We start from the raw sequence: 57,671 nt of genomic DNA on the forward strand, positions 1-57,671 counted from the left end.
TAGCGACACCAATCTCGACAAGGACGGCGACGGCTTGACCAACCTGCAGGAATTCAACCGCAAGACCTACGCGGATGACACTGACTCGGATAACGACCAGTTGTCTGATTCGGCCGAGATTGGAACCCATAATACGGATCCTCTCGCAAGCGATTCAGATAACGACGGCATGCCCGACGGCTGGGAAGTGGCCAATAGCTTAAATCCGCGCAGCGCCGCTGACCGGGACATAGATAGCGATGGCGATACCGTACCTAACTACTTTGAATATGCCCAGGAGACTAATCCGAATAACGCCTTGTCACTGCCAGCCTTCTTCAGCCCCGGCCAGTTTTCGTTTGAAGACAGCCAACTGCCCAGCGGTTGGAGCCTATCTAATGAAACAACAGATGTGAGTATCAGCCTAGGGGTTGCCAGCCATGGCACTAAGGCCCTGCAAGCGCGCAATTTTGCCAATATCCAGTTCACTGGCTTTTTTGCCGCCAGCGACCTGTCGCTCGACATCAGATACGGCTGTAGCGGCAGCACCGGGGTTGAGGTTTACATCGACGGCTCTCTGCAAGCCCGGGTGCAGTCTACCGGTGAGTGGTCAACACTGAAGACCCTGATACCACTGGGACAACACACGGTCTCTATCCGTACCAATAGCTACAACTGCTCCGTGTATCTGGACAATGTTGTGATAGCGGCCGCCAAAACCAACGCAGAGATGGGTGTACAGTTTGCCAGCACCAGTAACAACAATATCCAGTTCTACGATATCAAGGGCACACTGAAGCGCGAGTTATTGGCGCGCCTGCCGGACACCAATAGCAGCCTGCGGGGCATTGCAACCATCGGTAACGACTATCTGGTCGTTGCCTTTGGCAGCAACCCAACACATTTAGGGCTGCTCAATCTGGCCACCTTTGATTGGCGTTATGTTGACGGGCTGGAGGCATTCAATAGCATTTACTCCTACGGTAATTACGCGCTGGCCGCCACCGGATCGGTCGTCTACCTGGCCTCTGTGGATCCATTTAACCCCATCAATAAGATTGCCAGAGTGGACCTGTTGACCGGCGCAGTGGATTATTTCGGCGCCCACACGTATAACTCAATCGCCCTCGACAGCCAGGGATTTATTTACGCCCATGCGAATTACACCGGCGTAGTTTACAAATATGATCCAGTCACGCTGGCATTGGTAAGTGAAATCTATGTTGCCAGAGCCAACCAAATCATGATTGATCAGCTCGACCGCTTGGTGGTGTTCGCAGACAACAATGAGATCCTTCGCTATAACGCACAACGCTTGGTTGAGGCGCGTCTCGAATTACCCGCGACTATCTACTCGATGAGCACCAACAGCCGCGGTGATTTGTTCCTCAACACCCAAAACAACACGCTGTTGCATTACAGCCCGGATTGGCAGCGGGTGAAAAGTCTCGCGATTACCGCGAACTACATGGCCGGCTTCCCACAAGCGGATAGCGATAGCGACCAGATTCCCGATTGGTGGGAACAGGCCTATGGCCTTGCGGCTAACAACGCAAGCGATGCCAGCAGCGATACTGATAGCGATGGGCTGACAGCACTGGAAGAATTCAATGCCGATACCAACCCTGCCAACCCCGATACTGACGGCGACCTGCTCAACGATGGTGACGAAGTGGAGGACTATGCCACCGATCCCAATAAACAGGACAGCGATGGCGACGGACTAAGCGATGCCGAAGAACTACTCGATCACCAGAGCAACCCGCTCAAAGCAGACAGCGATGACGACCTGATCAATGACTATCTGGAGATAGTCCAGTACCACACCGACCCCATGGACGCCAACAGCAAACCTGCAGCATTAAGTAATTTTGTTGAATCCTTTGAGTCAGGAAGTAGTGGCTGGATACAGCCAACCGGCGGAGCCGATGCGGGTTGGTCAGTCGTCAGCAGCGCGGCATCCCTAGGGAGCAAAAGTTTACGCGCGGGCGCGATCGGCGAGAACCAAACTGCCGAAGTGGAGTGGACTGCCGTTTACACTGCATCAACACTGAGTTTCGATGCGCGAGTGTCAGCAGAATATTGTTGCGATTATCTGCTCGTGTATCTGGACGATGTAGCAATGCTCGATATACGCACCAATGAAAGCTGGCAAACCCATCAAGTGAACATTCCCGCCGGAGTTCATACACTGCGCTTTGTATACCGCAAAGATGGCAGCGGTATCTCCGGCGAAGACAGCGCCTGGATCGATAATATCCGCGTAGACTAATCACGCACCGCGCGACCCATGTTTCCGATCCACTGGGCATCCCTAACAAGGGTTTTTATAAAAGATAAATAGTTTATTTTTTTTGAAAAATAAAAAACCGATCCCACAAGGATCGGTTTTTTTGTTTTAGAGGTAGGAATAATAAAGCAGTGATAAATCAAACATAAAAATAGGTTGCGTTTGTAAATAATACATCGCCGTATTGTTGTGATCACCCAAGATCAGGCACAGCCGCAGGTGCTTCGCGAAGCAGGTTTTTTTTACCGCAGTCGCTTGTTATACATTTTTTTGGAATTACTTAATATAGGGTTTGGCGAAAGTAAATGCATGTTCAGTTGGTCCGTGTTCCTCAAGATGGAGCAGTCTTGCCTCACCCTCTCTAACAGTAGGTATATGCCCAACAGGAACATGCCAAAGAACTTGATGAGGTGTATTCATTTTATGAAACCATTCATTCTTGCCACGAATTAATTCTACATGAACAGACTTATAAACGTAATTTCTTAAAGCCTCAATATTCTCCCAAACGCTCATATTCAATATAAGACTTGGGTCATCAAATATTTTAAATGACGTAGCGTCACCTTCTTCAGTTTGTAACCGCCAGACAAACCCAAGCGAATCATCTGCTAACGCATTAATTTCATTCAAACGATCAACGAATCCCTTCATAACAATAGAGGTAAGTTCATCTTTAGCTTTTGCAATATTGAGCTGAGCTAAGTGAAAATGAGACATAATTAGATTTTCCCTAAATTGATATTAAATGCTGCGGAAAGATTTGTATAACGTTAAGATTTGCGGCGCAGGTATTGATTTTTTAACACAGTCGCTTGTTAGACTTTGGATGCCTCAAATATTCTTAATACTTCTTCAGAGTACTCACTCAAACCTTTTTCAAACCCCTTCATTAACTTATATGCTACTTCAGGATCAATGTCCTTTACTGATATTATAGGCATTTTCAAAGAAGTCAGCCCTGCACCATGTTGTATATCAAAAGATTTTGCATCAGCATGCCCTATCATCGTATCTCTCGCAGCCAACAATGTATCTTTCAATTTTATAAACTCAGCTCTATCTGCTTCATTTGAAAATGAAGTTTTAACAATTTCATTAAAATGAGTATTAACAAATTCTTTTGTGTTTTTAGATGCTATGCCATTGTGGCCATAACCTATATTCAACATTTGACAAAAAAATACCGACATTAACATCATGCAATAGTCTTTAATCAAATAGCACTCAACAAGGGTAGGGAAATTGCTATGATAAAGCTCTTCATATTCAAGCATGTGGGAGGCATGAAGCATTCCTGCTACATAATTCGATTTTCCTTTTCTAAACTCTTCGAAAGTTGGTTGGCCTTCACGAAGAGGGGTTTCATAGGATTGTGTTTTAACAGATCTATTAATTTTACACGCTAGTTTCAATAACGAGCAGCACTCATTTGTAGCCGAGCGCCACAATAAAAAACGACCTCGTTTCTCCACATCACTACTATCCATGAACACTTTCCTATTACAGCCTAACGTTGAGCGCAGGGGCGCGTTGTAAGTGGCGCATGTGCGATAAACTTCGCGCAGCGGTTCGCTAAATGCGCGACTTACAATGCGTCCAGCAAACGAAGTTTGCGATCCTGGCGCGACTTGTTGTGAATTTATAGTTGCCACACTATTTCATTTCGTAGTTTTTCAACAACTTCTACCTTAGGGCCTGCTACAGCGGCGTAGACAAAGGTGCTTTCACCTACAGATGTGCATTTAATCACAGCCCGATTATTACTATAGTTTCCGTATACATAGCTGCCATTTTTTACTATTTGATTAAAACCAAGAGATTCAAGTATTTCTGTACCTTTTTGCGCGCATACTTCAGTAGAAACTTTAAGAATCTTATGGTCAGACCAGATATGAGGAGTGAACTCCTTCTGAATCGTGCGAACCTCAATCTCTTTCTCTTGATGCGTTTCCTTGGGTGCATTTGAGGCGCAGCCGCCAAGTAAAATTAAAAAAACAACAGCAACTACTTTCACTATTTATTTCTCCCCTCATAACAGTTTATTAAATTGCACCGACTATATAACCCGCAGAAGGATATTCCAACTAATTTGGTGTTCCGCCGTATAATTCCCAAAGTAGACGAACCTACTATCGATTTAACTCATTACAAATCAACAACTTAATCATCACTCCAAATTAATTAAGGAGTTATACAGCACAGGCAACCTCAATTAATTGCATATTCAAATTCGGGTAGATACACTGAACAATTACTGGTTATCCAAACAGGTGCAATTATGGAAGATGTGCGCATTCCTTTACCCCCTTCACCTACTAAATTCTTAGACCAATTCCGTGTCTTTATTCGTACGGATGGAAAAAGTTACTCAACAGAAAATATATATGTCTATGGTGATGCCCCATAAGCTATTGGCTCAACTAATGTATGGTGGTGGCCTTCGGGTTTCTGAGGCTTTGCGATTGCGCGTTAAAGATGTTGATTTCGCAATGGGTTAGATTGTTATTCGAGATGGGAAAGGATTTAAAGACAGAACAACGTTACTTCCCAAAAGTATCATTCCTGATTTAAAAAAGCAGATTGGCATGGTTCAAAACCTGCTTGAGTCTGATAAGGCCAGTGGCATTGCGGGCGTATATATGCCTAACATGCTTGAAAAAAAATACCCTTCAGCAGGGCATTCCTTAGGTTGGCAATTTTTATTCCCAAGCAATGAACCAAGCAAAGACCCGCGATCCAACGTAATTCGCAGGCACATATATATCCAACTACAATCCAGTTACATGTAAAGCAAGCAATAAAGAAAGTCCGTATCCATAAACAGGCTAGCTGTCACACGTTTCGCCACTCCTTCGCTACTCGGCTATTACAAGCCAAGTATGATTTAAAGCAAATTCAAACATTGATGGGCCACACTGACATTCGAACCACCGAAATCTATTTGCATGTGCTGGATGATCTCGGGGATCGGGTCAAAGGCCCTCTAGATGCCTAGCACAGAAATCGTGATTGATCGTTGATAATGCCGCTGGTGTAGAGCGGAAAGCTAATGGCATCATGCAATTACTTTTTGCACGCAACACGTTGGTATGCCCATGACGACCCAAGCCTATTTCAAAACCTGCCATCATCCCATCCCCACCCAAACCAATCCGCTCGCGGAAAAAAATACCCGGCGCGCGTTAATGCTCACCGCGGCGATGATGTTGATCGAAATTATCGGCGGTTGGTACTACAACTCCATGGCTTTGCTCGCCGACGGCTGGCATATGAGCTCCCATGTGGTGGCCTTGGGTTTAGCGCTGTTTGCCTATGTGATTGCACGCAAGCTTGCGCAAGATGGCCGCTTTAGTTTTGGAGTGTGGAAAATTGAAGTGCTCGGCGGTTACACCAGTGCGATTTTATTATTGCTGGTGGCAGTGACAATGTTTTATCAATCCGCCGCGCGTTTGATTACACCGGTAGCAATTCATTACAACGAAGCAATCACTTTGGCGATTGTCGGTTTGCTGGTGAATTTAATGTGCGCCTGGTGGCTGAAGGATGGTCATCACCATCATCACGAGCATGATCATCACCATGAAGATGACCATGCACATCACCACGAACATTCGCACGCGCATGAAGATTTGAATTTACGCGCGGCGTATATGCATGTGGTGGCCGATGCAGCGACCTCGATGTTGGCGATCATTGCACTGTTCGGCGGAAAATTATTCGGCGCTGACTGGCTTGATCCGGTAATGGGCATTGTCGGTGGTGTTTTAGTGGCGGTGTGGGCGCTGGGTTTGTTGCGCACTAGTGGCCGCGCGTTGCTGGATGCCGAGATGGATGCCCCGGTGGTTGAAGAGATTCGCGCAGTAATTGCAGCGGGGACGGTGCCTGCCGAAATTCGCGATCTGCATGTATGGCGGGTGGGACGCAATCAATATGCCTGTGTATTGTCGTTAATAACGCAGGCAGATGTTGATGCTGATTTTTTTAAACAACAAGTACAAGTGCACGAAGAGTTGGTTCATATCACTATTGAAATTGCTAAAAATTAAGCTCAATAAATACTCATTTTTTTGATGTGGTGTAACACGCTGAAATAAAATTTGTCGCCAAAATCATCTTGTCTGTTTTGTGATCTGGTCTGTATTAAAAAAAGAACAAGACGTGAATTTTTTTTGTGCTAACATCCCCAAAACCATAAATTACAAAATATCTGTCAGGGGTGTGGGTTGATCCAGGCTGCCATGAATCATTTAGCGACCCAGCTAAATGCCTACCTCAAGCGCACCAATAATCTCACTGAAGATATTGTCGTGGTATCCAGTTTGGTGGAAAGTGATGGCAGTGCTGCACCGCACACCAACAATAAATTAATTTTACTGCTGACCAATATTGAAAAAGATACTGTGCCGCAATCTGGCGCAGCCCGTGCCACCGGATTTGATGGCCGCGCCCTGGTTGGCAGTCGATCTGTGTATTTAAATTTGTATGTGATGCTGGCGGCGAATTTCAGTGGCAGCAACTATGCTGAAGCACTCAAGTTCATTTCCAAAGCCATCGCTTTTTTTCAGATGCAGCCGGTGTTTGATAAACATTCAACACCGGATCTGGACTCCCGCATCGATAAACTCGTATTGGATATCGAGAACCTGAACATTCAGGATTTAAGTAATCTCTGGGGTTTGTTGGGCGGGAAGTACCTTCCCTCCGTGTATTACCGTGTGCGCATGGTAGCCATCAATCCTGATAACGTAGTGGCACAATTGCCCTTGGTTAGCAAACCGCAAGGTGATCTGCGCGGTTAAAGGGAGTCAACATCCATGGCACATTTCAAACCGATATTAACCCTGGCGATTGAACATCTTTTTTTTTCCGATGGCCGCTGCACCAATTTGGTATTTACCACTACGCCAGCTACCCGGCGGGTGTTGCAACAATATCAATTAGCCGTCAAAGCGGAAGATACTGGCATTGCTATTTTTGCCGATCAGGAATGTTCAGTCGCATTCGATAGCGAAGCGTTGCTGCGGTTTGAGGTATTTGCGCAAGACCCCTATTTTAGTTTCTACACGTTGGAAACCCAAAATAAAAAGTTGCCCTTGTATTACAGCAGCAAAAATATTACGGCAGATAACAGCAGTCTTGTGTTACTGGACGAACAACCGGCAGAATCCCACGACGCGCGACTTGTGCGAACAAAACCCGGCGATAGAACGCCGTTACTCAGTGTGGATATAGATTTAAGCGGAGCTGAATTTGCAACCGTGCGCCAAGCTGAAGCAGCTCCCGTCGCGCGCACAATCAAATTCAACACGCGCGATATTTACTGGAAATACTATTTTTTCGGTGAACTTGCGAAATTGGAATTGGACATCCATGATTTAAGCTCGCAAGTGGCAGTGGCTTTTGATCCTAGCGATGAAGTTGTCGCCAAAAATGGCAAGGCGTTTATTTCGCAAATCCCGATTGCAATGAACAGTGCGCCAAAGCAGCGATTTCAGTTAAAAGATAAAAGCAACGCAGGCAAGATCCTGATCAAGCGTTTACCCAACGCAGGAGTTAACTTGATCAGCAAGAGTAGGGATCTCAGGGGGCAGCAAATCCTTGTTGCAGAAATTTATGTAAATCAATAGCACTTAAAGGAACAAATATGGCTGGCGCGTATAAAACTCCCGGCGTCTATATTGTTGAAAAAGACGCTTTTCCCAACTCCGTTGTTGAAGTAGCTACCGCCGTTCCGGCGTTTGTTGGCTACACGGATTTTGCCGATAATAAAGGTAAAAGCCTGCTCAACAAACCCTGGCGGATTTCCTCAATGGCTGAATTTATCAGCTACTTCGGAGGCCCGCCGCCAGCCACCTTTAAAATCGCCCGCAAGGGTAGCGCGGCACCAACACCGGCGGTTTTCGCCGCTGCGCCCGGTGCGTCGGACGATGAAAAGAAAATCGCTACCGAGATCAATAATGCGCGCACAGCCGTTGCGGCTATCGCCGGAGTGGATAAAAATCCCGATCCATTCAGCAGCGCCGATGAAGATTTTTCACTCGGCAAAGACGACAAATTTTTTCTCTCACTCGAAGGTTCCTACTACTTGCTGTACCGCAGCATGATGCTGTTTTTCCAAAACGGCGGTGGTGCCTGCTATGTTGTTTCCGTTGGAAACTACAGCAAAGGTATTGAAGAAGGTGAGCTTTCAGAAGGCATCCAACTGCTGAAGAAAGAGCAAGAGCCAACCATGTTGGTGATTCCTGATGCAGTGTCATTGGCAGCGGCAGATTGTTATAAGTTGCAGCAGACCATGGTGGCGCATTGCGGTTATGAAATGAAAAACCGTTTTGCCATTCTCGATATCTACGGCGGCTTCCAGGATAACCGCGATAACGAGTGTATCGATAATTTCCGCAATAAAATGGCCACCAACTTCCCGGCGTTCAGCGCAGTGTATTACCCTTGGCTGAACAGTTCGATTGTTCCTGTGAGTGAATTGTCATTCCGCAATATCCACGAAGACAGCTTGCCTGACGTAGTGAATTTGCTGACGCAAGAAGTGCGCGAAACTATTGCCTCCTTGAAAAAACAGGAAAGCATTATCGCCGAGATCAAAAAACTTCCCGATACACCCAGCAAAAGCAGTGCAGAAAATAATGAACTGCACAAAACCCTCAGCGCAGTTTGCCCGCTGTACAACAAAATTCTCGCTGGCCTGCAACACAAGTTGAATTTGTTACCACCGAGCGCGGCGATGGCCGGTATCTACACCATGGTGGATAACACTCGCGGTGTGTGGAAAGCGCCAGCGAATGTCAGCTTGAGCGCAGTATCTTCACCCACAGTGAATATCAATCACGAGGAGCAGGAAGACCTCAACGTGAATACCGCGGGTAAATCCGTCAATGCAATCCGCACCTTTATCGGCGAAGGCACTTTGGTGTGGGGCGCGCGCACCCTCGACGGCAACAGCCTCGATTGGCGCTATGTAAACGTACGCCGCACCATGATCATGTTGGAAGAGTCGGTAAAACTGGCAAGCAAGGCTTATGTGTTTGAGCCAAACGTGGCCAATACCTGGGTTACCATCAAAAGCATGATCGGTAACTTCCTCACTGGTGTATGGAAGCGCGGTGGTCTTGCTGGTTCCAGCCCCGAAGATGCTTTCAGTGTGCATGTTGGCTTGGGCGAAACCATGACCGCAGAAGATATTCTCGAAGGTATTTTGCGCGTGACGGTATTGGTTGCCTTGAGCCGTCCAGCAGAATTTATCGAGATTACTTTCCAGCAGCAGATGCAAAAATCCTAAGTACCTGTTGGTCATTTACCAGGTATATAAAAATTAACGCGGGGTTTTTGTCATCAATTTGCTGGGCGATTAAATGCGCATAGCAGATAAGGACTTCGCAAATTTTTCCATCCATAGATAAATTAAGGTAGAGATTACTATGGCAGAAGACGGCTCAACACAATCAGCCAATATTTGGCCACTGCCCAAGTTTCACTTTGAAGTGAAGTGGGATTCGAATGTCATGTCCTTTCAGGAAGTGAGCGGGTTGGATATCCAATCGGAAGAAATTAAATATCGCGCGGGCGACAGCAAACAATTTTCTGTGATCAAAATGCCGGGCATGAAAAAATTCGGCAACGTCACCATGAAAAAAGGCGTGTTTAAAGGTGATAACAAGTTCTGGGATTGGCTCAACCAAATCAAACTGAACACCATCAAACGTGTTCCTGTCACCATCAGCTTGCTGGATGAGAGCAGTGCTCCCACTATGGTGTGGACCCTCACCAATGCTTGGCCAACCAAAATTTCTTCCACCGACTTGAAAGCGGAAGGAAATGAAGTAGCCATCGAAAGTATTGAAATCGTCCACGAAGGCCTGACCATTGCAAACAGCTAATGGTTTAGGCGGGCACTAGTCGATGTCTGCTGCAGCAACTACCTCAGAAGGCGGTTTATACCCGCCTTCTGCGTTTTATTTCAAAGTGGTTTTTGGCTCTGGCAGCGAAGGGGTCGATTCATCATTTCAGGATGTCTCTGGCATTTCGTTTGAAATGTCTACTGAAGAGGTACCTGAAGGCGGCGAAAATCGGTTTGTGCACAAATTGCCCACGGCGATCAAGCAAAGCAATCTGGAATTAAAACGCGGCATAGCACCAGCATCCTCACCGCTGGTGGCTTGGTGCAAAGAAGTGATGGAGGGCGATTTTATCGCCGCCATAGTACCGCGCACCATCAGCGTGTATTTGCTCAATGAAAATGCCGAACCTATTCGCGGATGGACCTTTGCTAATGCGTTTCCTATTAAGTGGGAAGTGGAGGGTTTTAACTCCACCAAAAATGAAGTGGCAATCGAAAAAATTGTGTTCAGTTACACCTATTCCAATCGCGTGATGTAATTTTTATTGGACGACTGACGTAAAAATTTCTTTGCTAAACAATCACTCTGCGATAAACCCATCATGGCTATAGAAATTAAACAACTGTTGATTAAATCCAATGTCGTGGATGATGCGGATGACGAGAGCGCCGAAGAGCGCGACGCTATGAGTGCAAGTATCAAACAGGATGTGATCAATGAATGCCGGCGTTTAGTACTTGAAATGCTCAGCGATAAAGGGTTGCGTTAAATCATGACCATCGCCAACGGCACCAAAATAAAATTAAAAATTTCGCCCTGCGATGTCAACGACGGCATCGCCACCGTCAATGGTGACCCGGCTTTTGAAGCGCTGATCAACCCGGCCGGCTACACCCATAGCTCATCGATTATTTATGCGGAAAATCAGGCGCTCGGGCCAGGTAGCGAAAAAAAATACAGTAAATCCAAGCCGGACAAAATTGAATTCAAAGAATTGGTATTGGATGGCACCGGTGTTGTCGAAGGCACAACAGGCAGCGTGCGCACCCAGATTGCACTCTTGCGCAAAGTAGCCTACGACTACAACGGCTCAGAACATGAACCACCCGTGGTAGAAGTTTCCTGGGGGCCATTACTATTCAAAGCGCGTATGGAAGCCTTGAAAGTCAATTACACGCTGTTCAAACCCAGCGGCGAACCATTGCGCGCAAAAATGGATTTAACATTTACCGCGTACAAAAGCACCGAAGAAGTTTTTCGCGAAGCGAGCCTCGAATCGCCAGACTTAACCCATCTGGTCGAAGTTAAAGCAGGTGATACTTTGCCTATGTTGTGCTACCAAATTTACAAAGACAGCTCTTATTATCTCGCCGTTGCACGACTTAACCAGCTCAATAACTTTCGCCAGCTGCAACCCGGTCAGCTGTTGCGTTTTCCTCCGCTGGTGTAATTCATGGCCGATTCTCCTCTTAAAAGCAGCGATGGTGTAGTCAGCTTTAACGTACTCTGCAGCGGCAACGCCATTGCAACCACTGTTGAAGTTGTATCGATAGAAATTCAACACTGCATCAACCGCATCTCAACCGCCACACTGGTGATCAATGATGGCGATATGCCCAATGCCGATTTTCCGCTGAGTGCCGGAGCCACCTTTAAACCCGGCACGGAAATAAAAATCCAGTTGGGTTATGACCAAACACTGACCGATGTCTTCAGCGGCGTCATTATCAAACACTCGATTAAAATCAATGGCAACAATGCCGCACGTTTGATTATTGAATGCAAAGACAAAGCACTGGCGATGACGGTGGGGCGTAAAAACGCAAACTACATCGACAAAAAAGACAGCGATATTATGTCGCAACTCATTGGCAACTATTCCGGGCTCACCGCCAGTGTCACCGCAACCACCGTGCAACACAAAGAGCTGGTGCAATTTTACTGCAGCGATTGGGACTTTATGCTCGCGCGTGCCGAAGCCAACGGCATGCTGGTAACGCTCGACGCTGGCACCGTTACTGTAAAAGCACCCGAGGTTAGCGGCAGCGCCGTACTTTCACTCACGTATGGCATCGACATCATCGATTTCAGTGCTGACCTGGATGCACGTCATCAATTCCAAACTGTCACCAGCAATGGCTGGGATCTCGCCAATCATGCGCTGCAGCAAGGCACCGCCGCCACTGCCAGTTTAAATACCCAGGGTGATATCGATTCTGCCACACTCGCCAGCGTAATCGGTTTGAGTGATTTCCGTTTGCAAAGCAGCGTCCCGCTCGAATCGGGTTTCCTCACTAATTGGGCTAAAGCGCAACAATTAAAATCCGGCCTCGCACGCATTCGCGGCCATGTCAGTTTTCAAGGCAGTGCGTTAGCCAAACCCGGAACTCTGATTGAACTCGCCGGTGTTGGGACGCGCTTTAATGGCAACATTTTTGTCAGCAGCGTCAATCACTCCGTTGTCGATGGCAACTGGACGACACGGGTAGAATTTGGCATGTCGCCCAACTGGTTTACCGAAACGGCCGACACCATGGCACCTGCAGCCGCAGGTCTGACCCCTGGCATCAGTGGATTGCACATTGGTATCGTAAAAAAACTGGATGCCGATCCAGAAAGTCAGCACCGCGTGCAAGTATCGATTCCGGAAATGAGCGCTACTACGGATGCTTTCTGGGCGCGGCTCGCCAATTTTTACAGCTCCAATAGTTTTGGTGCGTTTTTTATTCCCGAAATTGGCGATGAAGTGGTACTCGGTTTTTTCAGCGACGATCCATCGCATCCGGTCATTTTGGGCAGCCTTTACAGCAGTAAAAATCCTCCGCCCTATACACTCGCGGCAGAAAATAATACCAAGGCCATAGTCACACGCACCAAAATGAAAATGGAATTCGATGAAGAGAAAAAAATCATCACCATCATTACACCGGGTGCCAACAAAATTGTGATCAGCGACGATGGCAAATCAATTTTGTTGCAAGACCAGAACAGCAACAAAGTCACACTCGATTCCGCCGGTATCACACTCGATAGCCCCAAAGATATTACCCTTAAGGCGCAAGGAAAAATTGTGCTGAATGCCACGGGCAATATTGAGGCCACGGCGCAAATGGATATCAAACAAACCGGATTAAATATCACCAGCACCGCCAATATCGGTTTCACCGCAAAAGGCAACGCAACGGCCGAAGTTTCCGCATCGGGTACTACCACCATCAAAGGGGCGATGGTGATGATTAACTAGTTATTTAACAAACCCACACATTAACGACCAAACAGTTTTAGCGATAAAAAGGAAATTAAAAAAATGCCACCTGCAGCACGAATTACCGATATGCACGCCTGCCCTATGTTTACTGGCCCGGTCCCGCATGTAGGTGGGCCGATTAGCGGCCCCTGTGTTCCCACTGTGTTGATTGGAAAATTACCTGCGGCAGTAGTCGGGGACATGTGCGTCTGTGTCGGCCCGCCCGATTCCATCGTCAAGGGTTCGGCCACGGTAATGATCGGCGGCAAACCGGCCGCACGCATGGGAGACACCACTGCGCACGGTGGCAATATCGTGCTGGGATTACCCACCGTCATGATTGGTGGATAACGAAAACCATGAGCAATAAATCGTTTCTTGGCACTGGCTGGAGTTTTCCACCGCAGTTCACTAGTAAGGGGTTGGTGACAGTCGCAGCGGAACAAGACATTCACGAAAGCCTGCTGATTTTGTTATCGACTACACCCGGCGAGCGTGTCATGCAACCGCTCTACGGCTGCGGTTTGAAAGCCCATGTGTTTGACACACTCAACGAAAGCAGTTTTGCTGTTATGCGCGATACGGTTGAAAAAGCGATTTTATTTTTTGAGCCACGCGTTATCGTCGAGCGTATTGACGTGCGCGATGATGACTACCGCGAGGGCAAGGTACAAATCCATGTGTATTACCGGGTCCGTGCGACAAATAACCGCTACAACCTGGTATATCCCTTTTATTTTAATGAAGGCAGTAATCTTGCAGGCTAAGTGTTTTATTTATTCATGCATATCTGCACACCGGCAGGTAGCGCCATGAGCCAGACGCAGGCCACGCCCGGCCTTGTCTCGCAATTGCATGTGCGCGATGGCATGAGCCAGCAGCGCCGCGCTTTGCCGGCGCTGGAAAAAAATTATTTCAATGTCGATGAAATGTCATTCGAGCAACTGCTCACCCAAATGCAGGACTATGCGCGCTTGGTGCAACTACCCGGCGTGGAATTTTTACCCGGCGATATAGAGCAACTATTGTTTGCACGCGACGAAATTGTAGTGATGGCACAAATACTCGCGCTCAATATCGATAGTTTGGAAACCCAATTTAATCTACGTTTGCAACAGGAAATCGACAATGAAGAATGGGCTTTGGGAGAAACCCACAATCCCGCATCAGTAGTTGGGCTAGCACGGCTTTTAGATCGCTGGTTAAATTTATTGAAGCACCCGCAAAGCAGTGCGGGCGAAAGTCTTTATGGATTGATCGAAAGTGTAGTACTGGGTTTAGCCAAAGAACTCTATCGAGTTCATGGGTTTATGCCCGACCGGGTTAAACAAACGCAGCAATTTTCAGAGCAATTTATGACGCTGATTACTGCGGGGGGCCAGCCTGATGAAATTGCTGCACCAATCAAAACTCCGGTTGCACTCAATATCCACTCACTTTATGCATCGCTGCTAAAAGCAGCTGATATGGTGCAAGCCAGCGCCCGGCAATTATTGCCCGATTCCATGCACAGCAAAAATCACGATCCCGCGCTAGCGCTGCGTATTGCGTTTGTCACGCTCTACCAAAAACTACAAACGCGGCTGAATCATTTTACACTGGATTTTATCGATTTTTATTTTACCCAGGTGCTGCAAGCCAAAACACGACCGATCCAACCGGACCATGTTTATCTGGTATTTCAACCGGGCGCCAAAGAGCGGGAAATTCACTTACCCAAGGGCACAGAATTTTTTGCCGGTTTGGATAACAATAGCCGCGATATTGTGTACGCCTCCATTGAAGATGCGATTGTCAACGACGCCCAGGTACAGCAGCTATACAGTTTATTTTTTCCGCGCACCACTTTTAATTTAAAACAAAATCCCAGCCCGCGTACCAGTGTTACACTCGCGGATGGGTGCTGGCTGAATGCCTTGGCGATACAACCCAATGCCGATAAAAAACTGCGCGATAAAATAATTGCCCAACCCTTTTTTGGCGCCGGTCGCCAACGCACTACCAGCGATGGCCGCGCGAGTGACGCGGCCACCAGTGCACGCCTCGGCTTTGCCATCGCCAGCAATGTACTTTTGCTGCGCGAAGGCCAGCGCTATATTTGCGTCGATTTGGCCTTTGAAGAAGTGGCACGTGAGCCCTGGAGCAAGCTACAGAAAATTCTGCGTCACTTACCCAATATCAAAGACAGTATTGCCGATGATAAAGCCAAATTTTTTGCCTATTTCAGCAAATTATTCCAATTATCCTTAACCACCATAGATGGTTGGTTGGACATCAGCGAATACAAACCGGCCTACTGCGACACCGACAACAGCGTCAAATCCAATTGCCTGCGCCTGGGTTTTTATTTACCCGAAGGCTGCCCGGCCATTACTGCTTACAACAGCGCGGTGCATGGCGATTCACTCACCAGCTCGCTACCCGTATTGCGTTTCACACTCAAAGAAAATTATTTGCAGTATCCCTATGACATCCTCCGGCGTTTAGTACTGCGCGAAGTGCGTATCCAGGTAGATGTCAAAGGTTGCCACGATGTGCTGTTGCACAATAACATCGGCCAGTTATCGCCGCTCGCGCCCTTCGCCCCCTTTGGTCCACTTCCTGATATAGGCTCTTATTTTATTGTGGGCCACGAAGAAACGCGCACCAAACAATTGCTCGATCTCGATGTGGATATTGAATGGAACAGTTTACCCACGAGCGCTGGCGGCTTTAACAGCTGGTATCGCGGTTATACCCTGGCAAAAGATAATCAACAATTTGTTGCCAGTGTTAGTGTGCTGGTAGATGGCCGCTGGCAACCCGCAGCAAATGACTCCGGCCGCTACCAACCACTGTTTGATTGCGGATTAAAAAACGGTTCCCCGCAAGTCAGTGCACATAAAAAATTGTCGGCCGCCGCCGCAATTCCTTTTTACAAAGCACAAGACCAACAACAAGCCAAGCGACCATTTAGTTATTCGCCGCTCACGCGCGCTGGATTATTTAAATTCACCTTGCAAGGGCCGCTCGGTGCATTTGGACACCGCGAGTACCCCAATTTACTGGCCGATGTATTGACACACAATGCACGCGTAAAACATCCCCGTTTTGCCAAGCCCATTCCCAATGCACCCTACACCCCGGAGATCAGCTCGCTACGGCTAAATTATTCTGCAGTATCTACACTGACATTGGCCGATACCGGGCGCGATGACGATCCTTTCTACAAAGATCAATTTTTTCACTTGCATCCTTTGGGATGGGAAGCCATATCACCACTGCGCCACCCGCGTTTGTATTTGTTGCCCCAGTATCCCGACAACGGCACGCTCTACCTCGGGGTCGCTGCGAGCGATATCCAACAATTGAGTTTATTTTTTCATTTACAAGATAATTCACTACCGCTCGATGAAGAATTACTTGTACAAGCACAAAGCGAATATAAACAGCGCGCACTCACACCCGCTGCCTTGGTGAGCTGGTCTTACCTGAGTGACAACCAATGGCGCCCGCTGAATCCACGTTACATCCTCGGCGATAGTACCGAAGGTTTTATGACCTCCGGTATTGTCACACTGACGATGCCGGAAAAAATGACGACGGCCAATACGATCATGCCGGGCAATTTGTATTGGTTAAAAATCAGTGCCAACAAAGCCCTCACTCATTTCAGCGATATCTACAGTGTGTATGCGCAAGCGGTGCAAGCCTCCTGGGTTTCCGGCACTCACCCCGCCAGTGAACAACCCATGCAATTACCACCCGATACTATCAAACGCACGCGCCAGACTATTGCGGGAATTACCGGCGTCAGCCAAATTACCCGCTCCTTTGGTGGAGTACCCGCTGAAAATCAAGCGCACTTGCGCACGCGTATCAGTGAACGCTTGCGCCATAAAAATCGGGCGCTAACACCGCTTGATTACGAAATGTTGATCTTGGAAAAATTTCCGCATATTTATAAAGTGAAATGTTTTGCGAACCTGCGCAGTAATCACCACAACCCCATTTGCCCCGGGCATTTGTTGATCATTCCCATTCCCCATCACCCGACCAACAATGCATCGGATTACAAACCCTGTTTTGACGGCCATTTGATGCTGGCCATCAAAGAATTTATTCAGCCACTTACACCTGCACGTGTGCAGGTAGCGGTGGAAAATCCGGTTTATGAAGAAATCCAGGTGCGCTGCGCGGTGCAATTAAAAAAAGGCTTGCACACTGGCCGTCACCATAATTTATTAAATCAGGCGCTGTGTGATTATCTTTCGCCCTGGCAGGCGCAGGGCAATGCTGTGCATTTTGGGTGGAGCATCAGTGAGCAGGAAATAAAATCCTTTATTCATAATCTGGATTACATCGAACACGTTACCGATTTTTCGCTCTTGCGCATTGCGCCGCAGGGCGATGGTTTTTTTATTTTGGACGATACTGCCAGCAGCGACACGCATCACTTGCAAACCCTGCATCCGACTTACGCCTGGAGTACCGCTGTACCGCTACAGCATCATTACATCCAAGCCCTTGACCAACCGCTCCAGATCCGCGCCCAGCGCACCGGTGTGGACGAGCTGGAAGTGGGTAGTACTTTCATTATTCCCGAATAGGCCATGTGATGGAAAAACTAGACAGAAATGCGCTGAAAAATAAATTTAAAAAAGGACGTATGCCCTCGGAGCAGGACTTTTCCAATTTGATCGATTCCATGGTCAATATTCTGGAAGAGGGCTTTGATAAAACCAGCCGCGATGGTTTAAAAATTTCGCAGCTCATGGGTTCCGGTCGCCTGTTGAGTTTCTATAAAAATATTGCTGTGGAAAGTCCGCAGTGGTTTTTGGAATTGAGCACCAGCGAAAACAAATTGCATTTTGGGACACCGCAAAGCCCACGTGTACTTAGCCTTTATAGTCAGGGCAGTGGTAGTGACGGACAAAACAATCTACGAGTTGCAGTGGGCATTAATAAAGAAAATCCACAAACCACACTCGATGTGGAAGGTACCATTGCCTCCAGTGGGCGTATGGGCAAAGTGGGCGATATGGCTGCGCCCGCTGACGGCGAATGGCACGACATCACCAGCGCACTCACCGGCTGTGAAGCTTTTGAAGTTGTCGCTGGGGTAGGTGGGCAAGACGCCGATGGAAAATACGCGCTGGTACATGCAATTGCATTAAATACGTTTAATGGCAAAAGCAGCATCAATACGCAGGACGCACACTTCGGCAACAAATGTAATCGCCTTGAATTGCGTTGGCAGCCAGTACCCGAGCAAGGCCAATTCCATTTCAAATTGCAAATACGTGCGCAGTGCTCCTACGGCAAAAATATTTGGATCAACTATCACATCACCCGTCTGTGGTTTGATCCTCTAATGCTTGAAAGCAGCCGTGCACCGGAATAAGGACAGCTATGATGAACGCATCCAGTGAATTGCATTTTTATCTGACACTCGAGCAGAGCAGCCTGTTGTTAGAAGCGCTAGTGGAGCAGCCATTTAAAAAAGTATTTGACATCATCGGCCAGTTAAATCATCAGGCGCAACAATTCTATCAAACGGGGGCAGTACAACATGCACCAGCACTGTTTGTTATAAGCGCAAGCGATTTCAGTGTCTGTGTGCAAGCATTGGGAGAATTGCCGTACAACCGCGTCTGTACGCTAGTCAATTATTTACACCAGCAATTGCAGGCGCAACACGCGACCGATGCACAACAACATGCCAATTCGTTAGCATCAGGATCGCAGTAATGAGTTCATCCGATGTCATCCAGCGTTTGCAACAGGATGCAGACGGCCTCGACTTCGCCAGCTTGCGCGCCGATGCGATTGCGCGCGCGCAAGAACTCGCCGGCAATATCTGGACGGATTACAACCTGCACGATCCCGGTGTCACCATCCTCGAACAACTGTGTTTTGGATTGACTGAACTCGCCTATCAAACGCGCGTGCCGGTCGCGGATTATCTTGCCAATGAACGCGGCTTGATTGATTTCAATCACTACGCACTTTATAAACCACACGATATTTTTCCCACACGCCCAATTACCGCCGAAGATTATTGTAAACGCCTGCTCGACGACATTCCCGAAATTGACGCACTTCAGGTTGCTACCCTCGCAACAGGAGAGGGTTACCAAGCGTGTTTGTACAACATTTCTATCAAATTGCTGGAACCACTGACTGGCCCTGCTTATAGCGATGAACAAAAGCAGCAAGTTGTACGCCGTGTGCGCAGCGTGTTTGTCAAACATCGCAATCTTGGTGAAGATCTCGCAACTGTCAGTATTGAAGAAAGCAAACCCTGTTTTTTACGCGGAGTGATCGAAACCAACGGCAAACGTAACCAGGCTGATATTTATGCTGATGTTTTTTTTCAGGTTGCACGTAAAATTTCGTCCAACATCCGTATTGAACGCTATGAAACTATGGCGCAACAAATGGATCTGGCTGATATTTTTAGCGGTCCGTTAACACAACACGGCTATATCTATAGCGAACACCTTAACGCCCATAAAAGCACGAAAGCACTGGAAGAATTGACTGGCTTGGTCGCTGCTATTGAGGGCGTTAAAAAAGTATATCGATTGGAATTAGTTGATGAACTAGGCAAACCGCTGGACACCCAGACAATTGATAACCAATCATTTTTTTTAAAATTTCCCGCGGAAGCACAACAGCAAGAATGGCTTAAGATTGATTTCAATCCAGGTAAAACGACAGACCCCGCCGGAGTTGTCAAAACGCGTGGCGACAATATCGAACGGTTAATGGAAGAAACCCGGCGCGCACTACAAAAATTGGAATTTGAATACCGTGCCTTCCGCAACAATAAAACTAACAGCACACATTTTTATCCCTTGCCGCAAGGGCGTACACGCCGGAACTCGGCTTATTATTCTATTCAGCACCATTTCCCCAGTGTCTATGGCATCAATGCAGCTGGTGTGACTAACCATGAAACTGCAGCGCGTAAAAAACAGGCACAACAGCTCAAGGCCTATCTCTATCCTTTTGAACAACTCATGGCCAACATGTTGGCGCATATCCAAAACCTGCAGCATTTATTCAGTTTGGGTGAACGCCCCAACCACAGTTATTTTGCCGAATTTCTGGACAACCAACATATCCCTGACTTTGCCCTGCTCTATCACAACAAACGTATTGGGTTAAACGATATTCAGGATATACAAGCGCGCCACGACCCGGCAACCGACCGCAAAAGCCGTGCGCTGGATACCTTACTCGCGATTTATGGTGAAGAGTTTTCGCAGGAAGCCCTGCTGCATTTTAATTATTATCATGAAGCGCAACCGGACTACTGGGCCATAGATAATAAAATCCGTTACTTGCAACATCTGGTCGAAACCAGTAGCGGGCGTTCAGCCGCATTCGATACCAGTGAAGCGCATTGGCAAGCGAGCAACCTCAGTAGTTTGCATAAAAAAATCAATATTTTATTAGGTATACAACAGCTCGATAGCCTGGTTCCGCTATCACAGTGCTTTAACAACAACCAAATACATCTGGTCGACGACCAATTACTCGATCAGGTGCCAGATCCAACTGAAACAGACGCGTTAGCCCCTAACACTGACGCACAAACAGTACCTGCGCTAAAGGCAAAGCAGCAAGAAAAATTATCGCAGTGGAGTTATACGCCCAATAAAAGTTTGACGCTCTGCCCGGCAATGATTATCGAAGGTACCACTATCGATGCCTATCGGTTGCAGCCGGTGGAATCCGGTGAGGCAGTTGCGGTGTATTTTTATTCGCAGCGGCTCAATCGCCGCCGCGAATTAAAAAAAGCGGATGATCGGGTGCAAGCCATTTCCTATGTGCATAAATTTAAAAAAATTATTACCGATATCAATGCCGGAGCCGAAGGTTTTTATCTTCTGGAGCATATTTTATTGCGCCCACGCGGACAGCAAGTAAACGCCGAAGACAGTGATTTTTTTGATTGTCGGGTGAGCTTTATTTTCCCGAAATGGACCGCGCGTTTTGCCAATCCCGCCTTTCGCCAGTTTGCGGAAAAAACCATTGCCAACCATATGCCGGCCCATTTATTTCCGCAAATTTATTGGTTAGATCTGCCCGCAATGACAGATTTTGATGCCTGCTACCAGCCTTGGCTTGAAAGGCTACAACAATATGAACAACAACAATTGCTACACGAGGACGGCAACACCGAACAACTTGACCGTTACGCACAACAGCTGCGCAAGTGTTTGGCGCAATATAAACCCTCGGCCGCCTACTGGATTTAAACCATGCATCCCGAGCATCGCATCGACGAATTCACTCTCGACCTGTCGTTCACTACGACCAGGCTCGCTCGTCGTGAAAAAGCCGGGTTAGTTAGTTGGATCAGCGAGGAGCTATTGCCCGCACTCGATAGATTATTTTCACAGTATTCGCCTCACACTCAGGTGCTGCGATTTGAAACCCTCGAATTTGATTTGGGCAAGCTGGATGCGCGTCACTACCAACAGCAGATCCGCGAGCAATTGCTGGAACAATTCACGCGTTTGTTAAAAAGCCAGATGCTCGCACTCGACCCTCGCGCGCTCAGCAATCCACCACTGGTGCCATTGATTCCAGATGCGCATGCTGCATTACAGCAATTAATTGCCTATCTCTCCACCGGCAATATCACAGCGCACTATGCATTTAGTCGCACCGGTAATGAAAAAGACAAGGGGCAGTCGCGAGGAAAAATTCACCAGCAATTATTTGAGCAAGTTATTGCCCAACAGGATATAGCCGAATTATTGCGCCAATTTCCTGCACGCGAATTATTGGTAGCGCGCTTGGTAAAACAATTTAGCGCAGCGCAGCGTTTGGTATTATTGCGTCAGCTGGCACCACAACAACTGCTGCAAGTACAAACGCTGTTGGATTTATTGGAATTTATCGGACAGCAGCAAGCATTTTTGCCGATTGTTACCTCACAAGTAAACGAATTTTTAACAAATCATGTTTCGGCAGCTGTTTCAATAACGGCAGCCCAAGTATTTGCATCCAACCCGACAGCATTGCAACAACAACTCTGGCACCAGGTATTACTGCTTGCATTGGAATCTCCTGGTGCCAGTGAAACCGTTTGGTTAACTCGTTTACTGGACAAGCTCGCCACCAGTTTGTCAATTAGTAAGGTGCAACTGGGCGAATTTTTTCTCGCCATCCCGTTGCCGAAAGCCTATGCACATCCTCTTAAACACCTGCAGGCGCGCATCGCTCAGTTAATTCAGTCGGTCAACTCATACAGGGAAACACAGCAGCATGAAACGGGCAATACCGACAAGCTTATCCTCGATACCACGGCTGATGTAAACACTGGAAGGCATTTTAAATATTTACTCGTGCCGCGTAAGCAGCAGCTCTCTGCCCAAACCAACCCGCTAAGGTCATTGATTTTTAGGGGCACCCGCGTTCGCGAGTACGACAATCAGTTTATTTTACAAAGTGTCCCTGGCAACGCCGACGTTAATGCCCAACAAAATTCCATTGCATATCTACCAACTGGAAACTCGCCCGCTGATTTATTACCGGAGAATGTAGTAAATATTCCACGCACATTGTTGCAACAGAAAATTTCACAGGCATTGGTTAGTGCTGATATCCATTTATTAGAAACCATCTGGCCAACGCTGGTTGCACGGGAACCGGCGCTATTGCTCTCCGCGTTGCAACACTATTTGCCCCAAGCTGAAATTCGCCAGCAGTTGATGATGCAACTACCCCTGTCAATGCAGGCCGATATGATTGGATTTTTAGCAACCGACATAAAACCCCTATTTTTGCGCTTACAGCAAATGGCTGACCAGCTGGTTAGCACGCTGAATGTACAGATCGGTAGCGACAATAATTTTGTATCGATTGACCCAGCATTGCCTGATGACGCTGATAAAATCAGCAGTGAATCAGCAGCACATTTACAACGTCGCTTGTGGGAATTAGCGGTGGGCGTGTTATTAAGCCCCTCTCCAGCAACAAGCTCAGCAGTTATTAACGCAAATCCTGAAGTTTTTTTACACCGGCTAATAGAAGACTATGCCCATATAAATTCACTGAATGCTCAATACCTCCAGCAGCTATGGCGTCAGGTAATACAGACAGTGTCTGTTGAACACACCAATACTTCCCAATACACCGTTGCCCAGCGGACGAACGAAACGCGCATCGATAATCAGCAACCTTTTTCCGCTGTTTCGCTAACCAGTTTATCCGCCGAGCCACTACCGGAAAATGCTTTGCCGCGCATCGCATCAGCACACCCGGATTTACATAATGTTAGCGACCATCAATTATTTGATCTCTGCCTGCGTTTAAAAAGCGGAGCAGTTTCCTGGCCGCAAATTTCATTTGACGTTGCATTGTTACAGCGCATGATCGATAGCTACATTCGCGTGGGGCATAGCGCCACCGCCGAAAACAGCCGGGATTTTATTGCTGCTATCGATCATCAAGCTGCAGCAACTCATGCACCGGTGGACTTTTACCGCGCCGTGCTGCAGGCATTGATCGCTGATAAATTGGTGGACCTTGAAGCAATTGCCAGCGCGATAGCAAAATCATCACCGCCAATCGACGCTATCAGCAGAAGTGAAATTAATCCCCCTCAAACACCAACGGCCAATACAATAATAGCAGCAGAGGTTGTTCGCGCTGATAGCGATGATGCACAGACGCAGTTTACTGATAAGCAATTTTACGCAACGGAAGCTGCGGGGACCGACGTCAAATTGAGCGTCAGCGATGTTGTTGAAGAGAAAGCGGTATTAACAATAGATACTGCCGTTACAAATAACACTTACTCTTTGCCACTAGAAATAAAGGAACATGTACCGACCAATATCACTGCAATTAACGAGTCGCTGGAAACAAATAAACAACCACATAAACAGCTGCAACAATCGCCTGATTCTGAATTGTTTGTTAACGCTGCATATACCAATGCACAATACAGTTCTCTTGCTTTAACTGCATCCACGGATACCGGCGCTGCAACCACTGATCAGACAATAACAATTAACCCACTGGCTACCACGGCTGTAGGGCACATCAATCAAAATCAGAATAATGATGGCAATAAAGATTTGCAAAATGTTCAAGCCCAGATGAATACAGATAGGACAACGCAGTTATCAAGCATGGAGAGCGCTCTACTCAAAACCCAATACGTGCAAATTCAACCGTCGACACTACAAACTCATTTGCAATCCCTTTTGGCCACCGCACAACCATTTCTACACTTACAACAACTGCACTTAAGTAAAGATCAATGGCAGGAAGTTTGTAGTGAATTAATTGTGCACCAAGCCATTATGGATAATGACGCTGCGGTTGATTTACTGCAGTCAATTAAAACCTTTGCGCAGCAGGCACTAAATACTGCAGGTTATTATCGCAAAGTTGTGCACGCGCTATTGCAGCAGCAATCGCTTGATCTTGAATTATTTGCCAGGGCCCAAAGTGACAATGTACAACACAGTTCTCTTGTTTTAACTGCATCAACTGGCCTAAGTCAGGCAATCACAGACGCTCAAACAGCAGCAAAACCGGTAACCTCAACAGCTAACGGGTACGCCAGCCAAAATGCAGATATTGCTAGCGACAAAGATCTAGCAGCAAACCAATCACTAATCGATACTGAAAAAACACCGGTGTTATCAGACAACGACGATAATGCTCAACTCGAAACACAACACACACAAGCTCTGCCGTCGAGCATACAAACTTCCGTGCAAACCCTTTTGGCGGCTGCACAACCGCTTGAACACTTGCAACAACTGCACTTGAATAACGATCACTGGCAAGAAATGTGTAACGACTTAATTTCTCGTCAAGCTATTATTGGCAAAGACGCTGCTGCTGATTTATTACAGTCAATCAAAACCTTTGCACAGCAAGCACTAGATTCCGCTAACTATTATCGCAAAGTCGTAAACGCCTTGTTACAGAAGCAACCTATTGATCTTGAATTTTTTGCTACATTCTCTGGTGATAATGCACAAGCGCATGTTGACGCTTTAACAAACTCCGCAACGATGGCAGCTGACCGTCAAACAACTCACAACCAAACAATTAATTTGCATAACAGGACGACCAATCATCTGGCTGCTGATCCTGATATAGATTCCCGGGACAATAGGGATGGACCATCTACAATCCGGCCGCCAGAAATTTCACCAATAACTAATACACAGATTCCGCAATTAACAGGGGGCGATGATTCCTTGCGCAAACCCGTTATATCCCTTGCCCAATTATTGAGCGTAGAAGCCACATTCACGCGCGAACAACTACTCGTCTTACAGCAACATATTAATTTTTTACTTCAGCACGCAACTACAAATGTTGTTAGTGAATGGCTGGAATTATTGGGTGAGATAAAACATCACTCACGATTAATCCGCGCAGTGCCAGCGCATTTATTGCATCAAATTGTCATGCGCTTGCAACCCAAGAGTTATCCACCTTTGGATGCATTGGTAAAAGTGGTAAATGAGGCAATTGCACTGATAGCGGTTGATACCACTAGCCTTTCTCTTAAACAGGCCAAATGGGAATTTATTTTCCGCACTCTGTTTGTTTTACGCCCCTCGACATTGGATAAAAAACAAATTACTGACTCTCTGTGTCAGATTTTTGCAACAGCTGTTGGTATCGACGATGTGCAACGCCTGCTCAATCTGGCTGAGCGGCGCGCGGCACTGTTAACGCCACCGGCACGGCAACAACCAGCAATACGATTGCAAGATCTGCAGGTCGCGCAAAAAACGACAGAAAATACTTACCCTTGGGAAGCTGGGATTCCCGTCAACAACGCAGGCCAGGTATTGGCGGCTGCATTTATGCCACGGCTGTTTGCCATGCTGGAATTAACGCAGGAAGGAAAATTTGTGCACCCAGGAGCAGCAGACCGTGCTGCGCACTTGGTGCAATTTATGGTGAGCGGTGAAACACATACGCCGGAATACGAACTGACCTTAAATAAAATTTTGTGTGGTATCAGTACCAGCTTGCCAATCAGTGAAGGTATCCAGCTCAGCGAGCACGAAAAAAATATCATCGAGCAAATGCTCACCAGTATGATCCAACATTGGAAAGTGTTGGGTTCAACATCGATTGCCGGTTTACGCGAAACTTTTTTCCAGCGTCAGGGCTGGCTATTACTGGAAGAAGATTGTTGGCGCTTGAAAGTGCAGGAGCGCACCTTTGATATGTTGCTCGACCGTTTACCCTGGAGCATTTCGCTGATCAAACACAGCTGGATGGATAAACCTTTGCGAGTGTCCTGGCGCGATCAATCTTGAACAAAATGTTAATCCAATTTACATGAGCAGACCAAACACCATGACCATTAGCCAAGCCAATGCCATCACACTCGAACAGGAACTTGCCTGGTTTGATGCTGTGTTGAATTTGCGCTTTACCCATTATTTTGGTACGCCAGAGACGCAACACGCAACCGCAGATGTACGCAGCCTCGCACCACCGGATTTGTCCAATGACCCATCACCTTACGCGCAGATTGTGCGGGACTATGCGATGGGCTTTGATGAGCGCTTGGTGTTTTTATTGTGTTTGATTCCCCATCTGCGCCCACAAGCGCTGGATATTTTTTTCACCCAGAGCCAAATCACTGGTCGTACCTATACAGAATTTGGCGGTTGGCGCGGTAAAGCTCACAGCGGTTTTTTGCCCACCGCGGAGACGGCTGTCTTTATTCTGGCCGGGCAGGAATTACAACGCCGTTTTGCCACTTTGCAATTATTTGATGACCAACATTATTTTCTTAAACAGCGGCTAATCAAACTGGAACATCAAGCCAGTGGTGAACCTTTTTTAAATGCCACGATTTCGGTCACCGCCGAATTTTTGCATCGCTGCACACATGGACAAGTGCACAAACCCGATTACAGCATTGAATTTCCAGCAAAATTGATTGCCAGCAAACTCACCTGGGATGACTTGGTGCTGGGGCGCGATGTAATGGATGAAATAGAGCATTTGCATACCTGGTTGCGCCACAGCAAATCGCTGGTAAAACACTGGCGATTGGAAAAATCGATTAAAGCGGGTTATCGCAGTTTGTTTTTCGGGCCACCCGGCACGGGTAAAACACTTACCGCCACACTGCTAGGTGCGAGCGTGGGCGTGGATGTCTACCGCATCGATTTATCCATGGTGGTGTCAAAATACATCGGAGAAACAGAAAAAAATCTCGCCGGTGTATTTGATCAAGCCGAAAATAAAAACTGGATTTTATTTTTTGATGAAGCCGATGCACTGTTTGGTAAGCGCACACAAACTAGCAGCTCCAATGATCGTCATGCTAACCAGGAAATTTCCTATCTGTTACAGCGGGTGGAAGATTTCCCCGGTGTGGTAATTCTTGCCAGTAACATCAAAGCCAATATCGATGAGGCCTTTGCACGTCGCTTTCAATCGATTATTTATTTTCCACTGCCCGATGAAAGTGAGCGTTTGCGGCTGTGGAAAAACCTATTACCGAATAACGAACTGCTGGCGCAGGATGTGGATTTACCTTTTCTCGCCGATAAATACGAACTCTCGGGCGGTTCACTTACCAACGTTGTGCGCTACGCGGCTATCCGCGCCACACGCATGAACCGCAACCGGCTTGAACAAGCCGATCTGTTGCAAGGCATCAATAAAGAACTTCTCAAGGAGGGGCGTACGCTCTAACTGCCATGACCAGTGCTTTTTATATCAAATGGCCGCTCTTGCTGCTCGGGTTGATATTCCCGCTTGCATTAGCTGCGCAAACATTGCCCGAGGGTGCAACACAAAATAAAGATAAATGCCTCGGTTATGAGCTGGAATATAAACGCTATCCCAAACCGGTGATTGCACAGGTACAAGCAGATATGTATCAGCTGTATCATCAGGAGAGTGATTGGCAAACCGATGCCAGCCGCAAAGGAAAACCGCTTAACGATGGCATACTCGGCCCAATTACCTGGTCGTGGATGCAGCGCTTTTGTAAAAACTTTGCATTGGATAGCACCCATGATGTCGTCGCAACCTTACCGCTGCGCGCGCGCGCAATTGCAACATTTTCTTTACAGCACCGCGACGATGTGACAACCCTAATCAGCATCCCTTTTGCACAATGGGCAGTTTCGCATATCACCGCGTGTGAATTGGATACCCAACAAACACTTGCGCAGGGAAGCGATAGCGATTTGCAAAAACTCGTGCGCTGCTACCTGCAACCCGAGCCTCAAGCTGCAGCTGAACCAGAACCACTGACAGTTATTGATCCCTATCAACTTTATGTATTGCGCGCCGATGATTTTGAAGCTATGGCGGGCGCAGTTGCAAAAGTGTCCGCCGCCGATATGGCGATAACGGCCATCGCGGGAAAATCATTTCCCGATAAATTATCGGCCATTGCAGAAATCAATGCACAACTTGGCAAATTATCTCCCGATGAAAGCAAAAACATTAGCGCTAAACTCAGCACTCACATTCTTGCGCACAAAGAATATGTAATCACCGATAAAGTACTCAATAATTTAAGTCAGCAGGGCATTAGTGATGCGCTGTTTGAAAACCTGACAACACTGCGCGATAAAACATTTACCGATCAGAAAGAATTCAGCAAGGCCATCACCGCAGCGATAAAAACAGCAGCATCTGCCGTTGCTTCTATAGCGGCAACATCAAGTGAGGTATCCACGAGTTCCTCCCCTGCGGCAGACGCAGCACCAACACCTAATGTCGATAAGCTGTTATTGCAAATCCAGTTGGCGAGCGAACAAGAGTTTTACCGCTTGGATGAAGCCGCTGCACAGGCACTGCTCAGCACCAGAAAACCCGTAGCGGCTGCGGTAATCAAGTTATTGGAAACACTTAAGGATATTGAATACCCCAGTGCCGAATTATTGGATCTTGCGATCAAAAATAAAATTCTCAAAGCCGCGGGCATTTGTAAGCTCGATAAATCCAATACACTTGATACCCAATTGGGTAATCTGGAACCATCTGAAACGGCGGCGCTTTTTAATGACATAAATCAGCATATCGCCAGCGAAGCATCGGACACTATCAAATATTGTAACGAAGACCACATTCATAAATTGGGGAATTATTACCGCAGTCAACTGCAGCCCGTAGTCGCACCGCTCTACAGCGAACCCATGCCCCCCTATACCAGCAAACCCCTGTTGTGGAACGGTGGAGGCAAAGACTGTGGTTGTGTACGCAAAGAATTACAAACCACTGCTTATGGCATTTATCCTTACTGGAAGACCGGTGCTGCTACACAAGCATTTGATTTCAGTACATTCAATCGCGTTGCCTATTTTGGCTTGAGTGCGGGCGATAACGGCAAGCTGATACAAATCAATAGCCGTCCTGGCAGTAAAACCTTGCTCGATGATAATAGCGATCAGGCCAAGGCATTTATGCGCGAGGCGAGGCGCTATGGCAGTAAAGTGGATTGGATAATTGAAAAAGAATTTTCGTCTGCACCTGATTTGCAAACCGACGCTGGTTTAAAAATATTTTTTGATAATTTAAAAAACCAACTTGTGCAATTACTCGGCACACCGCTTACCGATGCGGGTTCGCGCTTGCGTCCATTGATGACGCTTGGTCTTGCGGCACAACCGACGAATGGCGATGGAGTTACTTTCTATTTTAAAAATTTCCCGAGGGACGCTTTTGCCAAAGACAGATTTGATGTTTTTTTTAAGGAATTGAAAAGAGAATTGGCAAAGTTGGATGAGACGCGCGATCGCTGGAATGGGATAAAAAATCACACTTACGTCAATATCATGACCACGCAATCCGAGTTCTTGCGCGCTGGTTCTATATTTGGCGCAGGGCATATCGATTTCTTAACCCAGGTTAGTAAATATTCTGACGATAACTTGTCGATCCCGGAAATTCAAGAATCTGTCAAAACCTTGGTAGTCCTGCTACTGGAAGATCCCTATTACAATGCGCTCGATGAAATTTATGCGGTAACCACTAGCACCGACCGCACTATTATTGCACCGCTGATGTTTACCGATTATTCGGAGATGGATGTAAAAGCTGATGGCAATTCCACGCGGCATCAGATTGACGAGCGACAAAAACGCCTTGCCTACATTCACGAAAGTTTTGGCGGCGGCGGCTTCTGGCCAATGATCGAATATACCAACAGTAGCGACGGCAAAGATTACTCGGTTTTCAATAGTTACATCGGTAAACATTTTTCACCTGGCTACAACGAATCGCTCTGGAATGAAACCCTGTGTGGTTATCGCTGGCTACTCATTGCAATAATGAATATTTGGCTACTATTGGCGCTCGCCTATTTGGTCATTATTTTTTATGTGTATCCACATCGTTGTAAAAAATTACCGGTTTATATTCGCTGGTTATCACATCCACTTGCAGTTATCACGTTGCTCTTGCCACCTATAGGGTTGTGGGAGTACTTAATTGTGGTGGATCCATTATTTAACATTCTGAATTTATCCAGCCTGTTAGGTTTGGTTGTCGTAGGCTTGGCACTCATTGCAGGTGTGAATGCCATTAAAGCGCTTAAAGAACAAAGACCTAACCGTCATTTATTGCAATATCAAAAAACCGCCGCTGTTCCACAGCGACAACCCGCATCCACCATTGACGCGAATGATGTGGAAGATAGTGAAACAGTACAGGATGTTGAAAAATAAGTTGCACACTGCAAGTGTTTTGAACTTTACTCACATTAATCAGATGCAAGGAATAACCCGGGAGCAAAACCATGGCTTACACCAGTAAACAAACGGCACGCGAAAACCAGGCAGCGGAAGATGCTGCCGCAAAACAAACCGCACCGGCCTTTACTGACCAGCGCGTATCCACCGGTGTTCAGTTACAGCAGCAGCAGATGATGCACACAGCACAGGCCAAGTTCGCAACGGCGCAACGTGCAGGTGTTGAAGAGGAAGAACCCTTACAAGGAAAATTTGCACCAGTACAACGCGCTGAAGAAGAGGAATTGCTGCAGGGTAAATTTGAAACTGCACAGCGCGCGGGAGTGGAGGATGAAGAACCGCTACAAGGCAAATTTGAAACTGTACAGCGGGCCGAAGAAGAGGAGTTATTACAGGGAAAATTTGCAACCGCCCAGCGCGCAGGTGTCGAGGAAGAAGAACCACTGCAAGGTAAATTTGCGACCGCGCAATTAGCTGCCGAGGAAGAACTATTGCAGGGAAAATTTTCAACAGACATAAGTTCACAGGCTATCGCCCAACGCGAAGAAAAACCCAATAACACTGGCCTACCCAATCAACTCAAAAGCGGTATTGAATCCCTCTCCGGTATGAGTTTGGACAACGTAAAAGTCCACTACAACTCCAGCAAACCAGCGCAATTAAACGCACACGCCTACGCGCAGGGCAGCGACATCCACGTCGCCCCCGGCCAGGAACAACATTTGCCCCACGAAGCCTGGCACGTTGTGCAACAAGCACAGGGCCGTGTAAAACCCACGACGCAAATGAAAGGCACATCCGTGAATGACGATGTGAGTTTGGAAACAGAAGCGGATGTGATGGGGGCTAAGGCTGCTCAGTTAAAATTGAAGAAAGTTAATACTTTTGTAGACATTCCCTCAGGAAAAGGGACTGCTCAGTTGTATGATGTTGTGCGCGGTGGAACCTGCTTGGAAGATCAATTTGTAAAAGGTTCTGGAGTATCTGTGGGCGACGAAGGAAAACTAAGTGGTGTGTCCACGCAAAGTAAAGATGGGGTGGACCGGAATACGCTTTGCGGTTTTTTTAAAAATGGACAAGTAGGCGTCGCGGACAGTTCTGCCGTAACAGCAGCTGGTGGAGAACTAGTACATGATGGACATGCAAAAAATCCGAACCATGCAACGATTAATGGTTTGACAGGAGCAAAATTGGAAACGTTGTTTACACCAACAATCCCCAACCCGAACAAAAAAAAGTAATAGAACAAAAAATCAGCTTTAAAAAAGGGAGAGATCTATGAAACGAGCAAAGTTATACGTGGATTTTAATGAAATGCTTGATGACAACTTATGCCTGCTTTCTAAAGAAGACAAAAAATTAGACAGCGAAGGCAATATCGTACAATTATTTGAGGGATTAGAAATTGATGTTTATATGGATGATTGCGACGAAAGTGGTATGCCTGATCCTTTGATTGCCAGTGGCAAGGTAGAAATGAATACGAGCACTGATTGGTCATCTCATGTTAAGTGGTGCGTTCGCATAGATGAAAAAGGCATTCAGCGATCGTCTCAACAATAGCCTTTCAAGTATCATTTCCACAAACCTAGTTTCCAAAATCAAAAGGCCAAAAAGGAATTCCTTTTTGGCCTTTTGATTTTTAAATCCTATCCGATAGGATTAATTACATACTACCCCACCGCCGCCAGTGCCCTGGCTATTGCAGGTGCTGGTGGTGATACAGTTTCTGTTGTTCTCCCAGCCCCAACCACTCGCTGTAGCGGTGCAGATTGGGTACCGAGTGCCCCACCAGTTGCATTGGCAGGCGCCGCCGGTGGCAATACTGCTGCTGGCGCGACTGCTGGATGCGGGTGTGCTGCTGCGGCTACTGCTGCTGACCGCCGGAGTACTACTGCGGCTGCTGCTTGAAACAGCAGGCGTACTGCTTGCTGTACCGCCAGATGGTGCCACTGCACGACCGGTACTCGCATCAATGCGGCCCGGGCACAAGCCTTTAGCGCGCAGGCTGGAGGCGATTTGGGCGATAGCCGCATTGGTGTTGGTGTAGCTGCCGTCGTGCATCAATATTACCTGACCATTTTGCAGGCGATTTGCCGCGCTAGCGATTGCAGACGCGGTGGCGCCGTTCCAGTCTTGTGAGTCCACATCCCAGGTAATTACCCGCAAACCCAATGCCTGGGCAGCTTGTTGAATGGTGGAATTGACCGTGCCGTAGGGCGGACGGAACAAGGTTGGTTTGGGCGCACCCGCATTTTGAATCGCCTGATTGGCGCGGTTCAGCTCATCGTAAATCTGCTGGTAACTCATGCTGCCCATCTGCGGATGGCTGTAGCTGTGGTTATGTACTTCGCCGACACTTAACTGCTGCGCCATGAAGTTAGCATTAGCGACAACATTATTGCCCTGATTGAACCAGGTAACCGGAGTCAGGTTGTTTTGCTTCAGCAGGTTAACCAAAGTGGGAGTATTGGCGGTAGGACCGTCGTCGAAGGTAATGCCCACATAGCCAGAACAGTTGTTCGCGCTGCTACTGGAGCCAGCACCACCGCCGGAACTGCTGGTGCCACCACCAGTGCTGCCACCGGAACAGCTGCCACTGAAGCAGTCGTAGGTGAAACCAAAACCTATCACGCCGTTGCAATGCATCAACTCGGAATTGCCGCCACCACCACATGAACCGTTAGCGTAATAACCCGTGTTGTAGGTCATATCCTCCGCCTGACGGGTTTCGCCGTTGACGCGGATATAGTCCACCACTACGTCGCGGCTGCCGCCGTCATTATCAAACTGCACCTGGATATCGCCCGCAGCCGTGCCGGCATAAGTCAGATCCTGGAAGCTGGTGGTCAGGTCCCAACTGGCTACCGTAGCGCCACCAATACGCAAGTTAATGTGCTCGCCGCCCGCCACACCGCGCGCGCGAACGGTAACGCCGCCGCTAACGCTGGGAGTTGAGCTAGCCACTGAACTGCTCGAAACCGCCGGAGTAGAGCTGGCCGGTGTACTACTGGTAGTAACGGTGCCTTGGCTTACGGTGATATCCGAACTGCCGCGGCTTTGATAGCCCTCGGTCGCCAACACCTGATAATCGTGATTACCCAGTGCCAGACCTTTGCTCGCCCAAAAGTTTGCGTGATTGGCAAAGGTAATGGTGCCGGAGATTGCACCAAAGCCCTTCTTGGGATTACGCACACTGAAGTATTGATAGAAGGTCTGGGTACCATCAATCGATGGTTGTTGGGTACGCAAGCAGCGACGCACATTGTAAGTCGCGCCATCGCTTTGGAAGCTGCCGTAGTCGGTACCACCCGAGCAGGAGGCCGGGTTGTACGAACCGTAACTTTCAATCACGTAATATTCAATCAGTGGGCTTCTGGTCCAGCCATAAAACGCAAGATACGAGTTTTGGCTGTTATCGACCCCAAAATTGCCTGAATAGCTGATAACTCTGGTGCTGTTACCCGGATTCCAGCCCTTACCACCTACCCAGTTGTTGGTACTGTTGGTCCACTGCGAGGTATAGCGGCCAGCGGCTTGTAGGCCCATGGAGGCATCGCCGGAATCTTTCCAGAAGGTATAGTAAAAACCGTTATTGGTTCCCGTTGAGTTTGCTGTCAGGGTTTGTGCGCTGGCGCTTGTCGCATACAAGGCTGCTGCGCAAGTCAGTGCCGTAGCGACACTCTTGCCGATTGTCGTTAATTTCATTATTAATCTCCGATACGCCTCTCAACCTATACCACCGATAAAGGAGGAGGGCTGTTGGAAGGCTTCTCCTGTTCATTGCGAACAGGCGTTCTTTCCGGGCGCCATACTGCTTGTGATTATTGTGTAAATTGGCGCGGTGATTCCGAAGTGCACGGTATACATCTGCTTTTTGATATTGTCAAATAAACCATATGCATATTGTCGATGTAACCATTTACAATTTTATTTTTAAAATTTTTCGTTTAAGGCGATATTTTTTAATTATTTTTTGCATTGAATCTTGCACAAATTTGAAGAGGGATAAGTATGAAAAGACGTTTACCTGTAAACAGAAAATAAACCAAACGCGCTGACAAACAATAGTGCACTACCGATCACCCGATAAAAAATCACCGGATCAGCACTCACCAGTCGTGCGTGAAATTTCAAACCAAAATAGTGGCCAATGGCTGTCGCGGGTAACAACCACACATGCGCTTGCAACTGCAGATCCACCCCGGCAATTAAAAACGCCACCATCTTGATACTCACCAAAATAAACCAGAGGACAAACAGGGTATCGCGCAATTTTTCACGCGCGACATGCACCATATAGACCGTCATAATCAGCGGCGCACCAATCAATGAGGTGCCACTAATGTAAGCGCCGAGCGACAGAAAAATACCATCGCTCACCGGATGTGAACTCTTAAAAGGTTTATTCAAAATATAAGTGATGGAATACACCGAAATAATCACAAAAATAATCGCACTCATAATATTCGCCGGAATCGTCAACAAACCGGCCACACCAATCAGCTTGGGGATAATCATTATTTTCAGGGATTTTTTCAGATAAACCCAATCCACTGTCGATGACTTTTTTTCATCCGTAGCTGCGCGTTTACGATTGTTTTGCCACACCGTCAGCGTCGAAAAAATTAATAAATGTACCGCGATAATTGGCAAATACACCAGCGGGCGATTATCCACCAGCAACAACAGCGGCAACGCCATCATCGCTCCACCAAACCCCAAACCGGTGCGTACAAATCCGCTCCAGACGAAGATCAGTAAAACGAGGATGAGCTGAGTAAGGGAAAGGTCGGCCATGGGAGAAGTCCAATCGTGAAAGCGGGTACAAAGTAAAACTGAACCGTAATTTAGATTAACAGTCGTTGATCAAACGGATACTGTCTAGCACTAATAATTTCTGCATTGGCAGCAGCGACATGACGTGGATTAAACAGATAGTTGAAGCTGTGCGGCACTACCGCGCTGGGCACGCGCAATAACAGCGAGCTGCTGCCCGTTAACCATTCATCGCCAATCGCACGCGTGAGTTCGCGATCATCTTGCCAATCGTCAGGCAGGGCGTTTTTGTGCAGATGAGACATACCGGTGCGCTGGTTGTAGTCCACTTCCAGCAGTTGATAGCTAGCGGGGATTTCACTGAGATCCAACTCAAAATGCACCAACACTTCCAACATCGCCAGTGCCGGGCTTTCCGATAAATAGACAATAGGAATGCCGCGATTGTGCCAACGGCCGGACGCTTTCAGGCCACCTTTTCCCTGTAGATCGGAGTAGTTGCTGATTCTCCATAACTTCATGGCATAACGGTTCCCTTAAAGCCTCAACTAGGCGAAGTAGCCTTCATCTAATTGGATAAGGGTTTCTTCAACCAAACTCGCACCCGGCTCGGTTTTTATCAGCTCCATGGCTGACAAACCATCAAATATCTTGCGCGGTTTGTTTAGCCACGCCATGGCTTTGTCTGCGCCTAATACCTCTTGTGCCAAAGCCGAAATTTTTGCCGCTCGCAACCAGCGCTCGGTTTCATCGGTCGTCAGTTTTTGGCCTTTTTCACGGCGATGAGTGAGGGTGCGCAGCGGAATGATCCAATCCAGGTCGCGCCGGTTAAACCCCTGATCGACGAGCAAATCTACCGCCGAGGTGACAATACCCTCGCGACTGACCCGCACGACATCCAACGGGGTCTTAAGACCAATATGGAGAATGGAACCCACCCGCGCCATTACACGGGCAGATACGCCTTTACTGGCTTTTTCGGGAGTAAATTCGCTGTGTTGCATAGAGCCCTCAAACGAGAAACGGCAATTTGCCTAATTGTATATGGCAAATTGCCGATTTACCAGTTATCAGCCTATTCGACCGTCACCGACTTGGCCAGGTTTCTCGGCTGATCCACATCTGTACCCTTGATAATCGCAACGTAGTAACTCAGCAACTGTAACGGCAAGGTGTAGAGAATCGGTGCCAACCAGGGGTGAATATGAGGGACGTTGATGACGCGCATGGTTGCGTCCGATTCGAATTTTGCATCTTCATCGGCAAAGACATACAAGATGCCGCCGCGCGCACGCACTTCTTCTACGTTGGATTTTAATTTTTCCAACAAGTCGTTATTGGGTGCAACAACGATGATCGGCATGTGCGCATCAATCAATGCCAATGGGCCGTGTTTTAATTCACCGGCGGCATAGGCTTCAGCGTGGATGTAGGAAATTTCTTTTAATTTCAGCGCGCCTTCCATTGCGATGGGATATTGATCACCGCGGCCTAAAAAGAGTGCGTGGTGTTTATCGGCAAATTCTTCAGCGAGCGCTTCGATTTTTGGTGCGAGTGCTAATGACTCTTCCAATTTTGCCGGAAGGTTTTTTAACGCACTGACCATTTCTTTTTGTTGTTCAGTTGAAAGGCCGTTGTATTTTCCAATCGCTAATACCAGCATCGCCAAACCAACCAATTGCGTGGTGAACGCTTTGGTGGATGCAACACCAATTTCGGCACCGGCGCGGGTCATAAATGCTAAATCTGATTCGCGCACCAATGATGAGCCGGCCACGTTGCAAATACTCAAGCTGCCTAAATAACCTAGTTCTTTTGCTAAACGCAGCGCCGCAAGCGTGTCGGCAGTTTCACCGGACTGGCTGATAGTGACTACCATGCTGTTAGGTTGTACGAAGGATTTGCGGTAGCGGAATTCGCTGGCAATTTCGACGTTGCAGGAAATGCCGGAAAAGGTTTCCAGCCAGTAGCGCGCAACCATTGCGGAGTGATAGCTGGTGCCGCAAGCGACGATTTGGATGTGTTTTACTTTTTTGAATAAATCAGTGGCGCCATTGCCGAAGGTTTCGTCCATCACTGATTCGTTACTCAAACGACCTTCCAGCGTATTCAGTACCGCGTTAGGTTGTTCGTAAATTTCCTTGAGCATGAAATGACGGTATTGGCCTTTGTCGCCCGCATCGTAACTCGCGGTAGATTCGTGAATCTGGCGCTCAACGGCTTGGCCATCTTTATCAAAAATGCTAATTGTCGTGCGGGTAATTTCGGCTACATCGCCTTCTTCCAAAAAGATAAAGCGGCGTGTTACTGGCAAAAGCGCTAACTGATCAGACGCGATAAAATTTTCGCCGATGCCCAAGCCAATCACTAACGGGCTACCGGAACGCGCAACCACTAAACGCGATGCATCGTTTTTGTCCATCAACACAGTGCCATAAGCGCCGTGCAATTGTTTTACGGTTTTTTGCACTGCTGCTAATAAACTATCGGTAGTTTTTAATTCTTTTTGCACCAAATGCGCGATCACTTCGGTGTCGGTATCGGAAGTAAATACGTAACCCTCTTCTTGTAAAAGGCGACGTAAATTTGCGTGGTTTTCAATAATACCGTTGTGTACTACTGCGATATGTTCTCTGGAAATATGCGGATGCGCATTGCGCTCGCTCGGCTCGCCATGGGTTGCCCACCGCGTATGCGCAATGCCCGTTCCTCCGGGTGTTGGCTCCGCTTTGACTGCATCGGATAGTTCTTTTACTTTTCCCAAGCGACGTACACGTTGTAATTCGCCGCTGCTGTTTACCACTGCCACACCGGCAGAGTCATACCCACGATATTCAAGGCGGCGTAATCCTTCCACCAGAATATCCACCACATCACGTTGCGCTACTGCGCCGACAATTCCACACATAATTAACTCCTTGAGCTTTAGTAGTAGTAAAAATATTTTGTTTTTTAAGTAGTAGTTTTTCTTGCTGTCATTCCCGCATGCGGGAGCCTTAGAGCAGCGCAGCTAATCGATTCATATTTATAAAAGCTGGATCCCCGCTACGCGAGGATGACGACTCCCTGTTAAAAATTATCCTGCGGATGCGCAAATCACTTGCACACCCTGTTGTTCAATTTTCTGTTTATCTTTTGCATCAATGCCATCATCAGTGACGAGCACTTTTATCGCCGACCAGGGTAATTCCAGGTTGTGAATTTTGCGGCCGATCTTGTCGGACTCGGCCATCACAATCACTTCGCGTGCAACGTCCGCCATTACACGGCTGAGACTATAAAGTTCGTTGAAGGTGGTGGTGCCGCGCTCCAGATCCAAACCATCGGCACCGATAAAAAATTGGTCGAAGTTGTAGGAGCGCAGGATCTGCTCGGCGAGTTGGCCTTGAAAGCCTTCAGATTTCGGGTCCCAGGTACCGCCGGTCATCAAAATCGTGGGTTCGTTTTCCAGCTCGCGCAGGGCGTTGGCGATGCTGAGGGAGTTAGTCATTACCACCAGCCCCTGCTTGTGCGATAACTCTGGAAGTAGCGCCGAGGTGGTGGAGCTGCCGCTGTCGAGGATGATGCGGTTGTGGTCGCGGATCAGTTGCGCGGCGGCCTTGGCGATGGATTGCTTACGAACCGAAACTTTTTCGATTGGATCGCTCATCAACTCTTGGGGAACTGGAACCGCGCCACCGTAACGACGCAAGAGCAAACCATTGGACTCCAATGCGGCCAAATCCTTACGAATAGTGACTTCTGAAGTAGAAAATTGCTCGGCGAGGGTCTCGACACTGACTTCGCCACTGGCATTTAACAGATCTATAATCGCTCGGCGGCGCTGTTGGGTGTTTCGTTTGGTCATTATTGAATCGCCAATAAGTTTCGTTATGAAAGTTATTGTAGCCTTTCGAAACTTATTGGCAAGGTTTATTTGGTTAAAAAAGCAACTTGGCGCTAGAAGAACAGGCGTGCCAAGGGCATGCCCACCTGCCCAAAATCCCAGAATTCTTCGACATTGGCGTTGATCATGACGGCAACCACCATATTTCGCTCCGGAATTACCATCAGCCAACTTTGGCTACCACGCGAAACACCGCCGTGATTGGCATTTTTGATGATCCCTTTGCCATCGTCATACTCTGCCCAACGCCAACCGAGCGCATACTTTTGCGGATTGATTGAGCCATCTGATAATGATTGGGGTTGCCAGAAAAGCGCGCGGGTTTTCGGTGCGATAAAGTCATCATTCAGCCAGGCTGATCCCAGCTTGGCCATATCGGAAGGTGTGGAGATGAATCCCCCGCCCGCGAGCCTATGGCTTAAATCGACCGTTTGCCACACGCGAAATGCGGAGTGTTTGCCATCTCTATTCCAGTAGAAGGTCGCCAGAGAATTGGGTTGCGAAAGCTCGTATTCAGCGCCGGTGGAATCCATGCCCAGCGGCGTAAAAATATGGTGACGCATGGCGCTAAGAAACGGCTCTCGCACAACAGCCTCAAGCACCACACTCTGCAATACCGTGTTGAAACTGGTGTAGTGAAATTGGCTGCCCGGTGTAAATAGCAGCGCTGTATCATCAAACACTTCCAACGATTCACGCACGGATGTGTAGCGTTTATCGAGCTTGAATAAATAATACATTCCCCACAGATCGCCATAGTTATCCAAATAATCCGGTAAACCGCTGGAGTGGGATGCCAGTTGCCGCGGTGTAATTTTATTCCAGTGCGGATTGGGCAGATTAGGAGCGTAATGTGCGATGGGTTTATCCAATTCGATTTTTCCATCTTGAAACAATTTGGCTAGTAGCGTTGCCGTCACTGCTTTAGACGTGCTGCCAATCCGGAATTGTGTTCTATCGGTTGCAGGTATTTGTTGTTCGATATTTTCCCAACCCACTGCACCCGTCCAAACGATTTTTCCGTCCACCGCGACTGCGGCGGAGATTGCCGGTGCGTGAATTTCTTCCCGATGTTGCGCCAATAATTGCAACGCGGCGGTGGCTTGCGGATGAGCAGAAAATGCCGTTGTTTGAGGATAAGCATCCGGTGCCGCTATATCGGCTGGGAACCACATAGGCACCTTGCCTTCATAGGCAAGGAATTGGTAAATCGGGGCGGCAAACCAAATAAATGCCATCGCACCGGCGAGCAGGCTGATTTTTTTGTAGGAAATATTGCGCATTGTTTTTCACCATCGTGTGTTTATCAAAAACACGCACTTTGGTGAAAGATTTGGAAATTGGCTTAGCAAAATCAAAAAAAGCTGATCAATTTTAAAATTGACCAGCAATATTCAATATTATTCAGGTGAATTCGACTGTTGCGCTGTAGTTCGATAAACCGTCGGCGTAGTGCCCACAATGTCTTTAAACGCTCGATTAAAAGAGGCGATGGAGCCGAAACCTATATCCAGCGCAATTGTGAGTACCGGTAATGACGTTTCCACCAAGCGTTTGCGCGCCGCCTCGATTCGGTAGTGATTCAGGAATGCGTTGAAGTTGGTGTAACCCAGCAATTGGTTGATCAGTTTACGCAGATGATGTTCCGGGCATTCCAATTGTTCGGCCAGTTTGCTGATGGTGAGATCGGGTTGCAGGTAACCTGCATCGTCAATAAAACAGTGCAACTTTTTAGCAAGTGCATTTTCTTGCAGGACTAAACGTGAGTAACGCTGTGCATCCTGTGTTGTATCTGATACGGATGCGGGTTCTGGTTTTATCGATAACGCATGAAAAAATAACAGCCCCGCCGTCACACTAGTGCCAAGCAAACAAATAGAGGCGTTCATCAACATAAAAATCTGGTGGCGATTCAAGCGGGTATTACTGAGTTCAACTAGATCTAACATCAGAAAAAATAATCCGACTAACAATACAAACCAAAAACGCGCAACACGCCGCTGCTCTACCAAATCATTACGCCAGGTCAGCATCACGCTTGCCAAAAGATGCACAATAAATATCAAGGCAATGACATGACTTGCCATTTGGAGATAGCCGCCACCGCCACGAATCAAGAAAACATAAATATAAAAACAGGCCAACAGCACCAAGGTTGCTTTTCCAAAAATCGGCCAGCGCTGTAAATTGAATTCATCATCAAATAATTGTTTGCCGTACAACCACAAAAAAACTGGCATGGTGTGGGTAAACATCAACAGAATGCTGCGAATAAAACCCTGTGGGCGCGGTGAGTAAGGCGCGGTCAACAATAAATAAGCAGCAACACCCAGCGCCAACATCAACGGAATAATCTGCGCGCGAAAAGTAGATTGCGTGCGATAGGGTTTATAAAAAAGATACGCGATCAATAGCAGCAACTGACCTATACAGGCGTAGCGGATAAAAAAATCTATATGGGAGATAACACTGGTTTCTATCACATCAGCCCTGAGTAAAGAATCAAAATACCGGGCAGTGATTATGCGGGGAGTTGGAGGGCATTGGTATGCCCTCCGTAAACTGACGGGAGATTAATCAATTCACAAACTTGGACAACAAGCGGATATAAGCGACCTGATAGTCGTTATGGTTCTCGGTGATCTGCCACGAATTGAGCGGCCAGCTTGTATTAAAGTCCAGATAGGCTTTCATCGCCGGTTGGCCTTTGGGTGGATTGGGCGCGGCAGCGCCACAACCGGCATTCGGGCTACCCGAAGTGCAATTGCCGTCCCAATCGTAAGAAGGGTTGGGACCGCCCACTAAAAACCCTGGCGCCGGACCGTAGGTAGAGCTTCCAACACGATCCCAGAGCGCACTGCCATTGGTAAACCAGGAGTGGTAGAACTCGTTGACGGAGCGGTGCACACCGAGGCTGTACATATTGGACAGGTAGACCATGCCTTGCGGGTTAACACCGTGGATGTAGTTGAGGTAAGCCACTGCAGCGTTGCGCACTTCGGCGGTATCTGTGCCGCTGATGTTGTAATCGATCAGGTTGTTAAACGTCAGCCCCTTGCGCGAAATAGTGCGGTTGCTGCCCCAGGTGAAGTTGCTGGTGCCGATATAGGCGCGATAGGGATCTTCGCCATTACGCACCGCAGGCCAATTGTGATTGGCGTTGAACGCCGACTGGTATTGGCTTTTCAGGGTGTTGGCGATAGCGCTCGTGGCGTCCGGTAAATTGGCGTAATAGAGCCAGGCCGTTAACTCTGGCTCGCCCCAGACATCTACCCAATTGGTCGCGTTATTGGCATTGGCATCGACATGGTCGCGATAGGTTGAAGCGCCGGTCGCTGCAAACAGGTAGATCGCAGCGGTGGTTTTTTTCGTTGCACGCCCGGCATCATCAACTTCCTGCTGGCCAGCCCCCAAGCCCGCCGATGTGCCTTCGTTATTGCGGAAGGTGATATTGGGGTTGGCCACTGACCAAACCCAGGCTTTTTCGGCGCGGGATTTCAGATCAGCAGCGTAAGTATTCAGCTCAGGGTTATCCAAACTAGTCAGGATTTTACTGCCGAGCGCAAATGCACCCGCGCTAGTCAGTGTCGCTGAGGTGCTGGCCGGGCCGTAATAGCTGGGGCCGGTCGCTGCAGACGGCGGGCTGGCATGAGCAAGGCCGAGAATGGACAACACAGAACCATCGGCATTCTGCATTTTCTTCAGCCAATCAAAACCCCATTTGATCTCGTCGATAATATCGGGGATGCCATTGCCAGATTCGGGGATGTTGTAGTCATCTGTCCACACCGTCGGGTTTTCCGCATAGGCGTGGAGCAGGGCGACCAGATAATAGGCGTGCCAATTGGTGTACTTATTGTAATCGCCCGCGTCATACCAACCGCCGGATAAGTCTTTTTCCGTTGCGGCGTTATTTTTGTCACTAAACAGGCGCGCGTTTTTATCTTGCCCCGCACCTATGTGGCTTGCGCCATCCGTCCAACCCGTTTCGGCAAACGGCGCTTGTTTGGCAAAACCGGCGCGCTGGTAAAAGAAGCTGCGCATGGCGTGTTTCAGCACGGGTTTATAAATATCAGCCCCGATTTTAAAGCCGGGTGAGCGCACATTTTTTTCCACATCCACCACCGCGTACGTGCCTGGAGTAGTGACGCTGGAGAAGTCGAACCACCAGGCTCTATCGCCGGCGGCTTCAAAGGTTGCACCGGATTTCCAACTCACCGCGCTGCCACTGAGCACCACCGTGTTGGTATCCAGATTGATTAGCTGGTAAGTCGCACCGGGAGTAAAGCTGAGCGCCGCGTCGTAACCGGTTTGCGGATCGCGAACTACCGCGATTTTCTTCGCATCAGGCAGATAGCCAAACTGATCTACCACAATAAAGGCACTAATCGTTGGCGCTCCGCTGGCGACAGAACTGGCGGCAACTGATGCAATTGAACTGGCAACCGGAGTTGATGAAGCAGCAAGGGAAGAAGCTCCCATCGACGATGGCGCCACACTACTGGCAGGAGCTGCTGAGGAAGCCGCTTTGGATGCTGGCGTTGATCCGCCACCCCCTCCACCTCCTCCACCGCAGGCCGTTATTAATCCACTTAGGGTAACCGTCAGAAGTAGTTTGGACGTATTCATAAATCGCTCTTATTAATTATCTGATTTAATTAGCGATACTACCGCTTAGGCGGTTTCTATACATCATTTTCTTGTTATCTTTTTAGATCTTTACCTTTGTACCACGCTGGTCGATTGAGTTTTCGCCCATAAAAAACCCAGCGCAAGGCTGGGCTTTTGACTAACTGATCTAAATTATTATTTTTTTCTGATTAGCGAACACTTCAGCATCACAGCAAACAATCCTGCTAAAAGGAGCAACAATGACGATGATTCCGGGACAGGTACTTGACCCCCATTAATCGTGAACTTGTATGTTTCTCCGTGGTAGAGACCGTTAAGTCCAATAAGGATTTCATTGTTAGTGAAATCGAGGATATTAACGTTATCCACACCTATCAGCTCTCTGACATCACAAGAGAAACCCGTAGATACACATGAATAGCCTGTTAGCGCGAGGCTCTGAACGGGAACACCCCAATCCAGATCAGTAAAACTAAACTTCAATACGCTATAGACGCTATCGCTCATACGAACATTTGCCCAGTCTGATGAGCCCATGATGTTCAGTACTAGCGAGTCGCTGTCAAAATCCACGTTGAAATTCCAGATAGAATTAAATACGTCGGTGTAAGTTCCCGTAAACTCGGTATTGCTATCAACAACTGCGTTTGATGAAAATTGTTGATCAATATTTCCACCAAAATCATTTTGGATTTCTCCGTTTATGGTGTCGCTGATCAGGCTGGCATGAGCCGATAGAGATACGCAAAAACTCAACGCTATTAACGAAATCAATTTTTTCATTAGTAATAATCCTTAGTTTTCAATTATTTAAAAATGCCACTTCATCATGTCCTGTGGCGCCTCATACTATACCCGGTTGCCCTCTGATCGACTATCGCACGACAGCATTTTTCCCCAACAGGTACGGTAGAAATTACAGTATGCACGTCGCTTTCTATTCCACATTCGCCACAATAAATTCCAGAATCTGTTTTGCTGTGGTGACATTATCCAGCTCGGTGTAAAGCGAACCATCCCTACCGGAATGATGTCCATGGCCGACCAGGTTAAATAGATGCTGACCCGGTTTTTGTGAATCAATAATCGATTCATAAATCAGCGAAGGCTGGCCTGATGAACCTGTACCAGAATAAATTGCATCATCAGGAAAACGGGTCTTGCTGTAGAAGTCGTTAAAATCATAGGTGCGATTAACCTCAACCATTAATTTGTAGCGCCCCATACGCGGTGCAGACATAGTGACTTGATAATCCACTTTCGGCGTAGCGGCGGCGATGCCGTCCAAATCCGAATTGTGTTGATCAGGGGTGTAAAGTCCGTCAACCGATTTAATGCCACGTTTATGGCTCCAGTAGGGCAAGGCCTCCGGACGGCGCACTACATCAATCGCCGGATCTTTTGAGCGGTAACTGGAATCGGACGTTTTGCCAGTGATGTACAGCGTATCGATATATTTGCCTTCCAGCGTTTCCATCCACACCACAATTTGCGGCGTGCTGGTGTAAGTCAAACTCAAAAATAGCTCTTGAGGTGCAGAGTGATACTCTCGGCCTGCTTTAAAAAACACATGCAATTTTGGGGCAGCGGGATCAGCACTTAAATCGATGAGTGTGTATTCGCGTTTATCCTGCTCAGCGGATTTTTTCAGGTTGTAACCAAAGGTCGCAACCGATGAGACCGGCGGCAAATTAAAAATCAGCCCCATCACCAGCGGGACTATGCCCGCAATCGCCAAACCCATCGACCATTTTCCCGGACGTTTTTGCATATGATTTTTGTAAGTTTTTGCATTGTGTTTAATGTGCAACACAATGCAAACCAGAAATAGCACCGCGCCCCAGATATGCAGTGAGCCGACAAAATAATTGTAAGGTGTTGCGTACAAAAGCACGCCAGTAATCAGCAATACGGCAAAGGCAACGGATAAGGTAATGGTGGAAATAGTGCGTAAGTTCATAATATCTTCCAGCTGGATTTTTCAATGTAATTTGTGCGATGACAATCAATTAGGACTGGAAACGTCTCACTAAAAAGCCAATCACGCTGATTAACAATCCGACAATTGCCCAGAGGTAGGCCAGTATAAAAATGGCAAATTTAATTACTGCAGAACTGGAATAGGGATACACCAACCAATCAGCAAAACCTTGTGAATCGGCGATAAAAAAGAACGAAACCAGATTTTCCACCGCATCAAACAATGCAGCTGTCGGCGCGATAAATACCATCACCCACGCCAAATCCTTTAGCCATTTCACATTCGGCAAGCTGCGGTAGACCGCTGTCATCAGCGCAAAAAACGACACAAATACCGTCACCATAAACAGATAATCTGCCATCTGTACCCAAAAATAATCCTCCAGTGTTCCCTTGCTAATGAGCACTGCGTAATAGCCTTTGAGTTCTTCCGCATTAAAGGTGGTTTGGCCAATATAAAAAGGGACAGGAAATTGGCTATCAACATAAAGCCCGTCCAACCACACCTGAGTTAACTGACGGATGACAACCAACACTATGGCAATACACCACCATTGCAGTGGCGTTAACGATTGAGCAAGTCTTGTAGCGAAATGGGTAAGGGTATTGAACATGATGAATACCGTTTAATTTTTATGTGGCTGTGGACTGACCGGGAGGCATTACTCCCGGTATGTAATGAATCACCAAACGATGCAGTAGTAGAGGTTTACGCGTTTAATGTTTGTTGCTGCAATTGCTGGCGCAGTTGCATCAATTCGCTATCAAAGGTCTTGCGGATTTCCTGCCGCAAGGATTCAGGCAGTGGTGATGCGGGAACTTGCTGAAGTGATTGTGGTTGGCTGTATGAAAATGTCATGAAGCCGAATTTTTTGGTTTTGGCCCATTCAGCAAATGACTGTTTGAATTGCCTCAATTCTTCCGGCGTTAAGAGCGCGGCTAATTCCGCTTCTTTTTGCGCAAGAAATTCCGGAATTTTTTCGCTTTGGTTGGTGAAGTAGAGCTTGGGCACTTCGCGGTATGAGTCGAGGATAGCCGACATTTTTTCGGCACGTTCGGCATCCAGATTTAACTCAGCAACAAAACGCTGATGGCCATTGCCCCAGTTAGCTTCGCCGCTCCAATCTTTTGCACCAACAAACGATGCACAGGCGATACTGCCAACAATCAAACCGGTGATAATTAACTTTTTCATAACTTTGTTCCTCTGTGGTTGTGGTCTACAAGTGCCAATGTAGGCCTCAAATGAGGAAGCAAAATGTGTGAATTGTGAATGAATTGTGTCTTTTGCGCGGGTAGGGCGGTGCGCTGGTTTGCTCGGCTAGGGCGCTTCGTATTTGTAACCGGCACCGTAGACTGAGCGGATCAACTCAACCTGATCATTGGCATCGTTGAGCTTTTTGCGCAATTTTTTGATGTGCCCATCTACTGTCCTGTCACCCACGATGCGGTAGTCCTGATAGATATTGTCGAGGATATACTGGCGGGAAAATATTCTGCCGGGTTGGGAATAGAGCAGGGAAAATAATTGAAATTCCACGTTGGTCAATTCAACCACCTGATTGAAAACTCGCAGGCTCATGCTCTGCTCATCAACAACAACCGGCGCTGAAACAACAGAATGTTGTGGTGTGTGAAGGCTGCGGCGCAACACTGCCTTAACGCGCGCGACCACTTCACGCGCGCTAAAAGGTTTGCACACATAATCGTCCGCACCCAACTCAAGCCCCAATAACCGGTCAATTTCTTCTACTTTGGCAGTCATCATAATAATTGGCACCGCCGAGTGTTGGCGCTGGTGCTTACAAATTTCCAAACCATCCATACCGGGCAACATCAAATCCAACAAAATTAATGCAGGTTCATTTTGCTGCAACCAGCGATGCGCTTCATCGCCGCGATTAAATACAATTGTTTGGAAGTTGCTGGCGTTCAGATACTCCACCATCAATTTTGCCAAATCAACTTCATCTTCAACCAAACAAATCAATGGTGATGTTTGCATCTTTACATCCTTAATAAACGCGATGGATATTTATTGTTGGGCTTTGGGTAACTCGATGCAAATTTGCAATCCACCAAATGCCGAAGTACCCGCCCTAATATTGCCTTGATGTGCATTGACGATATTTTTACAAATCGCCAAGCCCAAGCCCGCGCCGCCCGTTGCGCGACTGCGTGAATTTTCCAACCGGAAAAGTCGCTCAAAAATTTTGTCATATTGCTCAGGTGCCACGCCGGGCGCACTGTCATCAAAAGTGATGAAAACTTTCGTATCGCTGGTGCTGATGCCCACCTGAATCTCACCACCCGCATCAGTGTAGCGTATGGAGTTTTCCAACAAGTTGCTGAATAACTGTTGCAGTCGGTCGCTATCAGCGACTATTGAGTAGTCTTGAGTTACATCGATATTGTCTTTTAACGTTAAATCCGCCGCTTCCGCTTTCACTTGAAAATGTTGAACGCAGGTTTTGACCAAAGGTGCGAGAGAAATAGTTTTTTTGTTGTAGCTAAGTGCCCCCACGTCAGACAATGACAGTTCAAATAAATCATCGATCAAATTGCTCAACCCTAGAATTTTTTCATAGAGCAATGCAAGGTTTTCATAGTTAGCGGGTCGAATTCCATCCTGCATCGCTTCTATTTGCACTTTGAGCACAGAAAGCGGTGTGCGCATTTCATGGGAAATATCGGCAACCCAAAGTGCACGCGATTGTTGGTTTGCCGCCAGCGCTTCACTGAGCTGATTAAAACTATTGCAGAGTTGGCCGATTTCATCTTGGCTAGTAACCGGAATTGTTTGCGAATAATCGCCAGACGCCAATGCATGGGCCTTTTGAGCGAGGGTAGTCAACGGCTGGCTGATTCGTCGCGCCAGTAGGGTTGCAACAATCGTCGCAATCACCAACACAAATAAACTGATAATGCTGAAGATTTTAAACTGGTGCTGGATAAAATTTTGGTCTTGCTGCCTACTCACAACAGTGGGTTTTACAAAGCCGATAAAACCAACCAGCTGGTTTGCATTGGTCACTGGAATCCAATCCAATGTTTGGTTGGGTTTGTTAACACCCAGCAATAATTTTTTATTCGCGTCATGCAAACTGATACTACTGACAAACTCGCGATAATAGGCACGCGGAGCGCTCGCTTCAGCCTCTGGTGTTGCCGGAAGGCCTTCAAACAGGGACTCGCTTTCAGCAAAAATTATGTCTTTTAACTCAAGCCAACGCGATGGATTGGTTTCAAGTGCATGGAATGAATTGTCTTCGCCATACACATTAGCCAGGGCACTGCGTAATATTTCCAAGCGCTGCACAGATTGTTTTGATGTGTAATCCAGGAAACCCTGGCGCAAGCTGTTATGCAATAAAAGATAGAGCGCCAACACGCACAGCGTTATGGTGCCGACAAAAGCCAACCAGAGTTTGGTGCTTACATTCATGCGCATAAAACGCTCCTTAAATATTAGGCAGGTTCCATAAAAAACGAGGCGCTTGGCCTCGTTTTACATTTTATATACTTCATACTTTATTTTTTTGTGGGACGCTCCCACCCCTGAATATTGCGCTGCTTGCTGCGCGCAATCGCCAGCTCTGCAGTTTCAACATCTTTGGTGATAATTGACCCTGCACCTACAGTGGCGCCCGCACCAATTTTTACCGGTGCAACCAATGCCGAGTTGGAGCCGATAAACGCGTTGTCGCCAATTTCGGTTTTGAATTTATTTACACCATCGTAATTACAAGTGATAGTCCCTGCACCCACATTCACCTTGCTGCCGATAGTGGCATCGCCGATATAACTCAAGTGATTCACTTTGCTGCCCTTGGCGATCACGGCTTTTTTAGTTTCAACAAAGTTGCCTATTTTTACGTCGTCCGCAAGCTGGGTTCCCGGGCGCAAACGCGCGTAAGGGCCTATATCGCAGTTCGCCGCGAGCGCCGAATCTTCAATATGGCTAAAAGCTTTGATATGGGAATTGTTGCCAATTTTGCTATTGATGATGATGCTGTTAGGTTCAATGACAACGCCATCACCAAGCACAACATCACCTTCAAATACACAATTCACATCGATAACCACATCGCGACCAGCGGTTAGATTTCCGCGAATATCAATGCGCGATGGATCGAGTAGAGTCACCCCCGCCACCATCAACTCATTGGCTTTTTGTTTTTGGTAAAAGCGTTCAAGTGCCGCCTGTTGTTGGCGATTATTAATACCTTCTACTTCTTCAACTGCATTGGGTTGCTCAACATGGATCGCAACACCATCGGCTTTGGCCATGGCGATAATATCGGTCAGGTAAAATTCGCCCTGGGCATTATTGTTTTTTAATTGCGGTAACCATTTTTTTAAATGCACTGCTTTGACGGCCATGATACCGGTATTGATCTCGGCGATTTTTTTCTGCGCGTCGCTCGCATCTTTGTGCTCGACAATCGCAATCACTGCACCGGAATTATCGCGCACAATTCGACCGTAGCCGGTTGGGTCTTGCATATTCACTGTGAGCAAACCCATTTGGGTTTCATTCACACCGGCGATAAGTTTTTGCAGGGTTTCAGCGCGGGTGAGCGGCACATCGCCGTAGAGGATTAATACGGTTGCATCATTTCTAAGTTGGGGCAGGGCTTGTTGTACCGCGTGGCCAGTGCCGAGTTGCTGCGCTTGCAGGACAAATTTCACATCGGGCGCGGCCATCTGTTGTTCCACTTTTTCCGCTCCATGGCCAACGATAATCAGGATCTGCTCACCACCCACTTGCCGCGCCGTATCGACTACATGTTGCACCAGGGCTTTGCCGCCAATCGGGTGCAAAACTTTGGGTAAGTCGGAACGCATGCGGGTGCCTTTACCGGCGGCGAGAACGAGGATGTCGAGCATGATAGAGTCCTTTGGAGTTTCGAAGAGGAGTGGTGTTCAGCTTATCGATTGTTAGCACTAAGGTAATTGCTGCATTTTAACGATTTAAGTCACTATTGAAATGGCAATGTCTCGTTAAAACAAAAAGCGCATCCAATAAAAAAGGCGACTCGAAAGTCGCCTTTTTCAGGTTCAACACTAACCGCTTACTTACCTGCTTTGCGTTTAATCGCTTGCAGGGTTCGCAATTGGGCAGCAGCTTCTGCCAATTGTGCGGCAGCGCGTTGGAAATCAATCTCGCTGGATTGCTCCGACAGCTGTTGTTGCGCCAGTTGCTGTGCTTCTAATGCCGCAGCTTCATCCATATCGTCGGCACGCAAGGCAGTATCTGCCAATACAGTGACGTGATAAGGCTGAACTTCAAGGAAACCACCGGAAACGAAATAAATTTCTTCGGTGCCGCCTTGTTTGATAAGACGCACAGGACCTGGCTTGATACCGGTCAGCAATGGCGCGTGACCATAGGCAATACCTACTTCACCCAGGCTACCGGTGGTAATTACCATCTCCACCAAGCCGGTGAAAATTTCACGCTCAGCACTGACGATATCGCATTGAATAGTCATGGCCATACTTGTGTCTCTTCACTGAAATAACGCTGCCCTGCAACAGGACAGCAGACAACCCCCGCGGTTTAACACGGGGGTTGGCGATTACTTGAGTTTGGCAGCTTTTTCGACCGCTTCGTCGATAGTACCTACCATGTAGAAAGCTTGTTCTGGCAAGTGATCGTAATCACCGGCCAACAAGCCTTTGAAACCGCGAATGGTTTCTTTCAGTGGAACGTATTTGCCCGGTGAACCGGTAAATACTTCGGCTACGTGGAAAGGCTGTGACAGGAAACGCTCGATTTTACGCGCACGGGATACGGTTTGTTTGTCTTCTTCTGACAATTCATCCATACCCAAAATCGCGATGATATCTTTCAACTCTTTGTAACGTTGCAGTACGGTTTGTACACCGCGCGCTACTTCATAGTGATCGTTACCAATGATCATTGGGTCCAACTGACGTGAAGTTGAATCCAGTGGATCGATCGCCGGGTAAATACCTTTTGCAGCGATATCACGGCTCAGTACTACAGTTGAGTCCAAGTGCGCAAAGGTGGTTGCTGGCGATGGGTCGGTCAAGTCATCCGCTGGTACGTATACGGCTTGAACAGAGGTAATAGAGCCAATCTTGGTAGAAGTAATACGCTCTTGCAGAACGCCCATTTCTTCCGCCAGCGTCGGTTGGTAACCTACTGCTGAAGGCATACGACCCAGCAATGCAGATACTTCAGTACCAGCCAGGGTGTAACGGTAGATGTTGTCTACGAAGAAAAGAACGTCTTTACCTTCGTCACGGAATTTCTCCGCCATCGTCAGACCAGTCAAAGCAACGCGCAGACGGTTCCCCGGCGGCTCGTTCATTTGGCCGTATACCATCGCAACTTTATCGACTACGTTGGATTCTTTCATTTCGTGGTAGAAGTCGTTCCCTTCACGGGTACGCTCACCTACACCGGCAAACACCGACAAACCGCTGTGTTCTTTAGCGATGTTGTTGATGAGTTCCATCATGTTTACGGTTTTGCCTACACCCGCACCACCGAACAAACCGACTTTACCGCCTTTAGCAAAGGGGCAAACCAGGTCGATTACTTTGATACCGGTTTCGAGCAGGTCATCTGACGCTGACAGCTCTTCGTACTTGGGCGCAGCGCGGTGAATCTGCATACGCTCTTGTTCGCCGATTGGACCAGCCTCGTCAATTGGGTTGCCCAACACATCCATAATGCGACCCAGGGTTTCTTTGCCCACAGGTACACGGATTGGTTCGTTGGTGTTGGTCACAACCAGGCCGCGACGCAAACCTTCGGAAGAGCCCAATGCAATCGTGCGCACAACACCGTCGCCCAATTGCTGTTGAACTTCGAGGGTCAGGTTGCCATCTGTGATGACCAGTGCATCATAAACTTTAGGCACTGCATCGCGTGGGAATTCCACATCGATAACCGCGCCGATAATCTGAACGATACGTCCGCTACTCATTTCCGGTTCCTCTTTGTTCCAGAAATCTCAGATCCCTTTTATTAAAACTCAGGGGGCTGAAAGATTAAACACAAAAACAGTTTGGCTTGCTGCGCACGGATGGGAGCAGGGTATCAAGATACCGCTGCTGCACCGCCGACGATTTCTGACAGCTCTTGCGTAATGGCTGACTGACGCGCTTTGTTGTAAATCAGTTTCAAACTATCAATCAATTCACCGGCGTTGTCGGTTGCGCTTTTCATCGCAATCATACGCGCTGCCTGCTCACAGGCCGCGTTTTCAACTACCGCTTGATAGACTTGCGATTCAATAAAGCGAGTCAACAAACCTTTCAACAGGAACTCAGCATCCGGCTCGTAGATATAATCCCAGTGATGTTTCAACTTGGTATTTTCTTCGGCCACCAGAGGCAACAACTGGCGAACTTTCGGCGCTTGCGTCATGGTGTTAACAAAATCGTTGCTCACCATAAACAGCTTATCGATCTTGCCTTCCTCAAATGCATCGAGCATGACTTTCACACTGCCGATAAGATCAGCAACCACAGGGGCTTCGCCGATATCGCGTGTGGAAGCAACTACATTGCCACCAAAACTTTTGAAAAACTGGGCCGCTTTTGCACCCACCAGACACAGATCAATGGCAATGCCCTTGTCGTTCCAGGATTTCATATCTCTAATCGCTGCTTTAAACAGATTAGTGTTTAAACCACCGCAGAGACCGCGATCACTGGACACCAGAACATAACCAACGCGCTTCACTTCGCGCTCTTTCATAAAACGGTGTTTGTACTCGGGGCTGGAGTTAGCCAAGTGCCCGACTACTTCGCGGATGCGATTGGCGTAAGGTTTGCCCAATTGCATACGGTCTTGCGCACGACGCATTTTACTTGCAGCGACCATTTCCATCGCGCTGGTAATTTTCTGCGTGCTTTTGACGCTCGAAATTTGCGTCCGGATTTCTTTAGTGCTTGCCATACTCTCGAACTCAGGTTAACGGCCTAAGACGCTTGAGGTCATAAAAGCCGATGCATCACCGGCTTTTATTGACCGCCAAATTACCAGGTGCGGCTTGCTTTCAGCTTGGTGATCAGCTCTTTGAACTTGCCTTCCAGTTCGCCATTCCAATCGCCAGTAGCATCTATGTGAGCCATAGTGTCAGCGATTTCTGATTTTGCGAAAGAGAGCAGGGCAGCTTCAAAATCCAGCACCTTGTTAACGGCGATATCTTTCAGATGACCTTCGTTAGCAGCAAACAAGACCAGCGCCATTTGCGAAACACTGAATGGAGCAAATTGCTTTTGCTTCATCAATTCGGTAACACGTTGACCGTGTTCCAACTGTGATTTGGTCGCTTCGTCCAAATCGGAAGCAAACTGCGAAAACGCAGCCAGTTCGCGGTATTGCGCCAGTGCGGTACGGATACCACCAGAGAGCTTTTTAACCACTTTAGTTTGTGCAGCACCACCTACGCGCGATACCGAAATACCGGCGTTCATCGCAGGACGAATACCTGAGTTGAACATGGACGACTCAAGGAAGATCTGTCCATCGGTAATAGAAATCACGTTAGTTGGAACGAATGCAGACACGTCACCTGCTTGGGTTTCAATGATTGGCAGCGCGGTCAAAGAACCGGTTTTACCTTTCACTTCACCTTTGGTGAATTTCTCAACATAAGCTTCGCTTACACGAGAAGCGCGCTCAAGCAGACGGGAGTGGAGATAGAATACGTCGCCGGGATAAGCTTCACGGCCCGGTGGACGACGCAGCAACAGAGAAATTTGACGGTAAGCCCAAGCTTGCTTGGTCAAGTCGTCATAAATAATCAGTGCATCTTGACCACGGTCGCGGAAGTATTCACCCATGGTGCAACCGGTGAAGGCTGCAAGGAATTGCATAGCAGCTGGATCAGAAGCAGTCGCTGCGATCACAACGGTGTGATCCATAGCGCCGTGCTCTTCGAGCTTGCGTACAACGCTTGCTACAGAAGATGCTTTCTGGCCGATAGCAACATAAATACATTTAATGCCAGAACCTTTTTGGTTGATGATCGCATCAACCGCAATGGCGGTTTTACCGATTTGACGGTCGCCGATGATCAGCTCACGCTGGCCGCGGCCGATAGGTACCATCGCATCAATGGCTTTCAAACCAATTTGTACTGGCTGGTCAACCGACTTACGCCAAATTACGCCGGGCGCAATTTTTTCGATCGCGTCGGTCATTTTGGTGTTGAGTGGACCCTTGCCGTCAATCGGGTTACCCAATGCGTCGAGTACACGACCCAATACTTCCGGACCAACAGGAACTTCCAGAATACGGCCAGTACACTTACATTTTTGGCCTTCGGCCACACCGCGGTAATCGCCGAGAATTACTGCACCTACAGAGTCGCGCTCCAGGTTCAGTGCCATCCCGTAGATGCCGCCTTCAAATTCAATCATCTCACCGTACATAACATCGGCGAGACCGTGAATACGAATAATACCGTCTGTTACGGAAACGACAGTACCTTCGTTTTGTGCTTCTGTTGAAAACTCAAGGCCAGCGATGCGCTGCTTGATAATTTCACTGATTTCAGAAGGATTCAGTTGCTGCATGCTCTGTTCCTCGACCCTAACATTAGGATTTCATTGCTTCGGCGAGCTTCGCCAAGCGACCACGTACTGAACCGTCAATCACCATGTCGCCGGTGTGGATAACAACACCACCCAGCAGGCTCTTATCAACCGAGCCTTGAACACTGACTTTACGATCCAACTTGGCGCTCAGTGCTTGAGCCAATTTGTTTATCAAGTCAACCGGCAACTCATAAGCTGCGGTCACCTCAACATCGATGGTTTTTTCTTGCTGGGCTTTCATTCTGGCGAACAGCTCTTTCACAAACGGAAGAAGCGCCAGACGTTTATTGCTCGCAAGGGTGCGGATGAAATTCTGTTGATTTTCATCCATCTTCTCACCACAAACTTGTACAAAGATGGAAGCTTTCTGTGCGGCAGACAGACCAGATACGCCCAAGGCTTTTTTCACCTGATCTTGTTCTGCTACAGCGGCTGAAACTTCCAGAGCTTCAAACCATGACTGCAACTTGTTTGCAGCCAAGGCGAATTCAAATGCTGCTTTGGCATAAGGTCTAGCCAAGGTGGTCAGTTCAGCCATATCTACCTCTCTTAGAGCTCGGCAGCGAGTTTGTTTACCAACTCGTTGTGAGCATTTTGATCGATAGAAGATTCGAGAATCTTTTCTGCACCAGCCAATGCCAGGGTTACCACTTTGCTGCGCAGTTCTTCGCGCGCACGGCTGGTAGCCTGTTCAATTTCAGCTTGGGCAGAGGCTTTCAGACGATCACCTTCCAAACGGGCTTTCTCTTTTGCTTCTTCAACAATTTCGATAGCGCGCTTGTTGGCTTGATCGATAATGATGGCCGCTTCTTTCTTTGCAGATGTCAGTTGCTCAACCACTTTCTGTTTGGCCAATTCGAGATCTTTTTCAGCTTTATCCGCAGCCTGGAGACCATCAGCGATACGCTTGGTACGCTCAGCCATTGCCGCAACAATGGGTGGCCATACAAAACGATGTGTCAGATAAATAAAGATGACAAATGCCACCATCTGACCGATAAAAGTTGCGTTCAGGTTCACGTTTAGATGCCTTTGTTAGAGGGATTAATCGCTAACGCGACTACTTAAAATTAGGCGCCTGTAGCAAACAGGATGTACATGCCGATACCAACACCAATCATTGGAACCGCATCGACCAGACCCATAACAACGAAGAATTGGGTACGCAACATTGGGATCAATTCTGGTTGACGAGCGCCGCCTTCCAAAAATTTACCACCAAGAATACCTACACCAATCGCAGCACCTACAGCACCTAAACCAATTACCAGTGCACCTGCCAGATAAATCAAAGCTTGAGCTTCAGTCACAGTGTTTTCTCCTACTTAAGTTGATAAAAAATAAAAAACGAAAAACAAAAACTTAAAAAAACAAACTAAAAAACTTAATGCTGCTCATCGGTTTGGTAAGACAAACTCATATAAACAATTGTCAGCACCATGAAAATCAACGCTTGAAGATAGATGATCAAAATATGGAAGAGTGCCCATACTATCTGGATCAAACCAGCAACACCTGCGAACAAATATCCAGCGCCGTACAAAATCGCAATCAGGATAAAGATAATTTCACCAGCGTAGAGATTACCGAACAGACGCAAGCCGAGCGATACCGGCTTGGCAAACAAACCGGGCAGTTCAAGCACCAGATTTACTGGAATAAACAAGGTTTGCACAATGGGATTACTGCTGCTGAAAGGGTGTAAGGTAAATTCTTTAATAAATCCTATTAC

The 57,671-nt window shown here is 47.6% G+C and carries 50 protein-coding genes (2 of these 50 cut by a window edge); 23 read left to right on the forward strand and 27 right to left on the reverse strand.

Annotated elements, in window-relative coordinates:
- Nucleotides 1-2,251 carry the 3' portion of a PQQ-binding-like beta-propeller repeat protein gene (locus B4E62_RS08675; protein WP_331351788.1) on the forward strand. It extends 4,433 nt beyond the left edge of the window, so the window shows 2,251 of its 6,684 coding nt (coding positions 4,434-6,684); its start codon lies beyond the left edge, outside the window; the stop codon is at nt 2,249-2,251.
- A gap of 294 nt (nt 2,252-2,545) precedes the next feature.
- Here B4E62_RS08675 and B4E62_RS08680 read toward each other — a convergent pair whose 3' ends face one another.
- The 3 genes from B4E62_RS08680 to B4E62_RS08690 all read right to left on the reverse strand — a co-directional run bounded on the left by B4E62_RS08680 (nt 2,546) and on the right by B4E62_RS08690 (nt 4,286).
- Nucleotides 2,546-2,989: a DUF3291 domain-containing protein gene (locus tag B4E62_RS08680; RefSeq protein ID WP_331351789.1), complete on the reverse strand. Its 444-nt coding sequence runs from the start codon at nt 2,987-2,989 to the stop codon at nt 2,546-2,548.
- A gap of 98 nt (nt 2,990-3,087) precedes the next feature.
- On the reverse strand, nt 3,088-3,759 hold the full coding sequence (locus B4E62_RS08685; protein WP_331351790.1) for a hypothetical protein: 672 nt from the start codon (nt 3,757-3,759) through the stop codon (nt 3,088-3,090).
- Between the two features lie 152 nt (nt 3,760-3,911).
- On the reverse strand, nt 3,912-4,286 hold the full coding sequence (locus B4E62_RS08690; protein ID WP_331351791.1) for a hypothetical protein: 375 nt from the start codon (nt 4,284-4,286) through the stop codon (nt 3,912-3,914).
- Between the two features lie 409 nt (nt 4,287-4,695).
- On the opposite strand from B4E62_RS08690, the gene B4E62_RS08695 reads away from it, so the two are divergent.
- From B4E62_RS08695 to B4E62_RS08800, 22 genes are all read left to right on the forward strand, one after another.
- Complete coding sequence (locus B4E62_RS08695) at nt 4,696-4,770, forward strand: hypothetical protein (protein WP_331352035.1); 75 nt, start codon at nt 4,696-4,698, stop codon at nt 4,768-4,770.
- A gap of 299 nt (nt 4,771-5,069) precedes the next feature.
- Nucleotides 5,070-5,267: a tyrosine-type recombinase/integrase gene (locus B4E62_RS08700; RefSeq protein ID WP_414633259.1), complete on the forward strand. Its 198-nt coding sequence runs from the start codon at nt 5,070-5,072 to the stop codon at nt 5,265-5,267.
- Nucleotides 5,268-5,367: 100 nt separating this feature from the next.
- The gene (dmeF, locus tag B4E62_RS08705; protein ID WP_310069285.1) at nt 5,368-6,318 is read left to right on the forward strand and encodes a CDF family Co(II)/Ni(II) efflux transporter DmeF; all 951 of its coding nucleotides are present in this window, start codon (nt 5,368-5,370) and stop codon (nt 6,316-6,318) included.
- A 192-nt stretch (nt 6,319-6,510) separates the two neighbouring features.
- Nucleotides 6,511-7,071: a DUF4255 domain-containing protein gene (locus B4E62_RS08710; RefSeq protein WP_310069283.1), complete on the forward strand. Its 561-nt coding sequence runs from the start codon at nt 6,511-6,513 to the stop codon at nt 7,069-7,071.
- A 15-nt stretch (nt 7,072-7,086) separates the two neighbouring features.
- Entirely contained in the window at nt 7,087-7,899 is an 813-nt protein-coding gene (locus B4E62_RS08715) for a hypothetical protein (protein ID WP_310069281.1), read from the forward strand.
- A gap of 17 nt (nt 7,900-7,916) precedes the next feature.
- Nucleotides 7,917-9,563 (forward strand): phage tail sheath family protein, encoded by a 1,647-nt coding sequence (locus tag B4E62_RS08720; RefSeq protein ID WP_310069278.1) that lies wholly within the window; start codon nt 7,917-7,919, stop codon nt 9,561-9,563.
- A gap of 139 nt (nt 9,564-9,702) precedes the next feature.
- Nucleotides 9,703-10,161: a phage tail protein gene (locus B4E62_RS08725; protein ID WP_310069275.1), complete on the forward strand. Its 459-nt coding sequence runs from the start codon at nt 9,703-9,705 to the stop codon at nt 10,159-10,161.
- Nucleotides 10,162-10,183: 22 nt separating this feature from the next.
- Nucleotides 10,184-10,660 carry a phage tail protein gene (locus tag B4E62_RS08730; protein ID WP_310069274.1) on the forward strand — a complete coding sequence of 159 codons (477 nt, stop codon included), beginning with the start codon at nt 10,184-10,186 and terminating at the stop codon, nt 10,658-10,660.
- A gap of 63 nt (nt 10,661-10,723) precedes the next feature.
- On the forward strand, nt 10,724-10,891 hold the full coding sequence (locus B4E62_RS08735) for a DUF5908 family protein (RefSeq protein ID WP_310069271.1): 168 nt from the start codon (nt 10,724-10,726) through the stop codon (nt 10,889-10,891).
- A 3-nt stretch (nt 10,892-10,894) separates the two neighbouring features.
- Entirely contained in the window at nt 10,895-11,572 is a 678-nt protein-coding gene (locus B4E62_RS08740; protein WP_310069268.1) for a peptidoglycan-binding protein, read from the forward strand.
- A gap of 3 nt (nt 11,573-11,575) precedes the next feature.
- Entirely contained in the window at nt 11,576-13,366 is a 1,791-nt protein-coding gene (vgrG, locus tag B4E62_RS08745; protein ID WP_331351792.1) for a type VI secretion system tip protein VgrG, read from the forward strand.
- A gap of 63 nt (nt 13,367-13,429) precedes the next feature.
- Nucleotides 13,430-13,720: a PAAR domain-containing protein gene (locus tag B4E62_RS08750; RefSeq protein WP_310069259.1), complete on the forward strand. Its 291-nt coding sequence runs from the start codon at nt 13,430-13,432 to the stop codon at nt 13,718-13,720.
- Between the two features lie 8 nt (nt 13,721-13,728).
- A complete protein-coding gene (locus B4E62_RS08755) occupies nt 13,729-14,136 on the forward strand; it encodes a GPW/gp25 family protein (protein ID WP_310069257.1) in 408 nt (135 codons plus the stop codon).
- Nucleotides 14,137-14,181: 45 nt separating this feature from the next.
- Nucleotides 14,182-17,958, forward strand: a complete 3,777-nt coding sequence (locus B4E62_RS08760) for a baseplate J/gp47 family protein (protein WP_310069254.1) — start codon at nt 14,182-14,184, stop codon at nt 17,956-17,958.
- Nucleotides 17,959-17,966: 8 nt separating this feature from the next.
- Nucleotides 17,967-18,752, forward strand: a complete 786-nt coding sequence (locus tag B4E62_RS08765; RefSeq protein ID WP_310069251.1) for a hypothetical protein — start codon at nt 17,967-17,969, stop codon at nt 18,750-18,752.
- Nucleotides 18,753-18,760: 8 nt separating this feature from the next.
- Nucleotides 18,761-19,099, forward strand: a complete 339-nt coding sequence (locus B4E62_RS08770) for a hypothetical protein (protein ID WP_331351793.1) — start codon at nt 18,761-18,763, stop codon at nt 19,097-19,099.
- The gene (locus B4E62_RS08775; RefSeq protein ID WP_331351794.1) at nt 19,099-21,618 is read left to right on the forward strand and encodes a hypothetical protein; all 2,520 of its coding nucleotides are present in this window, start codon (nt 19,099-19,101) and stop codon (nt 21,616-21,618) included. The genes B4E62_RS08770 and B4E62_RS08775 overlap by 1 nt, the downstream gene beginning before the upstream one ends.
- A 3-nt stretch (nt 21,619-21,621) precedes the next feature.
- Entirely contained in the window at nt 21,622-26,670 is a 5,049-nt protein-coding gene (locus B4E62_RS08780) for a contractile injection system tape measure protein (protein WP_331351795.1), read from the forward strand.
- A 22-nt stretch (nt 26,671-26,692) separates the two neighbouring features.
- Nucleotides 26,693-28,066 carry an ATP-binding protein gene (locus B4E62_RS08785; RefSeq protein WP_331351796.1) on the forward strand — a complete coding sequence of 458 codons (1,374 nt, stop codon included), beginning with the start codon at nt 26,693-26,695 and terminating at the stop codon, nt 28,064-28,066.
- A gap of 5 nt (nt 28,067-28,071) precedes the next feature.
- Nucleotides 28,072-31,053, forward strand: a complete 2,982-nt coding sequence (locus B4E62_RS08790; RefSeq protein ID WP_331351797.1) for a hypothetical protein — start codon at nt 28,072-28,074, stop codon at nt 31,051-31,053.
- Nucleotides 31,054-31,124: 71 nt separating this feature from the next.
- Nucleotides 31,125-32,318, forward strand: a complete 1,194-nt coding sequence (locus tag B4E62_RS08795; protein ID WP_331351798.1) for a DUF4157 domain-containing protein — start codon at nt 31,125-31,127, stop codon at nt 32,316-32,318.
- A gap of 37 nt (nt 32,319-32,355) precedes the next feature.
- Entirely contained in the window at nt 32,356-32,640 is a 285-nt protein-coding gene (locus B4E62_RS08800) for a hypothetical protein (RefSeq protein ID WP_310069233.1), read from the forward strand.
- Nucleotides 32,641-32,739: 99 nt separating this feature from the next.
- Here B4E62_RS08800 and B4E62_RS08805 read toward each other — a convergent pair whose 3' ends face one another.
- From B4E62_RS08805 to atpB, 24 genes are all read right to left on the reverse strand, one after another.
- Nucleotides 32,740-34,785, reverse strand: a complete 2,046-nt coding sequence (locus B4E62_RS08805; protein WP_310069230.1) for a glycoside hydrolase family 11 protein — start codon at nt 34,783-34,785, stop codon at nt 32,740-32,742.
- Nucleotides 34,786-35,103: 318 nt separating this feature from the next.
- Entirely contained in the window at nt 35,104-35,877 is a 774-nt protein-coding gene (locus B4E62_RS08810) for a TSUP family transporter (RefSeq protein ID WP_331351799.1), read from the reverse strand.
- 50 nt (nt 35,878-35,927) lie between these two features.
- Nucleotides 35,928-36,377: an RES family NAD+ phosphorylase gene (locus B4E62_RS08815; RefSeq protein WP_331351800.1), complete on the reverse strand. Its 450-nt coding sequence runs from the start codon at nt 36,375-36,377 to the stop codon at nt 35,928-35,930.
- A 27-nt stretch (nt 36,378-36,404) separates the two neighbouring features.
- A complete protein-coding gene (locus B4E62_RS08820; protein ID WP_331351801.1) occupies nt 36,405-36,860 on the reverse strand; it encodes an antitoxin Xre/MbcA/ParS toxin-binding domain-containing protein in 456 nt (151 codons plus the stop codon).
- A 71-nt stretch (nt 36,861-36,931) separates the two neighbouring features.
- The gene (gene glmS, locus B4E62_RS08825) at nt 36,932-38,764 is read right to left on the reverse strand and encodes a glutamine--fructose-6-phosphate transaminase (isomerizing) (RefSeq protein WP_331351802.1); all 1,833 of its coding nucleotides are present in this window, start codon (nt 38,762-38,764) and stop codon (nt 36,932-36,934) included.
- A 168-nt stretch (nt 38,765-38,932) separates the two neighbouring features.
- On the reverse strand, nt 38,933-39,703 hold the full coding sequence (locus tag B4E62_RS08830; RefSeq protein ID WP_331351803.1) for a DeoR/GlpR family DNA-binding transcription regulator: 771 nt from the start codon (nt 39,701-39,703) through the stop codon (nt 38,933-38,935).
- 92 nt (nt 39,704-39,795) lie between these two features.
- Entirely contained in the window at nt 39,796-41,025 is a 1,230-nt protein-coding gene (locus B4E62_RS08835) for a serine hydrolase domain-containing protein (RefSeq protein WP_331351804.1), read from the reverse strand.
- Between the two features lie 117 nt (nt 41,026-41,142).
- Nucleotides 41,143-42,225 carry a helix-turn-helix transcriptional regulator gene (locus tag B4E62_RS08840; RefSeq protein WP_331351805.1) on the reverse strand — a complete coding sequence of 361 codons (1,083 nt, stop codon included), beginning with the start codon at nt 42,223-42,225 and terminating at the stop codon, nt 41,143-41,145.
- A gap of 94 nt (nt 42,226-42,319) precedes the next feature.
- A complete protein-coding gene (locus B4E62_RS08845) occupies nt 42,320-44,371 on the reverse strand; it encodes a glycoside hydrolase family 9 protein (RefSeq protein ID WP_331351806.1) in 2,052 nt (683 codons plus the stop codon).
- 177 nt (nt 44,372-44,548) lie between these two features.
- Nucleotides 44,549-45,157, reverse strand: a complete 609-nt coding sequence (locus tag B4E62_RS08850; RefSeq protein WP_310069212.1) for a PEP-CTERM sorting domain-containing protein — start codon at nt 45,155-45,157, stop codon at nt 44,549-44,551.
- Nucleotides 45,158-45,311: 154 nt separating this feature from the next.
- Nucleotides 45,312-46,334 carry a DUF4405 domain-containing protein gene (locus tag B4E62_RS08855; protein ID WP_310069210.1) on the reverse strand — a complete coding sequence of 341 codons (1,023 nt, stop codon included), beginning with the start codon at nt 46,332-46,334 and terminating at the stop codon, nt 45,312-45,314.
- 49 nt (nt 46,335-46,383) lie between these two features.
- Nucleotides 46,384-46,968 carry a hypothetical protein gene (locus B4E62_RS08860; RefSeq protein ID WP_331351807.1) on the reverse strand — a complete coding sequence of 195 codons (585 nt, stop codon included), beginning with the start codon at nt 46,966-46,968 and terminating at the stop codon, nt 46,384-46,386.
- A 95-nt stretch (nt 46,969-47,063) separates the two neighbouring features.
- Nucleotides 47,064-47,549, reverse strand: a complete 486-nt coding sequence (locus B4E62_RS08865; protein ID WP_331351808.1) for a hypothetical protein — start codon at nt 47,547-47,549, stop codon at nt 47,064-47,066.
- Nucleotides 47,550-47,675: 126 nt separating this feature from the next.
- Nucleotides 47,676-48,359 carry a response regulator gene (locus tag B4E62_RS08870; RefSeq protein ID WP_310069201.1) on the reverse strand — a complete coding sequence of 228 codons (684 nt, stop codon included), beginning with the start codon at nt 48,357-48,359 and terminating at the stop codon, nt 47,676-47,678.
- A gap of 30 nt (nt 48,360-48,389) precedes the next feature.
- Entirely contained in the window at nt 48,390-49,805 is a 1,416-nt protein-coding gene (locus B4E62_RS08875; RefSeq protein ID WP_331351809.1) for an ATP-binding protein, read from the reverse strand.
- A gap of 80 nt (nt 49,806-49,885) precedes the next feature.
- Entirely contained in the window at nt 49,886-51,244 is a 1,359-nt protein-coding gene (glmU, locus tag B4E62_RS08880) for a bifunctional UDP-N-acetylglucosamine diphosphorylase/glucosamine-1-phosphate N-acetyltransferase GlmU (RefSeq protein ID WP_331351810.1), read from the reverse strand.
- A 185-nt stretch (nt 51,245-51,429) separates the two neighbouring features.
- Nucleotides 51,430-51,855 carry a F0F1 ATP synthase subunit epsilon gene (locus B4E62_RS08885; RefSeq protein WP_331351811.1) on the reverse strand — a complete coding sequence of 142 codons (426 nt, stop codon included), beginning with the start codon at nt 51,853-51,855 and terminating at the stop codon, nt 51,430-51,432.
- Nucleotides 51,856-51,936: 81 nt separating this feature from the next.
- Nucleotides 51,937-53,316: a F0F1 ATP synthase subunit beta gene (gene atpD / locus B4E62_RS08890; RefSeq protein WP_331351812.1), complete on the reverse strand. Its 1,380-nt coding sequence runs from the start codon at nt 53,314-53,316 to the stop codon at nt 51,937-51,939.
- 113 nt (nt 53,317-53,429) lie between these two features.
- A complete protein-coding gene (atpG, locus tag B4E62_RS08895) occupies nt 53,430-54,293 on the reverse strand; it encodes a F0F1 ATP synthase subunit gamma (RefSeq protein ID WP_310069188.1) in 864 nt (287 codons plus the stop codon).
- A gap of 80 nt (nt 54,294-54,373) precedes the next feature.
- Nucleotides 54,374-55,918 (reverse strand): F0F1 ATP synthase subunit alpha, encoded by a 1,545-nt coding sequence (gene atpA, locus B4E62_RS08900; RefSeq protein ID WP_310069185.1) that lies wholly within the window; start codon nt 55,916-55,918, stop codon nt 54,374-54,376.
- A gap of 22 nt (nt 55,919-55,940) precedes the next feature.
- The gene (locus tag B4E62_RS08905) at nt 55,941-56,477 is read right to left on the reverse strand and encodes a F0F1 ATP synthase subunit delta (protein ID WP_310069182.1); all 537 of its coding nucleotides are present in this window, start codon (nt 56,475-56,477) and stop codon (nt 55,941-55,943) included.
- Nucleotides 56,478-56,488: 11 nt separating this feature from the next.
- Nucleotides 56,489-56,959 (reverse strand): F0F1 ATP synthase subunit B, encoded by a 471-nt coding sequence (locus tag B4E62_RS08910; RefSeq protein ID WP_310069180.1) that lies wholly within the window; start codon nt 56,957-56,959, stop codon nt 56,489-56,491.
- Nucleotides 56,960-57,009: 50 nt separating this feature from the next.
- Complete coding sequence (gene atpE / locus B4E62_RS08915) at nt 57,010-57,249, reverse strand: F0F1 ATP synthase subunit C (protein WP_039916140.1); 240 nt, start codon at nt 57,247-57,249, stop codon at nt 57,010-57,012.
- Nucleotides 57,250-57,323: 74 nt separating this feature from the next.
- On the reverse strand, nt 57,324-57,671 hold the end of the coding sequence (gene atpB / locus B4E62_RS08920) for a F0F1 ATP synthase subunit A (protein WP_331351813.1). The gene runs 558 nt beyond the window's last position; the window shows 348 of its 906 coding nt (coding positions 559-906); its start codon lies beyond the right edge, outside the window — the gene reads right to left on this strand; its stop codon occupies nt 57,324-57,326.

This window comes from Cellvibrio sp. UBA7671 (assembly GCA_002483145.1).
GTDB lineage: Bacteria > Pseudomonadota > Gammaproteobacteria > Pseudomonadales > Cellvibrionaceae > Cellvibrio > Cellvibrio fibrivorans.

Coding starts and splice junctions, on each gene's coding strand:
- B4E62_RS08855 (WP_310069210.1), bottom strand. CDS start 46,334: ATGAACTTACGCACTATTTCCACCATTACCTTATCCGTTGCCTTTGCC.
- B4E62_RS08845 (WP_331351806.1), bottom strand. CDS start 44,371: ATGAATACGTCCAAACTACTTCTGACGGTTACCCTAAGTGGATTAATA.
- B4E62_RS08795 (WP_331351798.1), top strand. CDS start 31,125: ATGGCTTACACCAGTAAACAAACGGCACGCGAAAACCAGGCAGCGGAA.
- B4E62_RS08875 (WP_331351809.1), bottom strand. CDS start 49,805: ATGCGCATGAATGTAAGCACCAAACTCTGGTTGGCTTTTGTCGGCACC.
- B4E62_RS08770 (WP_331351793.1), top strand. CDS start 18,761: ATGATGAACGCATCCAGTGAATTGCATTTTTATCTGACACTCGAGCAG.
- B4E62_RS08850 (WP_310069212.1), bottom strand. CDS start 45,157: ATGAAAAAATTGATTTCGTTAATAGCGTTGAGTTTTTGCGTATCTCTA.
- atpD (WP_331351812.1), bottom strand. CDS start 53,316: ATGAGTAGCGGACGTATCGTTCAGATTATCGGCGCGGTTATCGATGTG.
- B4E62_RS08735 (WP_310069271.1), top strand. CDS start 10,724: ATGGCTATAGAAATTAAACAACTGTTGATTAAATCCAATGTCGTGGAT.
- vgrG (WP_331351792.1), top strand. CDS start 11,576: ATGGCCGATTCTCCTCTTAAAAGCAGCGATGGTGTAGTCAGCTTTAAC.
- atpA (WP_310069185.1), bottom strand. CDS start 55,918: ATGCAGCAACTGAATCCTTCTGAAATCAGTGAAATTATCAAGCAGCGC.
- B4E62_RS08815 (WP_331351800.1), bottom strand. CDS start 36,377: ATGAAGTTATGGAGAATCAGCAACTACTCCGATCTACAGGGAAAAGGT.
- atpG (WP_310069188.1), bottom strand. CDS start 54,293: ATGGCAAGCACTAAAGAAATCCGGACGCAAATTTCGAGCGTCAAAAGC.
- B4E62_RS08905 (WP_310069182.1), bottom strand. CDS start 56,477: ATGGCTGAACTGACCACCTTGGCTAGACCTTATGCCAAAGCAGCATTT.
- B4E62_RS08785 (WP_331351796.1), top strand. CDS start 26,693: ATGAGCAGACCAAACACCATGACCATTAGCCAAGCCAATGCCATCACA.
- B4E62_RS08760 (WP_310069254.1), top strand. CDS start 14,182: ATGAGCCAGACGCAGGCCACGCCCGGCCTTGTCTCGCAATTGCATGTG.
- B4E62_RS08680 (WP_331351789.1), bottom strand. CDS start 2,989: ATGTCTCATTTTCACTTAGCTCAGCTCAATATTGCAAAAGCTAAAGAT.
- B4E62_RS08725 (WP_310069275.1), top strand. CDS start 9,703: ATGGCAGAAGACGGCTCAACACAATCAGCCAATATTTGGCCACTGCCC.
- B4E62_RS08765 (WP_310069251.1), top strand. CDS start 17,967: ATGGAAAAACTAGACAGAAATGCGCTGAAAAATAAATTTAAAAAAGGA.
- B4E62_RS08805 (WP_310069230.1), bottom strand. CDS start 34,785: ATGAAATTAACGACAATCGGCAAGAGTGTCGCTACGGCACTGACTTGC.
- B4E62_RS08710 (WP_310069283.1), top strand. CDS start 6,511: ATGAATCATTTAGCGACCCAGCTAAATGCCTACCTCAAGCGCACCAAT.
- B4E62_RS08800 (WP_310069233.1), top strand. CDS start 32,356: ATGAAACGAGCAAAGTTATACGTGGATTTTAATGAAATGCTTGATGAC.
- glmU (WP_331351810.1), bottom strand. CDS start 51,244: ATGCTCGACATCCTCGTTCTCGCCGCCGGTAAAGGCACCCGCATGCGT.
- B4E62_RS08865 (WP_331351808.1), bottom strand. CDS start 47,549: ATGAAAAAGTTAATTATCACCGGTTTGATTGTTGGCAGTATCGCCTGT.
- B4E62_RS08860 (WP_331351807.1), bottom strand. CDS start 46,968: ATGTTCAATACCCTTACCCATTTCGCTACAAGACTTGCTCAATCGTTA.
- B4E62_RS08835 (WP_331351804.1), bottom strand. CDS start 41,025: ATGCGCAATATTTCCTACAAAAAAATCAGCCTGCTCGCCGGTGCGATG.
- B4E62_RS08810 (WP_331351799.1), bottom strand. CDS start 35,877: ATGGCCGACCTTTCCCTTACTCAGCTCATCCTCGTTTTACTGATCTTC.
- B4E62_RS08775 (WP_331351794.1), top strand. CDS start 19,099: ATGAGTTCATCCGATGTCATCCAGCGTTTGCAACAGGATGCAGACGGC.
- B4E62_RS08685 (WP_331351790.1), bottom strand. CDS start 3,759: ATGGATAGTAGTGATGTGGAGAAACGAGGTCGTTTTTTATTGTGGCGC.
- B4E62_RS08870 (WP_310069201.1), bottom strand. CDS start 48,359: ATGCAAACATCACCATTGATTTGTTTGGTTGAAGATGAAGTTGATTTG.
- B4E62_RS08720 (WP_310069278.1), top strand. CDS start 7,917: ATGGCTGGCGCGTATAAAACTCCCGGCGTCTATATTGTTGAAAAAGAC.
- B4E62_RS08755 (WP_310069257.1), top strand. CDS start 13,729: ATGAGCAATAAATCGTTTCTTGGCACTGGCTGGAGTTTTCCACCGCAG.
- B4E62_RS08715 (WP_310069281.1), top strand. CDS start 7,087: ATGGCACATTTCAAACCGATATTAACCCTGGCGATTGAACATCTTTTT.
- B4E62_RS08730 (WP_310069274.1), top strand. CDS start 10,184: ATGTCTGCTGCAGCAACTACCTCAGAAGGCGGTTTATACCCGCCTTCT.
- glmS (WP_331351802.1), bottom strand. CDS start 38,764: ATGTGTGGAATTGTCGGCGCAGTAGCGCAACGTGATGTGGTGGATATT.
- B4E62_RS08740 (WP_310069268.1), top strand. CDS start 10,895: ATGACCATCGCCAACGGCACCAAAATAAAATTAAAAATTTCGCCCTGC.
- B4E62_RS08830 (WP_331351803.1), bottom strand. CDS start 39,703: ATGACCAAACGAAACACCCAACAGCGCCGCCGAGCGATTATAGATCTG.
- B4E62_RS08820 (WP_331351801.1), bottom strand. CDS start 36,860: ATGCAACACAGCGAATTTACTCCCGAAAAAGCCAGTAAAGGCGTATCT.
- B4E62_RS08780 (WP_331351795.1), top strand. CDS start 21,622: ATGCATCCCGAGCATCGCATCGACGAATTCACTCTCGACCTGTCGTTC.
- B4E62_RS08750 (WP_310069259.1), top strand. CDS start 13,430: ATGCCACCTGCAGCACGAATTACCGATATGCACGCCTGCCCTATGTTT.
- dmeF (WP_310069285.1), top strand. CDS start 5,368: ATGACGACCCAAGCCTATTTCAAAACCTGCCATCATCCCATCCCCACC.
- B4E62_RS08885 (WP_331351811.1), bottom strand. CDS start 51,855: ATGGCCATGACTATTCAATGCGATATCGTCAGTGCTGAGCGTGAAATT.
- B4E62_RS08790 (WP_331351797.1), top strand. CDS start 28,072: ATGACCAGTGCTTTTTATATCAAATGGCCGCTCTTGCTGCTCGGGTTG.